Origin of the sequence: Rhodococcus sp. IEGM 1370 (genome assembly GCF_033142325.1) — a bacterium.
Classification (GTDB): Bacteria; Actinomycetota; Actinomycetes; order Mycobacteriales; family Mycobacteriaceae; genus Rhodococcoides.
In genome coordinates, this window is the sequence record NZ_JAWLRY010000015.1 from 1 (window position 1) to 51772 (window position 51772).

69 protein-coding genes and 1 riboswitch (1 of these 70 cut by a window edge) are annotated in these 51772 nt (G+C 63.1%); of the genes, 30 read left to right on the top strand and 39 right to left on the bottom strand.

Features of this window, described 5'->3' with window-relative positions; all coding sequences use genetic code 11:
- Positions 1-136: 136 nt before the first annotated feature.
- Genes R4P47_RS17450 through R4P47_RS17465 form a run of 4 tightly spaced genes read right to left on the bottom strand, consistent with a single transcriptional unit; the run spans position 137 to position 2639 of the window.
- Positions 137-619, bottom strand: a complete 483-nt coding sequence (locus tag R4P47_RS17450) for a twin-arginine translocase TatA/TatE family subunit (protein WP_269596860.1) — start codon at positions 617-619, stop codon at positions 137-139.
- Complete coding sequence (gene tatC / locus R4P47_RS17455) at positions 607-1383, bottom strand: twin-arginine translocase subunit TatC (protein ID WP_269596861.1); 777 nt, start codon at positions 1381-1383, stop codon at positions 607-609. The genes R4P47_RS17450 and tatC overlap by 13 nt, the downstream gene beginning before the upstream one ends.
- On the bottom strand, positions 1380-1607 hold the full coding sequence (locus R4P47_RS17460) for a twin-arginine translocase TatA/TatE family subunit (protein ID WP_094640695.1): 228 nt from the start codon (positions 1605-1607) through the stop codon (positions 1380-1382). The genes tatC and R4P47_RS17460 overlap by 4 nt, the downstream gene beginning before the upstream one ends.
- A gap of 33 nt (positions 1608-1640) precedes the next feature.
- Positions 1641-2639 (bottom strand): intradiol ring-cleavage dioxygenase, encoded by a 999-nt coding sequence (locus R4P47_RS17465; RefSeq protein WP_269596862.1) that lies wholly within the window; start codon positions 2637-2639, stop codon positions 1641-1643.
- Between the two features lie 181 nt (positions 2640-2820).
- Between R4P47_RS17465 and R4P47_RS17470 the strand changes: the two genes are divergently transcribed.
- Positions 2821-3852, top strand: a complete 1032-nt coding sequence (locus R4P47_RS17470; protein ID WP_317547814.1) for an ABC transporter substrate-binding protein — start codon at positions 2821-2823, stop codon at positions 3850-3852.
- Here the strand turns inward: R4P47_RS17470 and R4P47_RS17475 are convergent.
- Positions 3830-4450: a class I SAM-dependent methyltransferase gene (locus R4P47_RS17475; protein WP_269596864.1), complete on the bottom strand. Its 621-nt coding sequence runs from the start codon at positions 4448-4450 to the stop codon at positions 3830-3832. The two genes, R4P47_RS17470 and R4P47_RS17475, sit on opposite strands and share 23 nt — an antisense overlap.
- A 107-nt stretch (positions 4451-4557) precedes the next feature.
- Complete coding sequence (locus R4P47_RS17480) at positions 4558-5706, bottom strand: GGDEF domain-containing protein (RefSeq protein ID WP_317547815.1); 1149 nt, start codon at positions 5704-5706, stop codon at positions 4558-4560.
- On the opposite strand from R4P47_RS17480, the gene R4P47_RS17485 reads away from it, so the two are divergent.
- From R4P47_RS17485 to R4P47_RS17495, 3 genes are all read left to right on the top strand, one after another.
- A complete protein-coding gene (locus R4P47_RS17485; protein WP_269596866.1) occupies positions 5627-6061 on the top strand; it encodes a hypothetical protein in 435 nt (144 codons plus the stop codon). The genes R4P47_RS17480 and R4P47_RS17485 overlap by 80 nt on opposite strands.
- Before the next feature lie 201 nt (positions 6062-6262).
- On the top strand, positions 6263-6589 hold the full coding sequence (locus R4P47_RS17490) for a hypothetical protein (RefSeq protein ID WP_269596486.1): 327 nt from the start codon (positions 6263-6265) through the stop codon (positions 6587-6589).
- 229 nt (positions 6590-6818) lie between these two features.
- The gene (locus tag R4P47_RS17495) at positions 6819-7787 is read left to right on the top strand and encodes an AurF N-oxygenase family protein (RefSeq protein WP_269596485.1); all 969 of its coding nucleotides are present in this window, start codon (positions 6819-6821) and stop codon (positions 7785-7787) included.
- On the opposite strand, the gene R4P47_RS17500 is transcribed toward R4P47_RS17495, so the two are convergent.
- The 5 genes from R4P47_RS17500 to R4P47_RS17520 form a co-directional block, all read right to left on the bottom strand.
- Complete coding sequence (locus R4P47_RS17500; protein WP_269596484.1) at positions 7760-8980, bottom strand: Fic family protein; 1221 nt, start codon at positions 8978-8980, stop codon at positions 7760-7762. The two genes, R4P47_RS17495 and R4P47_RS17500, sit on opposite strands and share 28 nt — an antisense overlap.
- Positions 8981-9070: 90 nt before the next feature.
- Entirely contained in the window at positions 9071-9802 is a 732-nt protein-coding gene (locus R4P47_RS17505) for a TetR/AcrR family transcriptional regulator (RefSeq protein WP_283347493.1), read from the bottom strand.
- Positions 9803-9837: 35 nt separating this feature from the next.
- Positions 9838-10377, bottom strand: coding sequence for a copper resistance protein CopC (locus R4P47_RS17510; protein ID WP_269596482.1), 540 nt, complete (start codon positions 10375-10377; stop codon positions 9838-9840).
- A 20-nt stretch (positions 10378-10397) separates the two neighbouring features.
- Positions 10398-10754, bottom strand: coding sequence for an ArsR/SmtB family transcription factor (locus tag R4P47_RS17515; protein ID WP_032396178.1), 357 nt, complete (start codon positions 10752-10754; stop codon positions 10398-10400).
- A gap of 14 nt (positions 10755-10768) precedes the next feature.
- Positions 10769-11974 (bottom strand): MFS transporter, encoded by a 1206-nt coding sequence (locus tag R4P47_RS17520; RefSeq protein WP_269596481.1) that lies wholly within the window; start codon positions 11972-11974, stop codon positions 10769-10771.
- Between the two features lie 127 nt (positions 11975-12101).
- Between R4P47_RS17520 and R4P47_RS17525 the strand changes: the two genes are divergently transcribed.
- Positions 12102-13328 (top strand): PAS domain S-box protein, encoded by a 1227-nt coding sequence (locus tag R4P47_RS17525; protein WP_269596480.1) that lies wholly within the window; start codon positions 12102-12104, stop codon positions 13326-13328.
- A gap of 83 nt (positions 13329-13411) precedes the next feature.
- On the opposite strand, the gene R4P47_RS17530 is transcribed toward R4P47_RS17525, so the two are convergent.
- Positions 13412-13705 (bottom strand): hypothetical protein, encoded by a 294-nt coding sequence (locus R4P47_RS17530; protein WP_269596479.1) that lies wholly within the window; start codon positions 13703-13705, stop codon positions 13412-13414.
- Between the two features lie 93 nt (positions 13706-13798).
- On the opposite strand from R4P47_RS17530, the gene R4P47_RS17535 reads away from it, so the two are divergent.
- Complete coding sequence (locus R4P47_RS17535) at positions 13799-14011, top strand: hypothetical protein (RefSeq protein ID WP_269596478.1); 213 nt, start codon at positions 13799-13801, stop codon at positions 14009-14011.
- Positions 14012-14033: 22 nt separating this feature from the next.
- Here the strand turns inward: R4P47_RS17535 and R4P47_RS17540 are convergent, their stop codons facing one another.
- From R4P47_RS17540 to R4P47_RS17555, 4 genes are all read right to left on the bottom strand, one after another.
- A complete protein-coding gene (locus R4P47_RS17540; RefSeq protein WP_283347498.1) occupies positions 14034-14897 on the bottom strand; it encodes a type IV toxin-antitoxin system AbiEi family antitoxin domain-containing protein in 864 nt (287 codons plus the stop codon).
- Between the two features lie 132 nt (positions 14898-15029).
- Positions 15030-15401 (bottom strand): PLD nuclease N-terminal domain-containing protein, encoded by a 372-nt coding sequence (locus R4P47_RS17545; RefSeq protein ID WP_283347490.1) that lies wholly within the window; start codon positions 15399-15401, stop codon positions 15030-15032.
- Between the two features lie 291 nt (positions 15402-15692).
- Complete coding sequence (locus R4P47_RS17550; protein ID WP_269596474.1) at positions 15693-16097, bottom strand: hypothetical protein; 405 nt, start codon at positions 16095-16097, stop codon at positions 15693-15695.
- Positions 16094-17128, bottom strand: coding sequence for a LacI family DNA-binding transcriptional regulator (locus R4P47_RS17555; protein ID WP_143536624.1), 1035 nt, complete (start codon positions 17126-17128; stop codon positions 16094-16096). Before R4P47_RS17555 ends, R4P47_RS17550 begins: the two co-directional genes overlap by 4 nt.
- A gap of 222 nt (positions 17129-17350) precedes the next feature.
- Between R4P47_RS17555 and R4P47_RS17560 the strand changes: the two genes are divergently transcribed.
- On the top strand, positions 17351-18292 hold the full coding sequence (locus R4P47_RS17560; protein WP_269596473.1) for a dihydrodipicolinate synthase family protein: 942 nt from the start codon (positions 17351-17353) through the stop codon (positions 18290-18292).
- 24 nt (positions 18293-18316) lie between these two features.
- Here the strand turns inward: R4P47_RS17560 and R4P47_RS17565 are convergent, their stop codons facing one another.
- Positions 18317-18475 carry a hypothetical protein gene (locus R4P47_RS17565; RefSeq protein WP_179276454.1) on the bottom strand — a complete coding sequence of 53 codons (159 nt, stop codon included), beginning with the start codon at positions 18473-18475 and terminating at the stop codon, positions 18317-18319.
- Between the two features lie 106 nt (positions 18476-18581).
- Here R4P47_RS17565 and R4P47_RS17570 point away from each other — a divergent pair, with 106 nt between their 5' ends.
- Positions 18582-19760 (top strand): Nramp family divalent metal transporter, encoded by a 1179-nt coding sequence (locus R4P47_RS17570; protein ID WP_394855403.1) that lies wholly within the window; start codon positions 18582-18584, stop codon positions 19758-19760.
- Positions 19761-19793: 33 nt separating this feature from the next.
- On the opposite strand, the gene R4P47_RS17575 is transcribed toward R4P47_RS17570, so the two are convergent.
- Positions 19794-20750: an EamA family transporter gene (locus tag R4P47_RS17575; protein WP_283347488.1), complete on the bottom strand. Its 957-nt coding sequence runs from the start codon at positions 20748-20750 to the stop codon at positions 19794-19796.
- A gap of 143 nt (positions 20751-20893) precedes the next feature.
- Between R4P47_RS17575 and R4P47_RS17580 the strand changes: the two genes are divergently transcribed.
- From R4P47_RS17580 to R4P47_RS17600, 5 genes are all read left to right on the top strand, one after another.
- Positions 20894-21391 (top strand): MarR family winged helix-turn-helix transcriptional regulator, encoded by a 498-nt coding sequence (locus R4P47_RS17580; protein ID WP_283347487.1) that lies wholly within the window; start codon positions 20894-20896, stop codon positions 21389-21391.
- Between the two features lie 139 nt (positions 21392-21530).
- Positions 21531-22004 (top strand): DIP1984 family protein, encoded by a 474-nt coding sequence (locus R4P47_RS17585; protein ID WP_283347486.1) that lies wholly within the window; start codon positions 21531-21533, stop codon positions 22002-22004.
- 257 nt (positions 22005-22261) lie between these two features.
- Positions 22262-22834, top strand: a complete 573-nt coding sequence (locus R4P47_RS17590; RefSeq protein ID WP_269596470.1) for a cysteine hydrolase family protein — start codon at positions 22262-22264, stop codon at positions 22832-22834.
- A gap of 24 nt (positions 22835-22858) precedes the next feature.
- The gene (locus tag R4P47_RS17595; protein WP_269596469.1) at positions 22859-23305 is read left to right on the top strand and encodes a hypothetical protein; all 447 of its coding nucleotides are present in this window, start codon (positions 22859-22861) and stop codon (positions 23303-23305) included.
- A gap of 3 nt (positions 23306-23308) precedes the next feature.
- On the top strand, positions 23309-23644 hold the full coding sequence (locus R4P47_RS17600; RefSeq protein ID WP_094670326.1) for a hypothetical protein: 336 nt from the start codon (positions 23309-23311) through the stop codon (positions 23642-23644).
- A gap of 202 nt (positions 23645-23846) precedes the next feature.
- Here R4P47_RS17600 and R4P47_RS17605 read toward each other — a convergent pair whose 3' ends face one another.
- From R4P47_RS17605 to R4P47_RS17620, 4 genes are all read right to left on the bottom strand, one after another.
- Positions 23847-24347: a universal stress protein gene (locus R4P47_RS17605; protein ID WP_269596467.1), complete on the bottom strand. Its 501-nt coding sequence runs from the start codon at positions 24345-24347 to the stop codon at positions 23847-23849.
- A 46-nt stretch (positions 24348-24393) separates the two neighbouring features.
- Positions 24394-24762, bottom strand: a complete 369-nt coding sequence (gene crcB / locus R4P47_RS17610) for a fluoride efflux transporter CrcB (RefSeq protein ID WP_269596466.1) — start codon at positions 24760-24762, stop codon at positions 24394-24396.
- Positions 24759-25259, bottom strand: a complete 501-nt coding sequence (crcB, locus tag R4P47_RS17615) for a fluoride efflux transporter CrcB (protein WP_094686964.1) — start codon at positions 25257-25259, stop codon at positions 24759-24761. The genes crcB (R4P47_RS17610) and crcB (R4P47_RS17615) overlap by 4 nt, the downstream gene beginning before the upstream one ends.
- Before the next feature lie 157 nt (positions 25260-25416).
- A complete protein-coding gene (locus R4P47_RS17620) occupies positions 25417-26562 on the bottom strand; it encodes a citrate/2-methylcitrate synthase (protein WP_283347485.1) in 1146 nt (381 codons plus the stop codon).
- An 89-nt stretch (positions 26563-26651) separates the two neighbouring features.
- On the opposite strand from R4P47_RS17620, the gene R4P47_RS17625 reads away from it, so the two are divergent.
- Positions 26652-27860, top strand: a complete 1209-nt coding sequence (locus R4P47_RS17625; protein WP_283347484.1) for a citrate synthase — start codon at positions 26652-26654, stop codon at positions 27858-27860.
- Here the strand turns inward: R4P47_RS17625 and R4P47_RS17630 are convergent.
- On the bottom strand, positions 27854-28492 hold the full coding sequence (locus tag R4P47_RS17630) for a TetR/AcrR family transcriptional regulator (protein WP_068055190.1): 639 nt from the start codon (positions 28490-28492) through the stop codon (positions 27854-27856). The two genes, R4P47_RS17625 and R4P47_RS17630, sit on opposite strands and share 7 nt — an antisense overlap.
- A gap of 39 nt (positions 28493-28531) precedes the next feature.
- On the opposite strand from R4P47_RS17630, the gene R4P47_RS17635 reads away from it, so the two are divergent.
- Positions 28532-28927, top strand: coding sequence for an SDR family NAD(P)-dependent oxidoreductase (locus R4P47_RS17635; RefSeq protein ID WP_256989484.1), 396 nt, complete (start codon positions 28532-28534; stop codon positions 28925-28927).
- Between the two features lie 16 nt (positions 28928-28943).
- On the opposite strand, the gene R4P47_RS17640 is transcribed toward R4P47_RS17635, so the two are convergent.
- Both R4P47_RS17640 and R4P47_RS17645 read right to left on the bottom strand, forming a co-directional pair.
- Positions 28944-29876, bottom strand: coding sequence for a TIGR01777 family oxidoreductase (locus R4P47_RS17640; RefSeq protein WP_094640720.1), 933 nt, complete (start codon positions 29874-29876; stop codon positions 28944-28946).
- Positions 29873-30544 (bottom strand): TetR/AcrR family transcriptional regulator, encoded by a 672-nt coding sequence (locus tag R4P47_RS17645; protein WP_094686960.1) that lies wholly within the window; start codon positions 30542-30544, stop codon positions 29873-29875. Before R4P47_RS17645 ends, R4P47_RS17640 begins: the two co-directional genes overlap by 4 nt.
- 172 nt (positions 30545-30716) lie before the next feature.
- On the opposite strand from R4P47_RS17645, the gene R4P47_RS17650 reads away from it, so the two are divergent.
- Both R4P47_RS17650 and R4P47_RS17655 read left to right on the top strand, forming a co-directional pair.
- Positions 30717-31472: a helix-turn-helix domain-containing protein gene (locus tag R4P47_RS17650; RefSeq protein WP_283347483.1), complete on the top strand. Its 756-nt coding sequence runs from the start codon at positions 30717-30719 to the stop codon at positions 31470-31472.
- The gene (locus R4P47_RS17655) at positions 31469-31879 is read left to right on the top strand and encodes an SRPBCC family protein (protein ID WP_255183122.1); all 411 of its coding nucleotides are present in this window, start codon (positions 31469-31471) and stop codon (positions 31877-31879) included. The genes R4P47_RS17650 and R4P47_RS17655 overlap by 4 nt, the downstream gene beginning before the upstream one ends.
- A 108-nt stretch (positions 31880-31987) precedes the next feature.
- On the opposite strand, the gene R4P47_RS17660 is transcribed toward R4P47_RS17655, so the two are convergent.
- The gene (locus tag R4P47_RS17660; protein ID WP_176460187.1) at positions 31988-32380 is read right to left on the bottom strand and encodes a DUF1761 domain-containing protein; all 393 of its coding nucleotides are present in this window, start codon (positions 32378-32380) and stop codon (positions 31988-31990) included.
- A 111-nt stretch (positions 32381-32491) separates the two neighbouring features.
- On the opposite strand from R4P47_RS17660, the gene R4P47_RS17665 reads away from it, so the two are divergent.
- Positions 32492-33340: a helix-turn-helix domain-containing protein gene (locus R4P47_RS17665; protein WP_269596461.1), complete on the top strand. Its 849-nt coding sequence runs from the start codon at positions 32492-32494 to the stop codon at positions 33338-33340.
- A 27-nt stretch (positions 33341-33367) separates the two neighbouring features.
- On the opposite strand, the gene R4P47_RS17670 is transcribed toward R4P47_RS17665, so the two are convergent.
- Positions 33368-33763: a MerR family transcriptional regulator gene (locus R4P47_RS17670; RefSeq protein ID WP_269596460.1), complete on the bottom strand. Its 396-nt coding sequence runs from the start codon at positions 33761-33763 to the stop codon at positions 33368-33370.
- A 54-nt stretch (positions 33764-33817) separates the two neighbouring features.
- Between R4P47_RS17670 and R4P47_RS17675 the strand changes: the two genes are divergently transcribed.
- Positions 33818-34708, top strand: a complete 891-nt coding sequence (locus R4P47_RS17675) for an alpha/beta fold hydrolase (RefSeq protein WP_269596459.1) — start codon at positions 33818-33820, stop codon at positions 34706-34708.
- A gap of 71 nt (positions 34709-34779) precedes the next feature.
- Positions 34780-35448, top strand: a complete 669-nt coding sequence (locus tag R4P47_RS17680; protein ID WP_269596458.1) for a class I SAM-dependent methyltransferase — start codon at positions 34780-34782, stop codon at positions 35446-35448.
- Between the two features lie 5 nt (positions 35449-35453).
- On the opposite strand, the gene R4P47_RS17685 is transcribed toward R4P47_RS17680, so the two are convergent.
- The gene (locus tag R4P47_RS17685; RefSeq protein ID WP_283347482.1) at positions 35454-35726 is read right to left on the bottom strand and encodes a hypothetical protein; all 273 of its coding nucleotides are present in this window, start codon (positions 35724-35726) and stop codon (positions 35454-35456) included.
- Positions 35727-35790: 64 nt separating this feature from the next.
- Between R4P47_RS17685 and R4P47_RS17690 the strand changes: the two genes are divergently transcribed.
- Both R4P47_RS17690 and R4P47_RS17695 read left to right on the top strand, forming a co-directional pair.
- Positions 35791-36228 carry a phosphatase gene (locus tag R4P47_RS17690; RefSeq protein WP_269596456.1) on the top strand — a complete coding sequence of 146 codons (438 nt, stop codon included), beginning with the start codon at positions 35791-35793 and terminating at the stop codon, positions 36226-36228.
- A 44-nt stretch (positions 36229-36272) separates the two neighbouring features.
- Complete coding sequence (locus R4P47_RS17695; RefSeq protein WP_269596455.1) at positions 36273-36575, top strand: helix-turn-helix domain-containing protein; 303 nt, start codon at positions 36273-36275, stop codon at positions 36573-36575.
- Here the strand turns inward: R4P47_RS17695 and R4P47_RS17700 are convergent.
- Positions 36533-37159: a ClpP family protease gene (locus R4P47_RS17700; RefSeq protein ID WP_269596454.1), complete on the bottom strand. Its 627-nt coding sequence runs from the start codon at positions 37157-37159 to the stop codon at positions 36533-36535. The genes R4P47_RS17695 and R4P47_RS17700 overlap by 43 nt on opposite strands.
- Entirely contained in the window at positions 37156-37764 is a 609-nt protein-coding gene (locus R4P47_RS17705) for a ClpP family protease (protein ID WP_283347481.1), read from the bottom strand. The genes R4P47_RS17700 and R4P47_RS17705 overlap by 4 nt, the downstream gene beginning before the upstream one ends.
- Before the next feature lie 99 nt (positions 37765-37863).
- Here R4P47_RS17705 and R4P47_RS17710 point away from each other — a divergent pair, with 99 nt between their 5' ends.
- Entirely contained in the window at positions 37864-38331 is a 468-nt protein-coding gene (locus R4P47_RS17710) for an SRPBCC family protein (RefSeq protein WP_269596452.1), read from the top strand.
- A gap of 112 nt (positions 38332-38443) precedes the next feature.
- Positions 38444-38893, top strand: a complete 450-nt coding sequence (locus R4P47_RS17715) for a YdeI/OmpD-associated family protein (RefSeq protein WP_269596451.1) — start codon at positions 38444-38446, stop codon at positions 38891-38893.
- A 126-nt stretch (positions 38894-39019) separates the two neighbouring features.
- On the opposite strand, the gene R4P47_RS17720 is transcribed toward R4P47_RS17715, so the two are convergent.
- Positions 39020-40483, bottom strand: a complete 1464-nt coding sequence (locus R4P47_RS17720) for a PLP-dependent aminotransferase family protein (protein ID WP_269596450.1) — start codon at positions 40481-40483, stop codon at positions 39020-39022.
- A gap of 353 nt (positions 40484-40836) precedes the next feature.
- Between R4P47_RS17720 and R4P47_RS17725 the strand changes: the two genes are divergently transcribed.
- Together R4P47_RS17725 and R4P47_RS17730 are read left to right on the top strand one after the other, a co-directional pair.
- Entirely contained in the window at positions 40837-41241 is a 405-nt protein-coding gene (locus R4P47_RS17725) for a hypothetical protein (RefSeq protein WP_283347480.1), read from the top strand.
- A 47-nt stretch (positions 41242-41288) separates the two neighbouring features.
- Positions 41289-42254: a DDE-type integrase/transposase/recombinase gene (locus R4P47_RS17730; protein WP_317785319.1), complete on the top strand. Its 966-nt coding sequence runs from the start codon at positions 41289-41291 to the stop codon at positions 42252-42254.
- Between the two features lie 725 nt (positions 42255-42979).
- Here the strand turns inward: R4P47_RS17730 and R4P47_RS17735 are convergent.
- Positions 42980-43264: a GNAT family N-acetyltransferase gene (locus tag R4P47_RS17735; protein ID WP_300520945.1), complete on the bottom strand. Its 285-nt coding sequence runs from the start codon at positions 43262-43264 to the stop codon at positions 42980-42982.
- Between the two features lie 187 nt (positions 43265-43451).
- Between R4P47_RS17735 and R4P47_RS17740 the strand changes: the two genes are divergently transcribed.
- Both R4P47_RS17740 and R4P47_RS17745 read left to right on the top strand, forming a co-directional pair.
- A complete protein-coding gene (locus R4P47_RS17740; RefSeq protein ID WP_094688133.1) occupies positions 43452-44222 on the top strand; it encodes a hypothetical protein in 771 nt (256 codons plus the stop codon).
- A gap of 230 nt (positions 44223-44452) precedes the next feature.
- Positions 44453-44773 (top strand): homoserine dehydrogenase, encoded by a 321-nt coding sequence (locus tag R4P47_RS17745; RefSeq protein WP_094688156.1) that lies wholly within the window; start codon positions 44453-44455, stop codon positions 44771-44773.
- A 15-nt stretch (positions 44774-44788) separates the two neighbouring features.
- On the opposite strand, the gene R4P47_RS17750 is transcribed toward R4P47_RS17745, so the two are convergent.
- Positions 44789-45151, bottom strand: coding sequence for a helix-turn-helix domain-containing protein (locus tag R4P47_RS17750; RefSeq protein ID WP_317785320.1), 363 nt, complete (start codon positions 45149-45151; stop codon positions 44789-44791).
- Between the two features lie 73 nt (positions 45152-45224).
- Here R4P47_RS17750 and R4P47_RS17755 point away from each other — a divergent pair, with 73 nt between their 5' ends.
- On the top strand, positions 45225-45881 hold the full coding sequence (locus R4P47_RS17755; RefSeq protein ID WP_317785321.1) for an FMN-dependent NADH-azoreductase: 657 nt from the start codon (positions 45225-45227) through the stop codon (positions 45879-45881).
- 75 nt (positions 45882-45956) lie between these two features.
- Here R4P47_RS17755 and R4P47_RS17760 read toward each other — a convergent pair whose 3' ends face one another.
- The 6 genes from R4P47_RS17760 to R4P47_RS17785 all read right to left on the bottom strand — a co-directional run bounded on the left by R4P47_RS17760 (position 45957) and on the right by R4P47_RS17785 (position 51562).
- Positions 45957-46694 carry an ABC transporter ATP-binding protein gene (locus R4P47_RS17760; protein ID WP_317785322.1) on the bottom strand — a complete coding sequence of 246 codons (738 nt, stop codon included), beginning with the start codon at positions 46692-46694 and terminating at the stop codon, positions 45957-45959.
- Positions 46687-47523, bottom strand: coding sequence for an ABC transporter permease (locus R4P47_RS17765; RefSeq protein ID WP_317534181.1), 837 nt, complete (start codon positions 47521-47523; stop codon positions 46687-46689). Before R4P47_RS17765 ends, R4P47_RS17760 begins: the two co-directional genes overlap by 8 nt.
- Positions 47501-48523 carry an ABC transporter substrate-binding protein gene (locus R4P47_RS17770; RefSeq protein ID WP_317785323.1) on the bottom strand — a complete coding sequence of 341 codons (1023 nt, stop codon included), beginning with the start codon at positions 48521-48523 and terminating at the stop codon, positions 47501-47503. Before R4P47_RS17770 ends, R4P47_RS17765 begins: the two co-directional genes overlap by 23 nt.
- Positions 48520-49242, bottom strand: coding sequence for a TenA family protein (locus R4P47_RS17775; protein WP_317785324.1), 723 nt, complete (start codon positions 49240-49242; stop codon positions 48520-48522). The genes R4P47_RS17770 and R4P47_RS17775 overlap by 4 nt, the downstream gene beginning before the upstream one ends.
- A riboswitch (TPP riboswitch) is annotated at positions 49236-49335 on the bottom strand. Its footprint overlaps the gene before it by 7 nt.
- Positions 49336-49398: 63 nt before the next feature.
- A complete protein-coding gene (locus R4P47_RS17780; RefSeq protein ID WP_094638610.1) occupies positions 49399-50796 on the bottom strand; it encodes a sugar porter family MFS transporter in 1398 nt (465 codons plus the stop codon).
- Between the two features lie 118 nt (positions 50797-50914).
- Entirely contained in the window at positions 50915-51562 is a 648-nt protein-coding gene (locus tag R4P47_RS17785) for a hypothetical protein (RefSeq protein WP_262498626.1), read from the bottom strand.
- Between the two features lie 98 nt (positions 51563-51660).
- Here R4P47_RS17785 and R4P47_RS17790 point away from each other — a divergent pair, with 98 nt between their 5' ends.
- Positions 51661-51772: the start of a carboxylesterase/lipase family protein gene (locus tag R4P47_RS17790; RefSeq protein WP_269595602.1), read on the top strand. It continues 1466 nt past the right edge of the window; only the first 112 of its 1578 coding nucleotides appear in the window; its start codon is at positions 51661-51663; its stop codon lies off the right edge, out of view.

Here is a 51772-nt window from a genome sequence, read left to right on the forward strand (position 1 = left end):
ACCTTCGAAGGACGCATCACCCCGAACGGAAACTAACCGACGCCAAGGTCGGATCCACCGTTAATCTGACACTCCCTTCTTCCTTTCGCCGCTCTAACTGTCAGGTAATTGTGGGTGCGATTATCGCCTTTCGGATTCAGCCGAGCGCGGTGTGGGTAGCACCGATCTCTGTCGCCATCGCCGAAGTAGCCGCTTTCGGTTGCAGTTGTGCCGCGATGCGACGCGGATCGTTCTGCGGGAGTGAGTCGATGAGAATGCGTCGGGGATGCGAGGAGGGCCCGGTGATGAGGTATTTCTGGCCGGGTCGTACGCGGGCTGCTTCGGCGAGGACCTGCTCCGATGGGGACTCGGTGTCACGCAGTTGGTTGGTGTCACGCAGTGCGTCGCTGACGATCCGGCGGGGGTCGTATTGCCGCAGGTTCATCGATTCCCATTCCGAGCGTCGGAGCGGAACACCTATTTCGTCTTCGGCCGCGGTGCGGGTGGTGTCGACGAAATGGCGCACGCTGCGTACGGCGCGGGTGAGTTGGTGCGCGTATCCGGGGAGGCGTTGGGGGCCCAGGACGAACCCGGCGATGATCGCGACCAGGAACAGTTTCTCGAAGGTCAAGCCGAACATGATGATAGCTCCGGTTTCGGTGGTGTCAGGGCGCGTCTGTCGTGTACCTCGGTGATCACGATTGCTGCGCCGAACAGTGTGGCCATGGGAACCGCGACCAGGAACATCGACAGGACATCGGCGGCGGGCGTGACGAGTGCACTGAACAGCGCGATGCCGACGACGCTGATTCGCCAGCTGCTGCGTAGCCTGCGTGCGGAAAGGATGCCGAGGCAGTTCAGCATCACCAGCAGTGCCGGAAGGACGAAGGCGATGCCGGTGGCCAGGACGATCTTCATGACGAAGTCGACGTAGTACGAGGCGTTGAGGATGGTGCTGTCCTGGTCGGAGGAGAACCCGGCGAGGACGCTGACCATGCGGGGGAAGATGGCGAACCCGAACACGCAGCCGGCGACGAACAGTGGAGCTGCGGCCGCGGAGAAGCCGTAGACGTACTTCTTTTCCCGACGCGTCATGCCGGGGGTGAGGTAGGCGAACAGTTCACGCAGCCACACCGGAGACGACACGATGACGCCGGTGAACAGGGCGATCTTCAGTTCGAGATCGAAAGCGCCGGTGACGGTTTCGAAGTTGAGGCTGGCCTGACGGGTGAGGGCGAGTTCTTCGACGGGTGCGCGCAGGATGTCGAGAATCTGGTCGGAGAGCGCGAATCCGATCGCGATGCCGACGAGCAGCGACACCGCCGCGCGAATCGCGCGGCGACGTGCCTCGCGTGCATGCGCGGCAAGCGGCATCACTCCCCGCGCGGCGGTGGCTGTGCTCACGAGGTGTGTCGGTACGGAACCGGCGTGGACGCAGCGTCGGCGAACACCGGAGCGGTCGTGTCGTCACGCGCTGTGGGCTTCTTCTCCTCGCGCACTTCGTCTTTCAGGATGCGCATCGACTGGCCGACGCCCTTCGCGAGTGACGGGAGCTTGGTGGAGCCGAAGACGAGCAGCAGGATGGCGAGAACGATGAGGGCATGCCAGCCGGTGAGGTTGTGCAACATGGTGATTCCTTCGGTGGTGTGAGGTAGGGGTGATCAGTTGGTGGGTGCGGTGCCTGCGGGTGGGCCACCGGCCGGGGGAGTGCCGCCGCCCATCGGGGACTGGCCGCCTCCGCCGCCGGAAGGGGCTGCGCCGGCGGTGGGTTCGGTGGTGGTGTCGATGGCGACGGCCAGCGATCCGACGTAGCCGGCGGTGGCGTCGCCCGAGAACGATCCCATCTGCAATTCGTAGCCGTCGCCGAACACGTTGTCGTTGTCGATGCTGCCGAGCTGCGCGAGGTTCTGCGCCGATGACGGGTAGGTGTCGAGCTCGTAGATCGCGTCGAGCATGTCCTGAGGGAATGCGATCTGCGAAGTGGCGATGGCGTTGTCCGCTGTGGTCGCCGAGGCGGCGTCGGGATAGACCTCGAAGTGAATGTGGGTCCAGCGGCCGCTGTAGCAACCGGGGACGATCGTGTCGAAGGTGACGGTGCCGTTGGCGTCGGCGGCCTGGATGCCGCGCAGGTACGTCTCGTCCTCGACTCCTTCCGAATACATCGAATACAGCCCTGCCGCATCGCATTGCCACAGGTACACGGCGGCGTTCTCGAAGGGGCGATTGTCGTTCGCCATGTCGGTGAGGGTGAGGTCGAGCGACAGGGGCACTCCGCCGACCGTGGTGCCGCCGTCGAGGCTGGAGGTGATGTCGCGGCGAACGATTCCCGATTCTTCGAGCACATTGACGCCGTTCGAGCCGTCGGCGGGGTAGGGGCCGTTGGTCTCGTCGGGGATCTCGCTGGTTGCGGCGGTGGCTGTGCTCGACGCGGTTGCCGTTGTGGCGGTGGCACTTCCAGAGTTCGACGTGCTCGAGCAGGCAGCCAACGCCACCGCGCCGGCCCCTGCGCCGACGATGCTCAGCACGCGGCGACGGGTGACGAGGGTGGTGATGTCGAACCTCGCGCCCTGGTCGACGACCTCCTCGGCGGGGCGATCGAGTAGCCGGCCCTCGTAGGCGGGTCCGGCAGAAGTGTTGGTGGGCTCGGGGATGCGGGTCATCGTCGTGGGTCTCCTTCGATGTGGCACTGAATGATTCGGTAGTGCCAATACTCTGGGACGTTGCGGTGAAGACCCTGAACCTCCGCTGCAAGGTTCCTGTGAGCGGTGTGGCCCGGATTTCCGATGGGAGATAGCTAAGGCTAGCCTTATCGGTAATGCCCTCTCGGGCTACAGGATTGTCATGACTCATCGCCTCACGTTCCGCTTCGCCGCAGTGTTCACCGCCGTGGCAGCCGCATCCATCGCACTGGTTGGCTGCAGCTCGTCCGATTCGACCGACAGCCCGACCGAGTCGCCGTCCACCGGCTCGTTCCCGCTGACCGTGCACCACATGTACGGCGACACCACGCTGGACGCGGTACCCGAACGGGTCGCGACATGGGGATTCGGCACCACCGACGCGGTGCTCGCACTGGGTGTCGTCCCGGTGGCGATGCCGTCGGCCGAATACGGCGGAGGTGACGATCTGATCTATCCGTGGGTATCCGACGCGATCGAGGCCTCGGGCGGCCCGGCACCGGTTCTGCTCGACAACGTCACGGACGCACTGTCCGTCGAGAAACTGCTCGCCACCGACCCCGACGTCGTGTTGGCCCCGCACTCCGGCCTCACCCGAGCCGAATACGACGCGGTGACCGCGGCCGGAGTTCCCGTCATCGCCCCGCCCGAGGAGCTGTGGTCGACGCCGTGGCGCGACGTCATCACCACCACCGGCGACGTTCTCGGAGTCCCCGAGCGCGCACGCGATCTCGTTGCCGATCTGGATCGCCAGGTGCAGGACGCAGGCGCGCAGCATCCCGAATTCGACGGCCGCACAATCGCATACGTGTCCGAGGCTGCCGACGTGTACTACCTGCTGTTGCCGACGGACCCGCGAGTGGAGCTGCTCGAGAACCTCGGCTTCGCCTCACCGGCATCGGTGACCGATCTCGCGACCGACGATGCCACCTACTCGACGACCGTCTCGGCGGAGAACATCTCGAAGATCGACGCAGACGTCGTGTTCACTCAGGTCGACACCGAGGACGCTCTGCAGCAGTTCCTCGATTCGCCTGTGTCGCGTCAGATTCCGGCCGTCGCTGCCGGTGCGGTCGCCGGATTCGTCGGCCAGGAAGCCGGAGCCGCAGTGGGCCCGACGGCACTGTCGATTCCGTACTTCCTGCCGACACTCGTCGACGGACTTGCCGATGCTATCGCGGTGCCCGTGAACTGACCCGAAACACCGCATCGCGCAACGTTTTCGAGTGCACACCCGTCCCGCCGACGGTCCTGGAACGCTCGAGTGCGGTGTCGATGCGCCACGAGGAGGCGTCGAACAGGGCGGTGATGTCTTTCGCGGTGACGGTGGTCTCGTGCGGCGGTGTGCCATCGGGTGAATGATGGTGTGCGCCATCGTTCAGATGCCCGACGATGAGCAGTGAACCGCCCGGCGCGACCCACTGCGCGATGTGTCGATAGAACTCCAACTGTGGAATCGACGGATGCGCGTAGTGGGTCATCACCAGATCCCAACGCTCGGTGGGGTTCCAGGTCGTCAGGTCGGCTTCGATCCAGGTGACGTCGACCCCCGCTGTCTGCGCCTGCTGCGCGGCGGCCTGGAGGGCGGCTGCGGAGATGTCAGCACCGGTGACCTGCCAGCCCTGCTCGGCGAGCCAGATCGCTTCCGCTCCGGTGCCACATCCTGCGTCGAGCGCGGTACCGGGCGTCGATCCGGCTGTTTCCTCCACGAGATACGGATTGGCGGCGACGGTGTGGGATGTTCTGTCATCCCAATGGTGCTCCCAGTAGTCCTTGTCGAATGCGTGCGTCATCGATCGTCCTCTCCCGGTGGTGTGCCGATATCAGAATGACAGCCCGCGCGCAGGTGCGGCAAGTATTGTTGCCGTATCAGCAAATCGGCGACGGTGCTCGCACTGTGTCAGTGAGGTGCGTCGGTGATCATTCGATTGCGGCCGGCGCGCTTCGCCTGAAACATCAGTGCGTCAGCTCTGTCGAGTGTGTTGCGAAGACCTTCGTTCGGTCGCTGGAGCGTGTATCCGGCCGAGAACGTCACCCCCGAAGGCATGGTGGCGGCTGCAAGAGCCTCGAGTGATCGAAGAGCATCGCGACGATCGCAGTTGCGGAGAATGATCACGAATTCCTCTCCGCCCCATCGTGCCAGGAGGCCATCGACGCCGATGCAGTTGCGGGCAGTCGACGCGAAGTCGCGGAGCAACGCGTCGCCGGCTGCGTGGCCGAAGTGGTCGTTGAACTGCTTGAAATGGTCCAGATCGAGAACCGCGACCACGGTGTCGACCGAATGGTCGTCGACGACGGACACCGCGTAGTCCGACCAGCCGCGACGGTTGAGTGCCCCGGTCAGTTGATCTGTTCGGGACGCAAGCAGGATGCCGTCCTCGACCTCTTTTCGTTCGGTGATATCGAGAGCGGCAGCGAGCGTCCACTCGGCATCGGCCGGACCGGTGAAAGGAACCAGAGTCAGTAGAACCCAGCGAATCTCGTCGTTCGGGCGAACGAACCTCACCTCGACTTTCACGGATTCTTCCGCGGCCGTCCCGGCGGCCATCAGGTCCTCGACGCTGCCGTGGAGCGGGAGGTCGTCCGGGTGAGTGTGCACCGTCGCGGATCGACCTATCAGTTCCGAGGAGGTCAAGCCGACGAGTTCGCAATAGGCGGCATTGACGTCGACGAAGAGCCCATCGGCGTCGGAGACAGCTTGCGCCACGGGGCTGGAGGCGAACATGCGCCTGTACCAGTGTTCCTCCACGACGCGACGACCCGCTTTCTTCCCTTTCCTGCACCGAAAGTCTAGTCGAGGTGGGGTCGAGCCCAACGGCACATGCGTCTGCCGGGAGCTCGGTTCGGCCGACTCTTGCTCAACTGTCGCTGGAAGGCAGCAAACTGGTACGAATGTACGACTTTCGGGAACCGTTCGTGCTCCCGCGCCGTCCAAGGGGTTGGGATGGCCGGCCGACGATGGGGTCTTGATGACGACGAAGTGGCGAGAAGTGACGAGCATCGAGTGCCAACAGGATTTCGACGATCTGCTCGACGTCTGCATCGACATCGCCGCCGAACGGATCACCGAGAACTGGGGCCTCCACCCGGTCGCTGTCGTCAACGATTTGTCCGGCGGGCAGCGAGTGCTCGCGCCGCTGCAGCCGGACGGAGGCGGGGCGTCGAACACTGCGATGCACGAGCAACTCGTCCACGATCTGCGAGCCGTCGCCGGGGATCTGCGGTCGTACGCCATCGTCTCCGACGTGACCGACGAGGAGGCGTCGGGCACATATCTCGAGGTTCTGCTCGAGCACCGTGAGTACGCAATGCGGATACTCGTCCCGTACCTGATGCCCGACGCCTCGACCTTCGATCTGGGTCCGACGAAAGCCTCGGTGGGGCAACGGTTTCTGTGGGGCTGACCTCTCCGCAAACGCGCGCGCCTTTGCCAGGTGCGCGCGAATTATGCCCGGATCGGGGGCAAATCCGAACGCGTCTGACAAACGCGCGCGCCTTTGCGAAACCCGGGGGTGCGCGCGCCGATCACCCTCGTCCAGGGGATTGGCACTCTCAACGGTCGAGTGCCAAAATAGAGGCACATACTCACTCGAAAGGAGTCCGCAGTGACCGTCACCTCTCCCCACTTCGATACACGTGATTCGGACGACGACATGCCACCGAAGTGGTGGAATCGGCGCATTCGTACCCGCGCTCAGGTGACCGAATATGCCGTCATGTTCGGTGCACTGTCGATCGTCTCGTTCTGGGCTGCGGGTCTCGGTATCGCGGCGGGACTGATTGCCGTTGCCTCCGCATTGTGGGCTGATCGCAGCCCCGACCTTTCTGGGCCGCCCGCCGATCGCAGCGACAGGGCGCTTGCCATCGGGACCGGCATCGTCGGAATCGTCGTCGGCATCGGATTCGTCGTGATGGTGTTGCCATACTGGTGATGGAGCGACGTCGTCGCACGTGACTGGAACTTCGTAGCCTGCTACGAGCTTCTGCTCACGACCCGGGGCGCCCGAGTATTCGAGGCCGGTCGACCGTACAGCGGTCGGCCGGTTTCGTCGTTTCGAATCGATTTCTTCAAGTATCTGCGACGGAGCGTTGCACCAACTAGATTTATATGTGACGCTGTGTAGCGTAAAGATTTGAACGGACGCGGGCGGAAGGATCACTATGACTGCAGTCGACGACGCACGAACGCTCTACCGAGACAGGCTGCACGCTCTGTCGACGGCATCGGTGCATCAGCACTTCGACGCCTTCCTCGACATCCCCTGGGATGAGCCCGAATATGCGATCGTTCCCAACGATCCACGCTGGGTGCTCCCGGACGCGGACCCGCTCGGCCACACCGACTGGTACAAGTCGCTTCCCCTGGACCGGCAGATTCACATCGGGATGTACCGCCAGGCCAGCATGGTCAAGGTCGGCCTGCAGTTCGAGCAGATCCTCATCAGCGGACTCATGCAGTACGCCCTCACGCTGCCCAACGATTCACCCGAATTTCGGTACTCGACGCACGAAGCCACCGAAGAGTGCCACCACACCCAAATGTTCCAGGAACTGGTGAACCGCATCGGCATCGACGTGCCGGGTGGGCCCGCGTGGTTCCGCAAGGTCGTACCGATGCTTACGGTGTTCGCCGCTCGATCGACACCGTTCGGATTCTTCGTCGGCGTCCTCGCGGGAGAAGAGCCGATCGACCACATGCAGAAGGGCGTCCTGCGCGCCGGTAGCGTCGGACACCCCTTGGTTCAGCGCGTGATGCAGATTCACATCGCCGAGGAAGCCCGTCACATCGGCTTCGCGCATCAGTACCTCGAGCACAAGGCCCCGCGGCTCGGACGCTTCGAGAAGGCATCGATCTCGATACTCATGCCGGTCATCATGCGACTGCTGTGCGACGTGATCATGAAACCGAGCAAGCAGATGCGACGCGACCTCGACATCCCCGACGAGGTTGTCGACGCCGTCTGGTGGGACAGTGACTCCTCACGAAAGGCATTGCGCGACACCTTCGGTGACGTCCGCATGCTCGCGGGCGAGCTCGGACTGATGAACCGCGTGTCCCGACGCGTATGGCGCGCACTCGGTATCGACGGCCGCCCCTCGCGCTACCGCAGCGAGCCGTCGTTCGGCTGAGCTGTTCGTTGGGGGACCGAGCGTCTTCCAATGGCGACGCTGAGTGCATCGAGTTCGGCCAGAACCGCCGTGGCAGCCCATATCTGGTTGCGCTTGCTGGCTGTCAGTACCTCGAGCACGCCTGCCTCGGTCAGCCGAGCGAGGGCGCGATAGGTGCTCGCATCGGTGGTGCCGGTGATCCGACTGGCCGTGTCCGCGTTCAAGATCGGGGTGTCGAGCAAGGCGTCGATGATCTTCGCGTCCGCCGAATTGGCGCGGGGGCGAGCAGTGACGCGCCAGTGTTCAGGAAGTTCGGCCAATGCCTGGGCCGATTCCTGGGCGGCGTAGCTGGACACGGTTGCCGCCTGCGCGACGTAGTTCACGAATCCATCTGCGTCACCGGCGCGGTAGTCGGTCAGCCTGTCGAAGTAGCGCCCTGTGTCCGCGAGCATCACCGATGCCAGGGGGACTGTCACCCGTCCGGTCAATCCGCGTCGACGCAGGATCGCGCTGATCAGAGCCCGGCCGATGCGGCCGTTGCCGTCGGTGAACGGGTGGATGGACTCGAACTGGGCGTGCGCGATCGCAGCCTGAGCAAGTACGGGCAGATCTGTTCGGTTGGCGAAGGTGAGCAGATCCGCCATCAGTTCGTGGACGAGCTCCGGCGGAGGCGGGACGTACAGAGCGTCGATCGGGGTGTAATCGCTGCCGCCGATCCAATTCTGCACGTCGCGAATGGTGCCCGAATCGCGCGCGGTGTAGAAATCCGGTGCCATCAACAGTCTGTGCGCGGTCGTGAGGTCGTCACCGGTGATCGGACCTCTGCCTGCGGCGTCGACCATCGCCGCCAGAGCATGCACGGCCGCGAGTTGAGATTTCGCCTCGGCGTTGGATTTACCTCCGGCGAAGGCCTTGCCGAAGGCGCGCCAGCCGGCGTCGATGTGCTCTATTTTCGACGATGCGACAGACTCGCTTCGGAGCAGAAAGTCGGACAACGGTGCCAGGTGCTCGCCGAAACCCGCCTCCAGCCGGACGACAGCAATGACCGCCTCTTCATGAGCCCGAGCAACCGAGCCGGAGAGATCGCACTGCGCTTCGCCGATCATGGGTGGGATGGACACTTCGATGTGTTGCAGCGTGCGATCGGCCCGCGAACCCTGACGCCGACTCGGCTTCCAGGCCCGCGACTCGACGCGGTGCGGCGACCAGATCATTGTCGCCCCCGATCGTCAGAAAACGCGACTGTTTCGAACGTAAGTATACTTTGATATCACGACAGTAGACTATGTGCGCCAATGGACGCGCTACCGCAGTGAGCCGTCTTTCGGCTGAGTCTCGTCGACGACGCTCTCGAGTGGCACCTGCGGGATCGCGATGCCGCGGGATGCTCCGAGTCCCTTGACCTGCAGCCAGATGGTGTCGGCCAAGAATGTCGCGAAATGATCGAGCCCGGTACGTGTTTCGGTCTGCCCGCTCCAACTGCGCACCGCACCCATGCAGCCGGACACCAGGCCCGCCACCCACGGCCGCACCAGCGACCAGTCGTCGGTGGTCAGGTCAGCATGCACGAGGGACAGGAACGCCGCGACGCTCACTTCCAACTGCTCGGCCAGCATGGCGTTGGTTTCTTCGAGGGGAGTAGGCGACTCGGCACTGACGTCCTGCTCGACGAAACGCGTCCACGCGGGATGCTCCGCCACCCACCGCACGTAGGTACTCACCACTCGATGGACCACATCGCGAGGAGTGCCGGTCAACGCGAACGAGGTGACCAACGTGGCCGTCAACTCCGCGCAGATCGCCCGCTGAATAGCCGTGTCCAAGTCGGTGCGATCACGAAAATGCCGGTACAGACCGGTGCGATGTACCCCGGCCTCGGCGGAAATCTGAGCGGTGGTGAGCCGCTCACCAGGAGCGATATCGCGCGCCAGCACCGTCATGGCGGCGTCGATGATATGGCGTCGACGATCGGTGTTGTGCTGTTCCCAACGCCGCTTACGGCCATCGGACTTCGGGCGCGGGCCACCGTCACTCATGCTGCATGTTCTCACGTCCACACTGGGCAAGGCTGTCAGTTGCTGCGTTTACGAAGCGCGAACAGAACGCCGGCTGCGCCGACCGCGATTACGACCACCGCGATGATCCAGATCGGAAAGCCGCTGCTGTCCTGGGTGTCTTCGGCGGCGGTCGGGGTTGTTTCGGTAGTGGCAGGGGCTGCGGATGCTGAGGTTGCTGCCGACGTCGGGGACGCTTGGGTGAGCTGGAACGGAATGCTGCCGGTGATCGGGTGCCCGTCGGCGGAGACCACTCGGTAGCCGATGGTGTACTCACCCGCCGCACCCAGCCCGTCCAGATCCACTGTCACCGTGCTGCCGTCGACGACGGGATCCGATGCCCCCCATTGCGTTCCGTCGGATCCGACGACAGTCACGGTGGCGAAGTTCGACTGCACGGACTGATTGAACGTCAGCGTCACCTCGTCCGGCGCGGCGTCGAGCACGGAGTTCTCGGCAGGGTTGCTGGACTGCAGAGTTGCATGCGCAGCTGCCGGAGCGATCGACAGTGCCGTCGCGGTGAGAATGGCGGCTGCGATCACGGCCAGGCGTTTCATGGACTGCTTTCTTGTTGTGGCTACTCGTGTGGAGGTTCGCCGGTGACCTTGTGGTCTGCGAAGTTGAGGCCTTCACGCACGAGACGGGCGAGGTGACCGTCGGCCAGGCGGTAGATGACGTTGCGGCCGTCGCGTCGGGTCTCGACGAGTCCGGTGAATCGGAGCTTGGCCAGATGCTGGCTGACGGCGGTGCGGGAGGTTCCGGTGGCCGTGGTCAATGCGCTGACGTCGGCGGGCCCTCGGTCGAGTAGCCAGAGGATGTGCAGTCGGGTGGGGTCGGAGAGCATCCGGAAGGTGTCGCTGGCCGTGGCCAGGCGCGCGGAGTCCGGTTCGACGGCATGGTCGAGACTGATGCGCGGTTCCTTCTTCGGTGGCATCGAACGTCGTCTCCCTACGCGGAGGCGACCACCGACATTCGGGTGCGACTCCACAGGCGTGCTGCGGTCAGTGTCGCAAGTGTAGCCAAGCCCGTGAGCACCATCGCCGCGGTGAACAGTCCGAACTGAGCCCCGACCCATCCCGCAACCGGATAGGTGAGCAGAAACGCGGCATGCGAGAGCGAGAACTGCGCCGTGAAGATGGATGTACGGGTGCTCTCGTCGGATTCACGACGCAGAATCCTCGCCGACGGCGTGTTGATCATCGACGTCCCGACGCCCAGCAGCGCCCACGTCGTGGCCAGCGCGATCCAGGCTGCCGACCCACCGTTCAGGGTTGCAACTGCTGTTGCTGCTGCGGTTCCCACGACGGCCGTTGCGGCCCCGGTGAGCATGAGGGTGTGGTCGTTCGTGGATCTCAGCGCCCGCGGGATGAGCAGTGCAGCGAGCATCGAACCGCCGCCGTAGAAGCCGAGAGCGATGGCCAGCTGGCTGCTCGAGCCGCCGAACAGATCGCGAACGTAGACCACGGAATTGACCATCACGAGAGCTGTCGCCGCAGCAACCACCGTGTTCAGGGCGAGCAGCCCCTGCAGTTCGGGATTTCTGACGAACGTCGTGATGCCTGTTGTCGGCCTGTTGTGTTTGGGCGCAGTGCGTTTCGGCAGCACCGTGCCCACCACCATCATCGCGGAGACGACGAACCCCAGCGCCGTGCCGACGAACAGCGTGTGAAAGCCGATGACCGTCAACAGTGCTGCGGCGATGAGTGGACTGACCAGTGACTCGAGGTCGTAGGCGAGGCGTGAGAGCGTCAACGCGCGGGTGTACTGCTGCGAGTCGGGCACCACGGACGGAATGACCGCCTGAAAGGTGGGAGTGAACGTGGCCGACGCCGCCTGCAGAACGAAGATCAGCACGTATACCTGCCACACCTGATCGACGAAGGGCAGCGCCAGCGCGGTGAGCGCCCTGACGGCGTCGGCGGTGACGAGCACGAGCTTGCTCGGGAGCGCGTTGGTCAGTGACGAAACAATCGGAGCGACAAACACATACGCGATCATCTTGATCGCGAGAGCGGTGCCGAGGACCGCACCGGCGGCACTGCCGGCGATGTCGTAGGCGAGCAGCCCCAGTGCCACCGTCAACAGACCGGTGCCCAGCAACGCGACGACCTGCGCGGTGAACAGGCGTCGGAAGGCGATGTTTCGGCGCAGCATGGGATTCAAGGTACACATGTGTGCGCACTTGCGCACTCATATGTTTTTGCCGATTCCGAGTTCCCGCAGGCACGACAGGGAATCTTTGGGTAGCGTTGCGCGGTCGGCGTCACAAACGAGGTGGTCCATGACCGGTACGCGAAACGCATCGAGCGAGGTCATGCGTCGCGCCGTCGATCAGTTGCCTTCGATGATCGGCTACTGGGACAGCTCGCTGCGGAATGTGTACGCCAACCAGGTGTACGCGGATTACTTCGGTATCGAACCTCGGGATTTGGTCGGTAAGCACCTCAGCGAACTGCTCGGCGAGGCGCTCTTTCAGTTGAACGAGCCGTACATCACGGGCGTCCTCGCCGGCGAGCAACAGCAGTTCGACCGGACCCTCATCGACGTCAACGGTGCCGTGCGCGTCACTCAGGCAACCTATGTGCCCGATATCGTCGACGGTGTCGTTGTCGGGTTCACCGCGTTGGTCGTCGATGTCAGCGCACGCGCCGAGGTCGAACGCGAGCGCGATCGCGCGATCCGGCTGTTCCAGAACGTCATGGAGAACGCCCCGATCGGCAAAGCAGTGATGACCCGTGACGGACGATGGCTCCAGGTGAACAAGGCCCTGTGCGAACTACTCGGCTACACCGCAGAAGAATTGCGGCAGAAAACCTTTCGTGACATCACCCATCCCGACGACATTCCCCTCGCCGACGAACACCTCAAGGGACTGGCCGACGGGACTCTGACGAACGTGGCGTCGGAGAAGCGATACATCCGCAAGGACGGAGCCACCATCTGGGTGCAGCGAAACGCGACCGTGGTGCGCGACGACGAATCCGGCGACGTCATCATCGCGCAGATCCAGGACATCACCGCTCGCAAAGCTGCCGAGGCGTCGCTCGAACGCCAGGTGCTGATCGACGACCTGACGGCGTTGGGTAATCGACGACGATTGATGGCCGAGCTGGATGCGCTGAAGGAATCGGTCAGCGAACGCCCGGTCGGAATGCTCTTCGTGGACATCGATTCCTTCAAATCCATCAACGATAGGTTCGGCCACGCAGTGGGGGACCGGGTACTCCAGGCAATCGGCCGTCGCATCCTGGACAACACCCGCACTCGAGACATCGCCTGCCGCATCGGCGGTGACGAATTCGTAGCCCTGCTGCACTCCGCCAGATCTGCCGAGGGAGTCGAGCGCCTTGCCAACCGGGTTCGTGGCCTCCTCGCCGGCCCCTACGACATCGACGGCATCGTCGTCCCGGTCTCGGTGAGCGTCGGATGGAGTTGGGAACCAACCACCGACCCGGACGAATTACTACGCATCGCAGACGAGCGAATGTACTCGTCCAAGCGCGCCTGAGATCTGGATCAATGTGGGTTTCAGTCGGTTGGAGTGCAAGAGAGTCTCATTGATCCGGCGTGTCGGGCTGGGGCTGGGGAATCTCACAGCCGTGTCGGCCGTGCACCCAGCGGCGGCGCGGGGGTGGGCCCGCGGTGCTTACGTGACTCGACTCGATACGCGATGTAGAGATACAGCAAGCCCGTGATGGCCCCGCCCAGACACCCTGCCGCAGTATCGAGAGCAGTCGAACCCGAGCCGACTATCAACTGCATCAGGAGAAAGCCGATTCCGACTGCAGGGGCGAGAGCCAGAGCATTGATGTAATCGGCCCGGGTGGCGCCGCATTTCTTGCTCAGTGCCCCGGTCATGACCCACTCGCGAAATGGCTTCTGCATCTCGGCCTCCGACCTCGTGCGGTCCAGTTTGTCCGTTTCCTTCACGGTACCGGATAGTTCGCGGCGCTGACGGTGTCGTGGGAGGGTGCAGGTATGCGTGCTCTGGTGTTCCTCGCGGTTCTCGCGATCGTGTACAAATGGCCGCTGTTCGGAGGCAGCCCCGGCCAGTGGTCTGCCCTGTTCCAGGGCGTCATGATCGGCGCGATAGTCAGCACCGCGGTGACTCCCGCGGGATGGAAGGCGATCCGACGCATCAGAAGTCGACTCGATGGGTCGTACAGTCCGCCCAGGTCCTCGCGGCGATGAAATCGGGTGCAACTGACCGCGCTCAGCGCGGCTGGCTGCACCGGATTCGATCGAGAGTGGCGACTATTTCGGCGATCACGTGATCCATGCGTTCGGTCAGGTCGACCCAGGTGTAGCGAAGGATCGTCCAGCTCTGAATGATGTCGTTCTGCCTGATCCGATCCTGATGGAAGGCGTCGTGATCGGAGTGAAATGCCCAGCCGTCGATTTCGATCACCACCATCTCGGCGAGGAACGCGAAGTCGAGTTCGTATCCGCCCCATCGATAGTTGACCACCCAGCCGCCGATCTTGCGGGCCCGGAACTCTCGAATCAAGAGACGCTCGCCCTCGGAGCGTGCACCGTTCGCTGCGACCTTCAGCAGCCGCTTCGCTTCGGGAGCGCCGGTGCGACCTGGGTTTCGTGCATCTGCCCGCTGCAATCGCTCGAGGTCGGTGTGTCGCTGAAGTGCCCGATCCATGATGTGCGCCTTACCTATCGACGCTTCCAGAACGGTGAGTTCGAGAGACGTGACGCGAAGCCCGCGCCGCTCGACGATGTCCTTGTTGTGAATGTCGCGGCGGCGTAGTCGGCAGCCCTCGGCGCGGCTTCGCCCCCTGCGTGGGGTGGTGACCTCGATGATGCTCGGCGCTACGGAGATCACCCCGTGCCAGAAGGCCGCGGCTTCCCCGCTGAGCGCAGCGTTCGATCCCGCACCCCACACGGCGCATCGAATGCGTGCATCCGCAGTGAATGGGCGGTCGACGACGAAGTACACCCCGCGATGAATTGTTCGCCACGCACCCGCGCGAACCGAGCGATCCACAGCGTCGCCACTCAGACCGCAGAGTGCCGCCTGCGCGCGAGTGATCACGCCGTCGTGCTGTGCCAGCCATTCATCAAGCATGTCCACTTGGACGTTCACGGTGCCGAAGCGGTTCCCTAGCGAATCGAGTGCATGGAACCGCGCTCAGCGCGGCTGGATGCACCGAATTCAATCGAGGTGGAGCTGTGTGTTTGAGAGTTTTGCCCGCCCAGATCAGAACCCGAGATCTCTCTTGCGACGCTCGCGCTCGAGTCGGCGTTGTTCCTCTGCACGTTCTCGACAACGCCGGAGAAATTCTGCATCGGCATCGGGGTTCTGGGCAGCCTGACGGCCGGGGCGTGTTTCGTATTCAGGAAACGCAGAGTTGCTCGCGCGCCGGTTGCCGCCACCGGGACCTCCCCAGATTCCGCCTCCTACAGGACGTCCCGCGAACAACCATGCCAGTGAGCCGGCGAGCGGGAGAAACACCACCAACAGCAACCACACGATCTTCGGGAGAAATCGCACTCCACCATCGTCGGCCGTGATCACGTCGATCAGACAGAACACCCACAGCAACATCACCAGCAGACCGAGATACGGCATGTGATCCTCCATTTTCAAGACCGTTCGGTCTGATGTATCGAGCATCGTAGCGGGGCTGTCGCGATTTCGACAGATATGTCCCCAGGTCTATCGATCGGCAGCATGTGGTCAGCGAGGTGCCGGACTCCGCTGCTGGGCAAAATCGGGTGCAGCTAGCCGCGCTCAGCGCGGTCAGTTGAACCCGATTCGGCCTCCAATTGCTTCAGCCCGCATAGCGTCGCTGCAACAGTCAGTGGCCCTGGGAGTAGATGAACAGCGACGACTGTCGTGTGTTCCTGGTGAGCAGGACGGTCAGGGGTCTGCCGTCCCCTGCGCAGGACGCGAGGTGGACAGCATCTCGGGTTCGCAGGTCAAGCCCAGTGCAGACCAGTTGCTCGTCGATGCAGCGGCGCACGTCACCGGTTGCAGGGGCGGATAGGAAGGGTTTGCCGCCGATAGCGCTTTATCGTCGCCGGCCTCGCTCGGCGCGTCGAATCGGGCCCGCCACGCGGGCTGGCCGACGAACTCCGTGTGGGTGAAGGCCTGAACGAACTCGAAGCCACTCGGCACGTCGAAAGCTATGTCCTGCAGACCACGCGACACTTCTTCTTCGTCCATGGACCTGCGTTCGCCGGGCTCGAACGAACTGCACGACGCGGTGAGGGCGACGACAAAACCGATGAGCCAGAACCGACACAGTCCCGCTGATGAACTCATCTCACCGCACGGCTCGATGATTGTCGCGGGATCAGTGTCGGGAGTGCCTTTTTCAGCGGAGTCGAGCCGTCGTCGCCGTTGAGTAGTATTTCCATTGCGGTTCGGGCGATTTGGTCGAATGCGGTGCGAACCGAGGTCAGGGGAACCGGCAACAGTTGCGCGAGCGGGATGTCGTTGTAGCCGACCAGTGAAAGGTCTTCTCCGACAGCCAGATTGTGTCGATGTGCTGCCGACAACACTCCGAGGGCAAGGTTGTCGTTGGCTGCGAACACGGCGGTGGGACGGCCTGAGCCGTCGAGCAGATCGTGTCCTGCGCTTGCCCCGGCTTCGATTCCGTAGCCGGTTTCGATCGTCCACTCCGGGCGTGGTTGGAGGCCGGCTTCGGCAAATGCCCTGTGCGCGCCCGCCAGACGACCGACAGCACTGGACGTGAACAGAGGGCCTGTCAGCACTGCGATGTCGGTGTGGCCGAGATCGATGAGGTGACGAACAGCCAGATATCCACCGGTCTCGTCGTCGCCGATCGAGGACGGGCTCTTTCCATCGGTTCTCAGCACCAGTACGTGCGGAATTCCGTTCTCGCGCAGGTGACTGGGGAGGGGGTCGTCGGTGCGACTCGTGGCGAGAACGACCCCATCGACATTGCGCTCCAGAAGCGACTGCGCAGCGTTCCATTCGTCGGTGGGATCGTCGCCGCTCGTCGCGACGACGGCGTGGTAACCCTCCCTGCCCGCTGCCCGGTCGATGGCCTCGAACATCAGCGCCATCACGGTGTCCGAGAGGCGTGGCACCAGGACTCCGATGGTGGCGGTGGCACCGCGTCGTAGATTCGACGCGAACGTGTTGCGCCGGTATCCGAGATGCTCGGCAATCTCGCGCACCCGTACGGCCGTCGCGGATCGGGACGGTGCGACGCGGTCGTCGAGAACACGGCTGACGGTCGAGATGCTGACCCCGGCAGCCTTGGCGACGTCACGCAGTGTGACCGCGTCCGTGCGCTCCGTCGAGAGCCCACTTCGGGTGGAACGCATGTGCAGTTCCTGACTGTTCGTTGAATCTCCTGGTACGGCCGAACTTACAGATCGCCAGCCTGCGGCGCATGCAAACGTCCCAGGAACGTTTGCAAGTGCGCTGTGCGATGCCTGTCACCCCTGATCTCCAAAGTGATGGTCGACACATCCACGGGGAGCGGTTTAGCGTAATGCAAACGTTCCCGACAACGTTCCCATCAGATTCTCGAGAAGGACGACAACATGAATTCACTCGATCTCCGCGGACTCAGCCCAGCACCGATCACGCCGTTCACTCGCGATGGTGAGGTCGACTACGACGCGATCCAGCGCCTCGGGTCCTGGCTCGGCAGCGTCGACGGCGTCAAGAGTCTCGTCGTCCTCGGTCACGCGGGTGAAGGCACATTCCTCACCCAGGCCGAGCAAGCCAAGGTGATCGGTGCCTTCCGCGATTCGGTCGAGGGAAAGCTTCCGATCATCGCCGGCATCACCGGGGAAGGAACGGCCGTATCCGTCGAAGAAGCCAAGCGCGCGGTCGACGCCGGTGCGTCCGCCGGACTGGTGTACCCGTCGCACGGTTGGCTGCGTTTCGGCTACCAGGACGGCGCACCGCAGGATCGGTACCGCGCACTGTACGAGGGATCGGGCTTGCCGCTGATCCTGTTCCAGTACCCGGATGTCACCAAGGCGACGTACAACCTCGACACCCAGCTCGAAATTGCCGCTCAGGAGGGCGTTTTCGCAACCAAGAACGGCGTTCGGAACATGCGCCGCTGGGACCGTGAGATCCCGGTTCTGCGTAAGGAGAACCCGGACCTGCAGATCCTCAGCTGCCACGACGAATACCTGTTGCACACCATGTTCGACGTCGACGGCCTCCTCGTCGGCTACGGCGGCCTGGCTCCAGAACCCCTCGTCGAGCTCATCGCCGCAGGCAAGGCCAAGGACTACCCGGCCGCACGCGCCATCCACGACCGTCTGCTGCCCGTCACCGCCAACGTCTATCACCGCGGATCTCACATGGAGGGGACTGTCGCGCTCAAGGAAGGCCTGGTCCACCGCGGCATCCTCGAGCACGCCACCGTCCGCTCGCCGCTGCTGCCACTGGCCGCAGGCGCTCACGAAGAGATCGCGGCGGCACTCGATTCCGCGAACCTCGGTTCGGTAGTACCCGCGCTGGTCTGAGTTCCCTCGCAGGGACAGACCGCGTCAGATCACTCGGTCGGCATCGGTGGCCATCTTCGTCCGGCCGTCGATGCCGCACACCGACCTTCGCTCGTACTTTTCGTATCCGCTCCCCACCGCGTCGAGCCGAGGGCACACTGCCTCTAGTAGCGAGTACGGAGCGTCACCAGAAAGGCTCGTCATGAGTCAACCCCGCACGACCCCGGTGGCACCAGCCGCGTCCACCATCACCGCAGATGGACCGCCTGCCATGTCGAGTCGATGGAAGACAGTCCTGAGCACGCTGGCCATGGCGGGTCCCGCCTTCATCGCCGGCGCCTGGCAATTCGGCCCCGGCAACCTGGCGAGTGCGGTCGAGGCCGGTAGCAAGTACGGCTACGCGTTGATCTGGGTCGTCGTGCTCTCGACGGTATTCATGCTCGTGTACGCCGATATGAGCGTGCGTCTGGGAATACGGACGACGACGTCGTTGATCAGTTCGGTCAAAGACATCCTCGGGCACCGCGTCGGCGTCGCTGCCGGCTTCGGGGTCTTCATCATCACCCTGTGCTTCTCGGTCGGCAATGCCGTCGGATCCGGACTCGGGCTGTCGATGGTATTCGGCGGCTCCCCACTGATCTGGACGATTGCCTGCACGGCATTCGTGGCGCTGATCCTGTTGTTTCGCAACGTCTATCGCATAGTCGAGCGAGTGCTGCTCGTCATCGTCGGACTCCTCGGTGCGGCCTTCATCATCAGCGCGGTCATCGCGAAGCCGGACTGGTACATGGCTCTCGACGGCGTGATGCCCAGCGCCCCTTCGGGAAGCTTGCTGCTCATCGTCGCGCTCGTCGGCACCAACTTCTCACTCAACGCAGCGTTCTTCACCTCGTACGGCATCCACGAACGGGGCCGGACCAGAGGCGAATACCGTCAAACCTCCATTGCCGACACGATTCCCGGCATCGTCGCCCCCGGCATCATGACAGCGCTCGTCATCGTCGTGGCCGCTGCGGTACTCGAGAGCCAGAATGCCGAAGCCACCAGCTTGGTCGGACTGGCGAAAATATTCGAACCCATTGCAGGACCGATCGGTTCGACCATCTTCGCCCTCGGACTGTCGGGAGCGGCCTTCTCCTCGATGGTGGCCAATGCCACCGCCGGAGGAACCATGCTCTCCGACGCGTTGGGCCGGGGAGCATCGCCCGGCACCCCTACGGCGAAGGTGACCTGCGCTGCGATCCTGGCGTTCGGTTTGGCGATCACGATCATGTTCACCTCGTCGCCGATCCAACTGATCATCGTCGCGCAGGCTCTGACCGTGCTGGTGGCCCCATTCCTCGGCTTCTTGCTCTACGTCATGAGCAACAACCGCCAACTGATGGGAGACCTCCGAAACACGTGGTGGAAGAACGCACTCGGTGTCCTCGGATTCCTCTCCATCCTGTCGCTCTCCGGTGTGCTGGTCTACGAACTTCTGTCTCGCTAAAGCACGCGTCGCAATCGTCCCGGGCGGGAGTTCTCACGAACTCCTGCCCGGGACTTTTCTGTACCTCAACGCCACCGATCGCGGTGGGTGTGTCGTGACGAACTGTCCGGCTATCGAACCCACGAGCGCGATGCCGAAGCCGACGCACTGAACTCCGGTCATGCTCTGTCCCAGCACTATCCATCCGATGACTGCTGCAGTGAGCGGACTCAGCACGCCGAGGAGTGTGACATTGGCACTGGGGAGAGCGCGGGCACCGCGAAACCACAGTGAGTAGGCCAACGCGCCGCCCACCACTGCGAGCCATGCATAGCCGATTGCAGCCTCGGCATCCAGTGCCCATGGCCCGTTGTCGACGATCGGAATCAGTGGCGAGATGACCACTCCGCCGACAATCAGTTGCCACGCAGTGGAATTGAGTGGGCTGGTATCGGGTGGCACACCCCAGCGCTTGGTGAGGGCGACGCCGATTGCCATGCTGACGGCTCCGACCACTGCGGCGGCGAGGCCGATGGCGTCGAGTCGGATCGTTCCGGACACCGCTGTCAGTGCAACCCCGACGACGGCCATTGCAGCCCATCCAACTTGGATGGGCCGCGTTCGCCCCCAACCGAAGATCGCCGATACAGCCACGATCACAAGCGGCTGCGCGGACCCCACGACGGCGGCAATTCCACCGGGTAGCCGGTAGGCCGCCACGAACAGCATCGGAAAGAACAATCCGATGTTGAGTACACCGAGGGTCGCGATCTTCAGTCGCCATCCCTTTGCGGGGACGCCCGGAGCGATGAGCAGCAGAAGGAGCCCGGCGGGAACCGCGCGCAGCACGCTGGCGGTCATCGGGCGATCGGGGGGAAGGAGTTCGGTGGTCACCACGTACGTCGTGCCCCAGAGGATGGGAGCGAGTGCGGCAGCGGCCGTCAATCCGAGAGTCGAGGGGGCGACGTCGGGTGCGCGGTGGCGTCGAGCATCGGTTGGGTGTGTCTGCATGCGAGGTGGTCGCATCGGGAGCTCATCTCTGGGGCGCTGTCAGTCAACGTCTTAACGTTGAACTATCTAGCATTGAACGGTATGACGGGCGTGGCACAATGTCAAACAATTGAGCGCTGAAGTATTGAGGGGTGGTTGGCTCGATGTCGAACGAGGCACTCGACGCAGTGGACCGGATTGTCCAGCAGTGGCGGGCCGAGCGGCCCGATGTGGATGTCGGACCCATGGAGGTCATCGGCCGTATCAGCCGTGCGGCGTCCGTCCTGGACAGGCGCACGCAGGCTGTACTGGCCGAATTCGGTTTGCAACCAGGCGAATTCGATCTCATCGCAACGCTCCGGCGCGCCGGGTCTCCGCATCGCCTCACCGTCGGGCAGTTGCTGGACAGCGCGATGGTGACGTCAGGTGCCGTTACGCACCGTTTGAATCGGTTGACCGACAAGGGATTGGTCGAACGCGAGATCGATCCCACCAATCGTCGGGTGGTCATAGTGCAATTGACGCAGGCCGGGATCGCTGCAGTGGATGCCGCGCTACCCGCTCACGTAGCCAATGAGGAAGCTCTGCTCAAATCGTTGAATCCGGATGAGCGACGCCAACTTGCAGGCCTTTTGAAGCGACTTCTTCTCGATCTCGGATAGCTGCGCCATCGGCACCGGCTCTTCCGTATCCAGGCGGACTGTGGTACTTGTTGTTCCATGAACTCATTCGACACGTCGAAAGGCGCATGAGCGCCCGTAGTCACATCACCGTCGGTATCGAAACGCCGAGGTGCAGAACATGAAGCTTGCCGAGGCCCTCGCTGAACGAGGGGAACTGATCAAGCGCACCGAACATCTGAAGGTTCGGATTCTGGCGAACGCCCGCCATCAGGACGGTGAATCACCGGCCGAAGATGCGGCAATTCTGTTGTCGGAGTACACAACTGTGCTCGATCGTCTTGAGATCCTCATTCGCAGGATCAACCGGACGAACAGCGCCGCGACGATGCGGGACGGAACCCTCACCGACGCACTCGCGTCCCGTGACGTGCTGCGTATGCGTCACAAGGCGATCTCCGCAGCAGCGGACGCCGCGTCGGGACGTGAACAGGAGCGTCGGTACGGTCCGCGACAGCTGCGGTCGGAGTTGGTGTATGTCGCAGCCCTTCCGGTTGCCGAATTGCGCTCTACGGCGGACGATATCGCCAGACAGATCCGGCTGGTGGATCTGGAGATCCAACGCATCAACTGGGAATTCGACCTGATCGAGTAGTGAATCGGTTGCCGGGTAGTAGGTAGTTTTCGTTCGAGGCGAGCACGTGCCGCGGCCGGCGGTTTTCCGGTCCTTCTCCCGCGTGGTGAGCAGCGTCCCGGGTATCCACCCGTTCACAGTGCAGCTCAGTACAATTCACGGAGTACGGCGCACACCGCACAGTGCACTACCGTGTGCTGATCGAACGAGAACGAGGGTGGGTAAGGGGCCACCCGGCATTGTGGTCTCGACGGCTTTCGGAGGTTAGCCTGAACAGCATGAACGTACCGCCGATACGTCTCGAACGGCCTGCTCTGATCGTCGTCGACGTGCAGGCTGGATTCGACGATTCCGAATTCTGGGGCCCGCGGGACAATCCGTCGTGCGAAACCAATATTGCTGCCCTCGTTCGTTCGTGGCGATCCAAGGCATGGCCGATCGTGTTCGTTCGACACGACTCCGACAACCCTGTGTCGCCATTGTCTCCGACCGGTGCGGGGCATGCGTTCAAAGACGTCATCGAAGGAACTCCGGATTTGCTGATCAGCAAACGGGTCAATTCGAGCTTCTACGGCACGCCGGATCTCGACGCCTGGCTACGTGCACAGGGCATCGACCAGGTCGTGATCTGCGGGATCACCACCAACCACTGTTGCGAAACGACAGCACGCATGGCCGGAAACCTGGGCTACGACGCCTACTTCGTCATCGACGCCACACACACCTTCGATCGCCTCGCACTCGACGGAACCACGGTGCCCGCGGCGACCTTGTCGGCAATGACGGCAACAAACCTGCACGGGGAATTTGCGACTGTCGTCATCACGGAGGATTTGCTTTCGAGCTTCTAGCCGAGCCGTTTGATACCGTTCGGTATGGCGAATCGGCGGACGACTGCAGGTCTGGCAGGACCCATCGTGTTGCTGTATCTGGGTTACTTCGCGTCGGTCCCGATACTCGAGGCTTTCTTTCGCGGGTTGTTCGAGCCGCGGTTGAACTGGGCCGAGATCGGTTGGGGTGGAACGATTGTGTTCGCGTTCATGGTCGTTGCAGGACTGGTTGCATGCGTCGCGGCGATACGGATTCTTGTCGACTCGCCGCGGTTTCCGGGCATCGTGGCGACCTCGGGTTCGTCTATCGGTCGAAAGATCGATTCGGTGGCTGTCACGCTGATCGGGTTCGCAGTCGTTGTGTTTTCGCTGATGGGCGAGGGCCTGGCACTCGGCTTCTTCGCACCCATCGTGACCGGATGGTTGTGCGTCAACACAATTCGCAACTACAGATCGCTGGCCAAGTCGCGTCGAGCTGCAACGGCGCAGTGATACGTGAACACCGTACTTGCGCTGCTACTGATGGTCGGAGTTTGCGCGTTCGCGTACGGCGCCGCAGTTGGCTTTCGAGGAAAGGCGCTCCACGTCGACTACTACGGCCGCGACGTGCCGGACCGAGTGAAGACGACGCCGCACCTGCGTGCACGGGCGAACAGGATATTCGTGGTCTGCGGCGTCGCTGCCGCTACTTTGCTGCTGGCTCCACTGTTTTGGATCTTCACCGACTTCCAACGCGACAGAACGACGTGGGAGTTACTCGGTCTGGCGGGCTATGTCTTCATCGTCGTACTCGTGGGCAGCTACCCGTTCGCAAAAATCAAGAGTCTGTGATCATTCGGCCTTCGCTCAGGTTGGTTCAGGACCTATCAGTGACTCGACTGTCTCGCTCTCGGAAATCGATCAAGACTACGTGAAGGCCGGTGCCGAGTCCGGATAGAGCACTGTGAATCGAGGCCACCGTTCGGGTCCAGCACGGGTCGAACAACGATCTGGACGCGCTCGTCGAGTCAGGGGCCGAAACGGTTCAGCTGAGTCAAGCGGGCACTGTCAGAACCGGCCGACCGCAGTGTCGAACAAGGTTGTCGGCTGCGGACTCGCCGCCCAATCTGCGTAGTACCGAACCGAAACCGCCGCCGGACGCACCCAGGACAATCATCGACGCGTCGTACTTCCGTCCGAATGATTCCAGTGCGCCGCCGGGAGTTCCGTAGACCGCATCGTAGGTCCATGGAACGTCGGCTCGGTCGAGTGCCTCGGTTGCACGTTCACGTTCGCGCCCTGCCTGGGCCTCGGTGTCCTCTTCGTACGTCTCCGAGTCGGGGTCGACGGGTGTGTCGGCTAGGTCGATCACGTGTACGACATGCACCGATCCTCCGATCCCCGATGCGAACTGCAGCGACCACGTCAGTGCGTGATGCGAGATGTCGCCGCCGTCGTAAACGACCACCAGCGGGCACTTGTGGGTATGGGGACCACCGTCCGGTCCGTCGATGTGCTCTACCGCGCTGCGTCGGTGGTGGTCTGAACCGGACATCATTGCCTCCTCGAATCGTGCACTGCAGAACGAACATGCGCCCTCATCAGATGTACGCCGTCGCGATCATCGCGACACCGACGACCGCAGTGGTGGCGAGCGCCGTGCCGATGGCGTTGGACGCGGCGAGCCCGTAGCGGCGGCGTTCGAGCAGGCGGATGGTCTCCACACTTGCGGTGCTGAAAGTGGTGAAACCACCGCAGAACCCGACACCGATAATTGCCTGCACCTGCTCAGGTGCAGACCGAAACATCACCAACCCCGCCACGATGCCGAGTACGGCCGATCCGGTGACGTTGATCAGCACTGTGGCGTAGGGGAATTCGGTCTTCAGTCGCGTTCGGATGACGCCGTCGAGCACGAATCTGCTCACTGCCCCGGCACTTCCGGCGAGAACGACCCACAGTGCGATCATCGCTTGTCCTCCGTGTGGGCACCGAACCGTTGCGCGAGAACTATGCCTGCCCCGGCTGCGAACGTACCGACGACCACACTGACGGTCATGTACAACGCGGCCGCCAACACCCGGTGATCTTGCAGCAGTTCCACGGTCTCGAGAGCAAAGGAGCTGTAGGTGGTGTACGAGCCGAGTACCCCGGTGCCGATACACAATCGGATTCGGCGTCGCCAGCCCTCGTCAGGGCCGGAGAGCGCAAGACGCTCCAACAGCATCCCGAGGACGAAAGCTCCGGTGAGGTTGATGACGAGAGTGGTGAAAGGGAACGGACCCGAATTGGGCGGATACGCGGTCTCGGCCGCGTATCGAACACCGGTGCCTACCAGGCCGCCGAGGGCTACGGCCGCAATAGCGGCTGGTTGGGCATGCACTGGGCGGGAAGGGGCCGGGCTGTCGGGGTCGACCGGCAGGGACCCATCGGCGGTAGCGCCGTGCGTCTCGTGGAAATTGTTCATCAACCTGCTCCCTATCTGCGGACATACGAGTGCCGAGACAGGGACTGTTGTCGGTCCGAGGACCGAGGTTCGGTTACGGCGAGCCCCACCGCCGCTGCGCGCACCGGCGCATGATCATGATGGCACACCGTGATGCGGCTCCGCCGCAGTGGCGTGATCAGGTGCCCTGGGTGGCACTCGACCGCACCACTGCCGAAGGCACTGGGCCGTCGTAGCGAGCGATCGGGCGAATGATCTTGCTGTCATGTGACTGCTCGACGATGTTGGCACACCACCCGACCATCCGACTGCAGGCGAAGGTGGGCGTGAACATCGACCGAGGAATTCCGCAGAGCTCCATCACGACACCGGCGTAGTACTCCACGTTGGCGTACAGCTTTCGATCCGGTTTCAGATCGGCGAGCGCAGCGGTGATGACCTTCTCGACCTGAACAGCCTTGTCGATGAGCTCCCCGCCCAACTCCTGCGCAGTTTCGCGCAGCATCACCGATCGGGGATCGTCGGTTCGGTACACCGGGTGCCCGAAGCCCATGATGCGTTCGCCTGCAGAGATTTTCGCTCGCGCCCAGGCGTCCGCGGAATCGACGTCGGCGATCTCGTCCAGCCCGTCGAGAGCGCGATCCGGGGCACCTCCGTGCAACGGACCAGCGAAGGCACCGATGGCAGCACACACTGCGGATGCGATGTCCGAACCTGTCGACGCCACAACTCGCGCAGTGAACGTCGACGCGTTGAACCCGTGATCGATCGTGGCGGTGAGATATCGATCGATCGCTCGGGCACGATCGGCGTCGGGCACCTGTCCGGTGATCATGAACAACCAGTTCTGCGCGGTGGTCAGATCCTCGCGCGGTTCCACGGGTTCTTTGCCGGTCCGAATCCTGTGTACGGCAGCCAGAATGGTCGGCGTCATCGCGCACAGACGTAGCGCGGTCACACGCTTGTCCGATTCCGACGACTCGTAGAGGGGAACTGCGCCTGCCAATCCCGACAACACCGTCCGCAACGCAAAGAGGGGTTGCTCGGGACCCGATTGCGCCACCTTTCTCACCGCAGCTGCGACGGCCTCCGGCAATATTCGCAGCGGTGCCACCTTGCGCAGGAATTCGGCGCGCTCGGAATCGTCCGGCAATCGTTCTTCGACCATGAGGAACCATGCGTCCTCGAAGGTCAGGTGCAGCGCGATGTCGATCGCCGAGTACTGGCGGTAGTGATAGAAACCTTCGTCGCCGCGAACATCTCCGATCGATGTGGTGGTGACAACGACGTTGTGGAGCCCCCGTGGGGCATCGAGAACGGTCATGGCTGCACTCCTTTGCGCTGGTCAACCCCTACGATCCGCGCTAACGTTGATTATTGTCAATGTTGATCGAATCAATGTGAAAGGCGGACATGACGCACGCCGACGGTCGGAACATGCTCACCACCGCGCAGGCTGCCGCACGGCTGGGGGTCAAGCCGGAAACGGTGTACGCGTACGTCAGCCGCGGTCTGCTGACCAGCACTCGACTGACCGGCGTGCGGGGGAGTGTGTTCGACGTAGACGAGGTGGAATCTCTCGCCGGACGCGACACCGCTCGGCGTACCGATATCGGTGCCGTGGAACGAATTCGAACTCGGATCACGCTGATCGACGACGGGCATCTGTACTACCGGGGGCGTGATGCGGTGGCGCTCAGCTCGCGTGCGTTCGAGTCGGTTGCACACTTCGTCTGGACGGGTGAATTGCTGGACGAAGTCCACTTCCACGCGGACTCCGTTGTGGTGCAACGATGCAGAGAAGCGACAAGGCTGGTGTCGCCGGATTGCCGGTCCATCGATCGGATCCGCATCGCCGTCGACATCGCGTCCACCTACCGACCGATGCGATTCGACACCGGGTCCACATCCGTCGTCCGCGAGGCAGGGCAGCTGCTGGCGACGGTCGCAGCAGCACTCGGTGGTGGTTCCTCGGAGCTTTCGGTTGTCGAATCGGTCTGGGCGGCAATCAAGTCCGACTCCTCGAATCCGAACGGTCTGGCGGTGCTGCAGGCCGCGCTCGTCCTGATGGCAGACCACGGTCTTGCTGCGTCGACGCTCGGAGTTCGGGTGGCAGCGAGCACCCGAGCCAATCTGTATTCGGCAGTCTCGGCGGGTCTGGGATGCATCGACGGCCCGCTGCACGGCTCCGCTGCCGATCCCGTGTATCGGTTCCTGACGATGGCGATCGACGATCCGATAGGCGCTCTCGCAACACAATTGAGGTCCGGGGAGCGGGTGCCCGGCTTCGGGCACGTCATCTACACCGACCGAGACCCGCGTGCCGAGGAACTACTGCGACTGCTTCGGGACCCGGCTCACGGTGCGGACCCCGTAGTGATCGCTGCAGCGGACACGATAATCGAGGAGGTGAGTAGCAGATTCGATACCTTTCCGAACTCGGATTTCGCTCTCGCCACGTTCACCCTCGCCTACGGGCTCGAGTCCGACACACCGGAGATGCTGTTCGCACTCGCCCGCATTGTCGGGTGGACGGCACGCGCCATCGAAGAATACGACGAAGCGCCCCTTCGCTTTCGGGTTCCAGGCATCTACACGGGGACTCGACCGGGAACCTACTGAGGCGTCGGGCAGTCCAGTAATGCGAACGCAGCAAGCAGTTGGCGACGCGCGGCAGCGATCTCGGCTGTGTTGTCGGCCAGGTGATGCAGCAGAGCGCGCTGAAAGATGCCATCGAGGAGGATGTAGGCCGAGGCGTTGTCGAGTGCGGGAGTGGAGCCGCGAAGTTCGCAGTAACGAGCGACCACGCGCCAGATCATGTCCTCGCGACGCGCCTCGATCTCGAGCACGTCGTTGCGGAACGAGCCGTCGAACAGGGCTTGATTGCGCAGGTCGTACCAGAGTCGATGGATGCCGGCGTCCTCGGCCAGAGTGGCGAAGTACTTCTCCTCGAAGTCCGCGTACAAGCCGGTGGCGTCGACGGCGTTGGCCACCACCTCGTCGTAGCGAGTGACACACATGGCCTCGTACTGGCGAACGGCGTGCGTGATGAGGTCGAGTTTGTCGGTGAAGTAGTAGTGCAGCACGCCGTGTGAGTACTCGGAATTCTGCGCGATCTCCCGCAGTGACGTGCGCGCGTAACCCAATTCGGCCAGCGTGTGCAGCGTCGCCTCGGCCAGTTCGGTGCGCTTGGCCTCGAACTTGTTGCGGGCTCGCTCTTCGATACGCGCGCGAGGATCAACGGTCTGGGTCATGTGCCGGGTCCTTTCCGCGCGTGGTCGTCACCTCAGTGTATGCCCGACGGCCGATCGGGGGATATCGGCGGCGGCCAGATATTGGTCGCTGAAAAAGGTGTGGGCGGCACCGCGCTGCTCGGATCCTATTGCGCTACAAAGGCTGCAGTCATCCAGGTCACCCGCGTCGCCACATTCGAAATGCGAGCATCGGGAGTGCGGGTGAATGCGGTGTGCCCCGGATTTGCCGACACTGCGATGGTCGACCGACTGGTCCCGGACTTCGAAGCCGCGACCCAGATTCCGTTCGGTGACCTGGTCGCCGCGAAGCAGGGACGACTGGGAACGCCAGAGGACATCGCGGAAGTGACGTTGTTCCTCGCCTCCGACCGGGCGTCGTGGATCACCGGAAGCCACTACATCCTGGACGGAGGACTGTCGGCGTCGCTCGTCTAGGTTCGGGACCTCCCCGTCACCCGAGGGCGACGGGGAGCAACCCTCGGGGCGTCTCGGATGCGATGTCGGTCAGCGCTTCCTGCAGGTCGGGGTATCGGAACTCGAAACCGCTGCCTGTCAACACCTGTGGATCCACCCAACGGCTTTTCAAGACCAATTCCGCCTCCGTGCGAATCACTCGTGCCCCGAACTGAAGCAGCCATGCCGGTGTCGGCAACCCGCGGCTTCGGCCCAGAGTGCTCCTCACCTTCTGCATCAGCTCCTCGTTGGTCACCGGGAACGGCGTGGCTAAGTTCACCGGGCCGGAGATGCCTGTGTTGTCGTAGAGGTGATCGAGGATGCGTCCGACATCGGCGACGTGCACCCAACTGAACATCTGGCCGCCGTCGCCCATCGTGCCGCCGAGTCCGACTCGGGCCAGGTCGATGATCGGGTTGATCGCACCGCCGCCTGCACCCAGCACTATCGACATACGCAGCGCCACTTTGCGAATGGCCACATCGGCGTCGAACAGCTCACGCTCCCAGGCGCGGGCGACCTCGACGGAGAATCCCGACCCGATGTCGCCGGATTGTTCGTCCATCGGCCTGTCGCGAGAATCGCGATAAATGGTGCCCGTACTGGCGTTGACCCACAACTCGGGTGGGTTCTGGACCTGAGCCAAGGCACGCCCGAGTTGGGCCGTCGTCTGGATGCGCGATGACATGATCTCGTCCGCGTTCGCCTTGTTGTAGCGACAGCTCACCGAGCGGCCTGCGAGGTTGACGACCAGATCGGAACCGTCGAGCACGTCGACGAGGCCGCGATGGTCGGACCATGTGGCATCACTGGATGTTCCGCGCCCGACGGTTCTGACGCGAATGCCGCGATCTTCGTAGGAGCGATGCAGGTACCGGCCGATGTAGCCGGAGGCACCGCACACGACGACAGTCGATGGTGAATCAGTCACTGGTCCAACCCTTCTGGAGAGGTCATTCGTTTCAACAGGCCGGCCACGTCGGTGACCAACCCCCGCGCCACCGGGAGACGAGCGAGGCGTACGGCTTTGGCCACCACCGGTACGAGCCCGTCGACCAGGATGCGGGTGCGTGCCTGGTTGTCCGAGGAGTCGGTGACCCAATGGAGGGTGACACCCATGTAGATCATCCAGAGCAGCTGCGGAAGAACGTCTTTCAGAGAACCGGGAACCTTCTGTTTCGACGTCTCCAAGGTGGTTCGCATGAGGTCGATGGCCATGGACCTGGCGTCGGACGATTCTTCCGAGAACGGACTGGAACTGGACCGGGTGGGCAACGCCAACTGTAGGAACGATCCACCGAAGGCGTGATACGGCTCCATCACGTCCAGGCCGGAATGCAAGACGGCAGCAAGGTTTTCGGACAGTGATCCGCCGTCGACGAGGACGCGGAGTGCACGCTCGCGGTGATCGCGCTGGATCACCGTGTACAACTCGTTGACGAGTTCGTCCTTGCCGGCGAAGTAGTAGTAGGCATTCCCGAGCGAGACGCCCGCTTCGTCGGCGATGCGACGCATCGTGGTCGCCTGGAACCCTTCCTCACGAAAGAGGCGTAGAGCTACCTCGACCACCTTGTCGCGAGTCTCGGACGTGCGAGCCATCGATTCACCTCAATTCTGAACGTGTTCAAATTCGAACATAGACCTGTTTTTGAACACGTTCAAGATCGGATGGTGGATGCCAGGGAGGGCTCTGCCCGATTTTCAGCGGTGACCACGGTGTTCGATCCCGGTTCGACGGAGGATCTGGCCCCGATCGAGGAGAATTCCTTCCATGCTGCCGCCGGAAAGGACCTACGCCGAATTTCCCTCGCCCGTCGACGGGATTCGGTGCACCTGGGAGCGTCGATCCCATCCGGGGGACCGGCCGTTGACCGTTCCCGACGGATGTGTGGATCTGATCTGGTTCTCCGATGGACGACTCGAGGCGGCGGGCCCGGATACCGCAGCTCGACGAGCCGTCACCCTCGGTCCGCTGGAGATGGTCGGTGTGCGTCTCGCTCCGTCCGCAGCTCGAAGGGTCAGTGCGATTCCAGTCGGTGAATTGTGTGATCAGCAACCGTATGTCGCAGCGCTGGGAGCGTCCTGGTTGGAGGCTGCCCATGTCCTTACGGGCCACGATCCGAACGGTGCGATGCCAGCGCGGCGAAAGATGCTCGCCGACCTCACCGTTCGGGCCATGAGGCCTGCGGAGGACGGGCTGGTCCTGGCCGCTGTGCAGGTGCTCGAGGCGTCGCCGGGTATCAAAGTCGGTGATCTCGCCGTCGGCTTGGGAGTCGGTGTTCGGCAGCTGCATCGGAGGTTTGTCGACGAGGTCGGCTACGGCCCGAAAACCCTCGCCCGGGTCATTCGCGTCGGGCGGCTCGTCGACGTTGCTGCCACCGTTCCCGACCTGGCGTCGCTCTCGTATGCCGCAGGCTTTGCGAGTCAGGCGCACATGTGTGACGAGGTACGTGCACTCACCACGTTGACACCGGTCCGATTTCTGGAAGAACGTCGCGGCCCGTCTTACGTAGGGTCGCTGCTATGAACCGAGAACCCTTTGTGGCAAGTAGACATGTGGCTCGAGTTATCAGGCGTACACCCGACGAGGTGTACGAGTTCGCCGCGAATCCTGCGAACTTGCCCAAATGGGCGGCAGGACTGGCGCACAGCCCGGTGACCATCGACGGTGATCGGCTTCTCGTAGATTCGCCGATGGGACAGGTGACAGTACGCTTCGTGCCGCACAACGACCTCGGCGTCCTCGATCATGACGTGACACTGCCGTCGGGGACCGTCGTGAACAACCCCGTAAGAGTGCTGAGTCATCCAAATGGGGCGGAAATTCTGTTCACGGTCCGACAAATCGAACTGAGCGACGACGAATTCGAGCGCGATCTCGGCATGGTCGCCGACGACTTGAAAAGACTCGCAGAGCTACTGGAAGGTCAGTGACCTCGTGCGTCCATCAACAGGGATGTACGCGTCCAATTGGGCCTCGACGAAGTCCGACGTCAGGTCGATCCGCCCGGCTTCGCGCCACGGACGGCCGCGCGCGTCGTCCTAGACGACTCCGAGGACCGCACCCGCTACTGTCGCTCCCGTGAGGTGGTAGCTCGCGGTGACAGCTCCGAACACGAATGGTTGTGGAGTGTGGGGCGTCAGCGCGTTGGTCAATGATGCTGCAGCGGAGGCCAACCCGACACCCAGTCCAACGAGCACCCCGGATACCACGGCATCCGCGTTGATGGCGTCGAGAACGAGAGCGATCACGATGGTTGTCGCCGCCGAGCAGCAGAGCGGAACCACGTAGTAGGACAACGGGAATCGGCCTCCTGTCTGCGCCCGATCACGCCCGATCGAGCGATCCCATGTGCGCCCGAACAAGGGGCCGAACCACAGCGCGCCGAGTGCGTAGTACACAACCGCTGCCCCGGCTACTCCCAACCAGTTCACGACACTCCCCTTCGGCCCGGTTGAGTCACTCGGTCGACATCGGTCCAAGAAGTGGTGGTCATAGCGTGATCGTCTCGAGACCCGAGGCTCGGTGTATTGCAGAATTGCGACATGGAAGAAAGGCAGGTCGCGTCCAAGCCCATCGACGTTCACGAACGCTCCGGCGTGATGGCTCCTGCGCTTCTCCGTCGCTTCGACGCAACCTGGCACGAACCGGCTGCAGAGGTTCGAGATGTTGTCGACGCGTACTGGAGCGTGCGATGGGAATTGTCTGCGGACGAAACCGTCGAACAGCGAGTCCTCGAATTTCCGGCAGTCACGGTCAGTATCGAGACCGGTACAGTGCCTGCGCCGTTCATGATCACCAATGTTCAACGCAGGGCGTGGTCCCGGACGATCGGAGGTCGAGGCTTCGTGTTCGCCGTCCGACTGCGTCCAGCTGGACTGGCGGTCGTGTCCGACCTCGATCCCACGAGACTTTCGGCGGCGCAACCGATCAACGAAGAGACCGACCAACTACTCTTCGACATGCTCAATAGCGTCTCCGGGCCAGATTCGGCTGCCGACCATGCTCTACGCGCAGATTCGGTCATCACTGAGATGCTGGAGAAACGACCACCGACTGCCGAACACCTTCTCGCAAACGCCGCAGTCGATGCTCTATCTCGGGGCATCGGCAGAAAACCCGGGCAATCGGTGGCAGGAATGCTTGGGGTCAGTGAACGTGCCGTGCAGAGGGCGCTGCGATCGTCACTCGGGATGGGCCCAAAAGCAGTCGCCCGACGGGTTCGACTACAAGCAGTGTTGCAACGTTTGTCGCTCCCCGCAGCCGATGCTGCCCGTATTGCTGCCGACCTGGGCTACGTCGATCAAGCTCACATGATCAACGACTTTCGGGGCGTCGCCGGAATTACGCCGGGAACGTACCTTCGTGAACTCGCTGCACTCGTCCGCGCCTGAATGAGGGTGGCGAGAGCCTCTGCAAACTCAGCGTACTTCTTGGGAAGTCGGCCCAGCCTGCGTAGCGGAGTACTCGCTGCACTGCGCGCATCGGGTGAGCAGATCGTGTGTGCACGCGACGACGTGCGCGAGAAAGCGCTCGGCACTGGCGAGTCGAGCTTGCTGCCGTCGGACTCGGGCCAGATGGTCTGCGATGACTTCGGTTCGTTCGGGCTCGTCTCGATGAAGTATCAGGCGGATGTCGGACAAGCTGATTCCCACGTCCTGACAGGCCCTCAGCACCCGCAGTCGACGCAGGTGTTCCTCGCTGTAATCGCGGTGACCCGACGAGAGGCGTTCGGGCACAACCACACCGACGTCCTCCCAATGTCTGAGGACGTGCGTCGGAACTTCGAGTTCGCGCGCAGCCTCTCCGATCTTCACTTGCCGATGGTCTCACATTGACTTCAGGTCGACCTGAACTATTACGTTCACCCCATGACGATCGACAGATTCGATCTACCAGAGCCCATCTTCGTGTCCGTGGGCGGCGATAGGGTGGCGACCTACGAGATGACACCCGACAGAGCGGAACCGTCCGCTGATGTGGTGTTCTGCCATGGAACCCCGTGGTCGGCTCAGGTCTGGGCGCAGGCCGCGCGCCACCTCAGCACTGGGCATCGCGTCTATCTCTGGGACATGCCCGGATACGGCCAGTCTGCACAGGGATCCGATGTCCGGACCGACCTGCCCACCCAGATGCTGCGCTTCGCGCTGTTGCTCGACCACTGGCAGCTGACTCGGCCCTTCGTCGTCGCTCACGACATCGGCGGTGCAGCCGCCCTGGGAGCCCATCTATTTCACGGCTGCGATTTCGGCGGCCTTTACCTGTGGGACGTGGTGACCCTCGAGCCCTGGGGATCCGAGTTCTTCCGACTCGTCGCCGACAACGCCGAGGTCTTCGCTGCGTTGCCTGCACGCCTGCACTCGGCACTGGTTACCGAATACATTGCGGGAGCGGCACATCAGCGGCTGGACGCAGACATCGTGGCGATGTTGACCGAACCCTGGATATCCGACGAGGGCCAGCCTGCGTTCTACCGACAGATCGCCGAACTGCGCCCCGACCACACGCGGCCCATCGTCGATGCCCTTCCCCGAGTCCGCTGCAACACCTCGATCGGATGGGGCGAACAGGACCCCTGGATTCCCGTCGAACAGGCGTTTCGACTGCGGCAATTGCTGCCGGTGGAATCGTCTGTGATCACTGTTCCTGGTGTGGGTCATCTGACTCCGCTCGAAGCACCGTCGGTCACCGCTGAAGCGTTGGATGCGTGGCTAGGAATGCTCGTCCGAGAACTTCCGAAAAGCCCAGGATCGTGCAGCTGACTCGCTGACATCGTTCGTCGAGCCGTCCGAGGTGCGTCTCGTGGATACTGAGTTCCGTGGTGCTGAGACGAATGGGAACGTCCCTCATCGGAGGCCGAGGGGCCCAGTGGCTTCGTGAGCTGAACGAGCGACACCCATGGAGTCACAACGACTACTTCCACAGTTGGATTCTGGCGAATCTGCCGGACCGGCGTGGCCGTGCGCTCGACATGGGCTGTGGACGGGGTGGCCTGGTGCGCACCTTGGCTCCTCATTTCGAACACGTCGTCGGGGTCGATGCCGATGCGGACATGCGCCGAATCGCAGAGGCCACGTCTAACGACGTCGACAACGTATCGATCACGGATCGTCAACTGGATTCGTGGGCAGACGATTCGATCGATCTCGTGACCATGGTCGCCGTCCTGCATCACCTTGACATCGACGACGCCTTGCGTCATGTCGGGCGGATTCTTACGCCGGGCGGGCGAGTGCTCATCGTCGGGCTTGCGCCACCGCGAAGCGTACGAGATCTGATGTGGGATTCAGTCTCCATCGTGACCAACCCCCTGATCGGATTTCTGCGCCACCCGTGGCCGAGTCCGGTGACAGCACCGCCGCCACCGTTCCCGGTCAAGGATCCGGTGCTGAGCTTCGACGAGATCGGAGACATGGCCGAAAAGTGGCTACCGGGTGCGAAGATGCGACACCGCGTAGGGTTTCGACACACAATCGAGTGGACCAAGCCTGGTGTCGAGTAGAGCCGTCATGTCTCTCCGACGCGCAAAAGGCGAAAGCCTCTGCAGTGGAGCGTGAATCCGACGGCGGCACCGACAACGGCACCGATTATGGGTTGCACTTTTGTCCACCACTCGAGGAAGAGGCCGACTCGAACCTGCAGGGCAACATCGGCGGTGGTTGCGTAGGCTCGGCTCCTCTGGCCGGGTTCCACGTACAGGGTGTCGGCCCATCCCGACACGGACGCAAGCAGACCCACCGTGAACCCCAGTGCGGCGAAGGCAAGAACAACTGAGCGCATGGGGGCACAATATCGGTGCTGGGCAGAAACAGGTGTCGCGAACGACAAGGAAAGGACGCCTCGAATGTGGGACTTACACAGTCCGGGCGTGCTTCGGTTGCCGTCGGGCAGTCTCGTTCGTGGACGTGCCTTGCGTGATTCGATGCCTGACGGTCCGTTGCCGGACTTCGGTGTCTACCTGCAGGGCACGGATCCGGGCGAGTTCGCGTGGGACAGTCGATGGGTTCGCTGGACCGATTTCTGGCTGCCGTCCGACTCGAATGAGCTCGAGGTCGGACTACGAGATGTATTGCGCCGCTGCGCAACCGAGAGAGTCGAGATTGCGTGTACCGGCGGTGCGGGGCGAACGGGCACCGCACTGGCCTGCCTGGTTGCACTCGACGGTATGCCGGGAAATGTTGCAATCGACTATGTCCGTAGCAATTACTCGCACCGCGCTGTCGAGACGCCCTGGCAGAAACGCTATGCGAGGACATTCGTGAAACCGAGCTCTCTGCTCTGAGCAGAATCTGTGACCCATCACGGACAGGGGCCTAGGCTCCGATCATGGGCCAGGTCATACGAATCGATGAGCGTCGAGCAGCGCGCGCGGTGGAACCCCTGTGGCGCGAGGTGGTCGGCAGACGACTACGCGAACGCAGACACGCCCGCGGAGATACCCTCGCCGACACCGCCGCACGCGCAGGTATTGCGCCGCAATACTTGTCGGAGCTCGAACGCGGCCGCAAGGATCCGTCGAGCGAAATCCTCGCGGCCGTCGTCGGCGCATTGGGTACGTCGATGGCCGAAATCTCACGCCTCGCGTATCACGACCTCTCGCGCGGCGACGCGACGTTGATGGCTGCCTGACGCCCCTCGAGAACCTGATCGACGACGCCGTATTCGAGAGCAGCCGGTGCCGTCAACACCAGATCTCGGTCGGTGTCGTGTCGAAGCGTGTCCACGTCGCGTCCGGTGTGTGCCGCCAGAATTGCCTCCATCTCGGCTCGCACTCGGACGACTTCGTCAGCGGCCAAAATGAGGTCCGGGATGGTGCCGCGTCCCTGCGCCGCAGGCTGATGCAACACCACCCGGCTGTGGGTCAGCGCAGAGCGTCGTCCCGGTGCGCCGGCAGCGAGTAGTACTGCGCCGGCTGCTACCGCTCGGCCCACACATGTTGTGGCAATGGGTGATCCGATGAATTGCATCGTGTCGTAGATCGCGAGCATGGCAGCGGTGTCACCGCCCTCGCAGTTGATGTACATCGAGATTTCCTGGTCGGGGGAATCGGCCTCCAGATGCAGAAGCTGCGCAATCATCGCATTCGCGACCCCTGCGTCGATACCGGTACCGAGATAGACGATGCGCTCACTGAGCAGATGCGAATAGACGTCGACGACGCGTTCTCCGCGCGAATCTCGGGTGATGACATTGGGAATGGTGTACGTGCTCATCGGGCCAACTCCATTCCGAACGACGCCCGTCGCGCGGGCATGACCTGATCGAACGAGTCGACAATCGCGTCGACGAACCCGTATTGGCGGGCTGCTTCCGCGGTGAACCAACGGTCGTGCAGAGAGTCGTCGAAGATCTGCTCGCGTGTCTGCCCGGTGTCGTCGGCAATGAGCCCGAGCACCGTATCTCGGGTATGACGCAGATCGTTGGCCTGTACTTCCACTTCGACGGCCGACCCACCGATGCCGGCCGATCCCTGATGCATCAGTATTCGCGAATGCGGCAGGGCATACCGCTTGCCGCGCGTACCGGAGGACAACAGGAATTGACCGGCGCTGCAGGCCAACCCGAGTGCAAGCGTCGACACGTGACACGGCACCAGCCGCATCACATCGCGGATCGCGAGCATCGCGGGAACCGATCCGCCGGGGGAGTGAATCCACAGAGCGATGTCGGCCGAGGAGTTGTCGGCGGCCAATGTCAACAAATGGGTGGTGAGGACCGTGCCGTTGTCGTCGTCGAGGGGGCCGTCGAGCACCAGGACACGATGACGCAGGAGTTGGTTGCGGAGTTCGGGTGGGAACATTCGTGGCGTTTCGCTCATGGTTCGAGTGTGATTCCCAATTCGATTGCATGCCAATAGTTCTGCTGTGGGCAGCGGGTCTGCTCACAGCTTCGCGGGTGCCAGATGGACAATGGAGAGATGACTGCACTCGAGTTCTCCGAATCCGTCGTCGTCGCTGCGTCGGTCGACGACGTGTACGCCGTTGTCTCCGACATCACCCGAACAGGCGAATGGAGCCCGATCTGCCAGGAGTGCTGGTGGAACGAGGCCGACGGCGGTGGCGTCGGATCGACCTTCACCGGCCGCAACGTGGTGCCGGGTCGCACGTGGGAGACCGTGTCGACCGTCGCCGCAGCCGAACCAGGTCGCGAGTTCGCCTGGGTGGTGGGCGACAACTTCGTTCGCTGGGGCTATACCCTCGAAACCGTGGATGGCGGAACACGACTGACCGAGAACTGGAACTTCCTGCCCGACGGCATCGCCTTCTTCCACAGCAAGTTCGGCGAGGACGCGCAGAAGGAGATCGACACCCGTAGCCAGGCGGCACTCGACGGCATCCCTCGCACCCTGGCCGCAATCAAGCGAATCGTGGAAGCCGAAGCCTGATTACTGTCGGCCAGGTGCGCTGACTGTCCACTATTCGGAGCCGATGACGGAATCCCGCGTCTCGACGCGAATTGTGGACACTGAGCGCACCTGTGACCGATAGCCTGTCCGCATGGCAGCAACGGCTCTGCGGATGTCCACGGTCCTCGAATCGCGGGGCCCGGCGGCGGCCATTGTGCTCACTGACGAGCAGGTCGCGTCCCTCGGTTCCACCAAAACGCCACCAGTTCGGTTCACGATCGGTGGTCAGACGGTGCGCGGACGCATCGGCCGAATGGGTGGCGAGAATTTGCTCGGACTCAACAAGAGCGTTCGCGCCACACTCGGCGTCGAGGCCGGCGACACCGTCGACGTGACGATCGAGCTGGACGACCAACCGCAGGTGATCGAGGTTCCGCCGGCGCTGGCGACAGCCTTGGACGCGGATCCGACTCTCCGAGCAGCGTTCGATGCGCTGGCACCGTCGACGCGAAAGGAACACGCAAGGTCCGTCGCCGACGCGAAACGCGACGACACTCGCGAGCGGCGCGTCACGGCAATCGTCCAGTCCCTCCGGCTCTGAGTGCTGCCGGCCCTGGGACATCGCAAACGCGTGCGCATTCGTCAGGTGCGCGCGATTCCGCCATTGACCAGGTGACCAATTCGCGAGCGTCTCGCGAACGCGCGCGTTTGCGATGGCCGTCGGGGCTCACACCACCGCAGCGGGCGTGCTCGACGCGGCGGCCGGCGTCGGGGTGTTCTCCGACGACAGGCGAGTGAGGATCTTGACCGCCGAGGTGATGTCGGACAGTGACCGGGTGAACGGAATGCGCTGACGATCGTCGAAGGCGTACCCCGTTCCGAATCTCAGTCCGGGGGCCAGCAGTAGTCCCTGCGACTGGGCGTCGGCAACGAGATGGCTGGATCGCATGCCGTCGGGTAGGGAACACCACAGTGCCAGACCGCCGTCGGGAACTCGAAAGTGCCAGCCCGGCAGATGATCACGCAGCAATGCGACGGTGTGATCGCGGGCCGTTCTCGACGCCTCCGCGCGGACTCGCCGTACCTCGTCGTATTTACCCAACAACTCGATGGCCGCCAGTTGATCGATGATCGAGACCGAAAGCTGGCGTCGCGCATAGGTTGCGGAGACCCGCGCCAACAGACCGGCTTCGGCGCGAACCCACCCGACTCGCAACCCGCCCCACACCGTCTTGCTCGTCGACCCGACGGTCACCGTCGCCACGTCCGGAGTGGCGGCTCCGAAGGGTTCGATATCCGGTGAACCGTCGAGACACAGATCGGCTGCCACCTCGTCGACGATGGTCAGTACGCCGTGGCGGTGCATTGTGGCGGACAGCTGTCGGCGGGTGTTCAGGGGGAGTCGCGCACCCGACGGATTGGAGAAGTCGGGCATGAAATACGCCAACGTCGGTGCACTCTGCCGCGCGGACCTGTCTGCCGCAGCCACGAACTCGTCGGTGTTGTCCGGATCGATGGGCACCGGGATGCAACGACCGCCGAGGGAGTGGACGAGTTCGACGACGCCCGGATACGTCGGGTGCTCCACCAATACGCGGGCCCCGGGCTCGGTGAACGTCGCCAACACAGCGTGGATGGCGTCGGTGGCACCGGAGGTGACGAGGATGTTGTCGGCGGTGGTCGGCACTCCGCGCCCTCGGTAGTACGCGGCGATGGACTCTCGGAGCTCGAACAGACCGGACGGAGCGTACCCGCCCAAGGTGAAACGGTCTCGAATCTTCTCTGCCGCAACACCGTACGCGTCGGACAACAGCGGCGATGCCGACGGGGAGGCGTTGACGAATTCCAGATTCGCAGTCTCTCGGTCGCCGGCCAGTGAACCCCAGGACGGCAAAGACCCCGTCGGCGAGACGTAGGTACCCGAACCTCGCTGGGCGCTGATCCACCCACCCTCGCGCAGATGCCGGTACGCCGATGCGACCGTCACCCGACTGACGTCCAAGCTGATCGACAACGCCCGCTCGGCAGGCAGACGCGTCTGCGCCGACACCTCACCGTTCTCGATCAGTCGCCGCAACTCGTCGGCGATCTCGAGGTAGAGCGGACCACCGGATCGGTTCCGCAACGTCGATGGGTCGATCCGGGCGGCCAGATCCGGGGCCGTGATGGCGGAGGCGTCGAACGAGTCCATGCATGCCACTCTCGCACACTGGACTGCACTATTTGGAGTAAAAGCAGTCCATTCTGGTCACATGATCGCAATTGGAGCTGTATTGGTCCTGTCCATGGTGGGCGCAGGGTGGTCTGTGGTCGCTCTGCACGAGGGCGGAAGAAGCGGGCCTGCCGGGCCGCCGCGGAGTCGTGTTCAGTCCGACTGACGCGGCCGTGTCTCAGCAAACGCGCGCGCATTCGTCACACGCGTTCGATTTCGCATCCGATTCGGGCCTAGATCGCGCGCACCTGGCAAACGCGCGCGCATTTGCCAGGTCACCCTCTTTGCCAAGCTTCTGGTGAGTCATTCGAGAAGCTATGGAGGGTTACTGCATGTTGAGTGCTGAGTTCACAGGGGAGCAGATTCGGGAGATGGTGTTCGAGTACTGCCGGTTGCCGTATGGCCAGCATGGGCCATGGATGGCGGCGCATCCGTCCGTCTCGAGGGGCATGATGACGCGCTGGCGGACGGCGGTGTTCGACGGCGACGTGGACCGCGGGCTGGTTCCGCGTCAGACTGAACCGATGAACTCGCAACCGAAGGGCCGGCAGGGAATGGTCGAACGGCGAGCCATCGAGACGGCCCGCCACGCCGAGGAACTCGCCCAACGTGACGCTCAGATCCGTGAGCTCAAGGAGACCAACGAGCTGCTGGGAAAAGCTATCGGGCTCTTGCACACACTGAACGTGCCCGAGCCCGACGACACCCGACCGACACCCGATCCCACCGATTCCTGAGCGCCGAGAACACCCTCGTCGACGAACTGGCCCCACTGACCGGATCGGTGCGTCGAGCATTGACGTTGGTCGGGTTGTCCCGCTCGACGTGGCACTACCGCCGCAACCCCAGGGTCAAGACCGAACACCCTGTGCACCAACGAGATCGGAAGTATCCGAGCAGAATCGACACCACCGATCGCACCCGGGTCGAAGCGTTGATCGACACTGGATGGCAAGCCGGCAACTCGGTCGATCACTCCTTCGCCACCGCCTGGGACAACGGGTCGATGATCGCATCCCGTCGCTCGTGGTGGCGTATCGCAGCAGCGGTCCTCGACCAACGCAACCGCCCGAAGACACCGACCAAGAAGAGCACCCGAACCCCGCGCCCGATGCCCGTGCACACCGCTACCGCACCTGGTCAGGTGTGGAGTTGGGACATCACCGATCTGCACTCCCCGTGGCGCGGTGCCTCGTTCAAGGCGTACTCGATCATCGACATCCACTCCCGCCTGATCGCGGGGTGGCGTGTGGAGGAACGAGAGAGCGACCACCTCGCCGCGGAGATGTTCGAGACAGCCATACAGCGTTACGGCGCACCATCATTCGTTCACGCAGACTCCGGTGCAGCGATGCGCTCGAACACCCTCAGGAACTGTTTGACCGCGCACGGTGTCGAGCTCACCCACAACCGGCCTTATGTCAGTAACGACAATCCGTTCTCCGAGTCCGAGTTCCGGACCATGAAATACCGGCCGAACTACCCGGGCATGTTCTCCGACATCGATGCCGCCCGCGGGCATCTCACCGACTACGTCGACTGGTACAACACCGACCACAAACATTCCGGCATCGCCCTGTTCTCACCAGCGGACGTCCATTCCGGGAACTGGCGAAACCTGTGGACCGACCGAGACCGAGCTCACCAGGCCTATTACGACCGACACCCCGAACGGTTCCGCCGCCGCCCCTGCACACCACAACCGCCCGCAACAGTCGGAATCAACAACAACCGACTCCAGACAGCTTGACATTGAGCGAGCGAGGCCAGAGCCAGGTGCCGGCGCGCGGTTGCGGGCTCGCATTCATCACCTCGACTCAGGGGACGGACACTACGTACGAGTGTTGCCGGGCAGCGTCCGGGGGCGGTTCGAGGCGTCGTCACTGTCGGGGTCTCGCGGCATCGCAGAGAGAGCAAAGTCGACGCGAATCACCCGCGCGCCAGGAGGATTGGTGGACAACAACCCCTTCGTCGTCACCCGCTGAATTTAATCGGTGGAGTTCGTCGCCGCAGCCGTGCATGATCGTGGCACAGGCACATCGCAGAGACCGTGGAGGTGGACAATGGCAGCAGACGCGAATTCCGTGGGCCGTCGATTCGTCTATACGCGGCTTGCCATGGTTGCCGATCATGCTCTCTGAGTGAGCCTTCGGCAGAATCGGTAGATTCCTGCCGACGATATGCAGCAATCGATCCAATACTTCGCCGCACGGCAATGCTCTGTGCTCGGCGTCCACTCTTGTTGTAGGAGAACAGATGTACCACTACGAACAAATCCTGAACGAACATCGACAACGCGTCGCGCGGGGTGCGCAGAACTACGAACGGCGTCGGGTCGCGGCGGAGAGAGCTGCCGAAGCAACTGTTGCAGAAGAGGTTTCATGTGACGGTGAGGCTGCGGAGGACATGGCTTCGAAGGACTGCGAATCGGAATCCGAGATCAGCGTCGAGGTGATGTCGTCCCGTCGCTGACGGTCAGGGGACGGTCAGATGTGAATAGCGATCGCCCGCGGCTGCGATGAAGTCGCGAACGAACCAGCACGCGGGGACAACGCGCAGACCCTGCGTGCTGGTGTCGTCGAGCGCGTATTCGGTGAGGGCGGCGGCAAGTCCTCGGCCGCGAAACTGCGGAAGCGTCACGGTGTGATGAAACGTTCTCGATCCGTCCGATTCGAGGTACTCCGAGTAGCCTGCCAGCTCGGAATCGACATGGATCTCGAACCTGTGGTCAACAGTGTCGTGGGTGATCTTGACCGGCATGGTGGTACCTCCTGGCCGAGTTTCGGTGCCACCACGGTAACCGGCACTCCTCCGGTGGGGCGTTCTGCGGTTACTCGAGCAGGCATCGACGCAGTAGGGTGAGGGAAACCGAGTCGTGCCAGCGCCACCCGTCGCAACACCGCTCTTCATAAGTACGGGTCGCTCTCGAGGCTGAAGGTGGCAATCCGTGGAAGACACATCCGACCGGGGAATCAAGGCATTCATCCGAACCGTCGCTCAGCGCGGTGGACGTGCGGAGCGGCTGACGACGTCGCGTCGTAATCCCGTGCAGGTCTGGTCGATGGACGGCACGTCGTCGTGCATAGTTCGAGTTCGATCGAAGGTGACGGGTGATTGGAAGGCCCGCAGGCAGGACGAATCGCTCGAGAGTGACGACACCGGATCCTCGTACTGGGTGTTCGTCGATCTCGCGAACGAAGAGCCGCGTTTCTACATGGTGTCGTCGGAAGAGATGGCCACCGACATTCGCGGAGAGGTCGACCTCTGGGTCCAGGATTCGCCACTGCGCACCAGGACCGGGCACCACGCAATCGCGGTGGACCGAGTGCTGCACGGCAGCGAGCGTTGGGATCTACTGGGTCTGAGCTCGACGCTGGACACGACGATCGATGTCGGCCCCGAACAGACGTGGGTACGTACTCCCCGGGTGAAAGCACCTCGTAAGTCGGCCAAGGCGGCCTTGGAAGAAGAAGTGATCGACAACCGAGTACGCGTGGTCGCCGATTGCGAGGGCTATCGGCTGAGCGGACGCTACGATCCCGAAACGCAGCGACTCGAGATCACCGCAGGACCGATGGAAGGCCGACGGTTCGACAATCCTTCCGTCGCTGCCAGTGCGGTAGCAACACATATCAGTGGTGACGTCGAAGAGCGGGACGGCTGGCAGTTCTGGCAACTGGACACTCCGGACCGTGCTCCGCTGGGATCGTTTCAGTAGAGAACCACAGCTCGGGACTGTGTAGTTGTGTCTCCTCATCAAATCGCCTTTTCCGGTCAAAACCGGAGAAAGGGCCGATTAATCTGGCCCTGGTAGGACGAGCTCCCTGTTTTAGCCCCTGGGTCGAATCGATGTTCGAGAGTTCGTCCGATCATCGAAATTCGGGTACCAGCGAGCTCAACGGTCGACAGTGCGAGGGGTACTGTCGACCGTGGGGAGAGGTCTTCACCATGGAACATTCCTTCCGGACGGGCTCCGCCCATGCGTCCCGCTTCCTGTTCCTGATCGCCCAGTTCGTCGATCGCAGGATCCCAGCCGAGTTCTTCTCGGCTCAGTTCCGCGAGCTGCAGAACACCCAATCCACATATCTCGATGCCGATGTCTCTTCGGTCATCGGAATGCTGTCGGTCGACGTCGGCGCTTACCTGGGCGACGTCGAGATCCGAGGGGTGGACTACATCGACTCCGAACAACTCTGGCTGGCCGCCGGACAGGCGTTCCGTGATCTCATGACGGTCCAGTCCGAGCACTTCGAACGCGAGGCCGGGTGACGGCAACCGTCATCGTCACCGGAATCGATCACGATGCCGCAGAAGGTCTTCGAGCCGAAATCGCCTGTGGGTGCCGCGCATTTCGATCGGTAGATCGCCTGCATCGGCCAACCGCCTGACATAGGTGTCCGAAACACCGAGCACCTCGGCAGCGTGCGAGGTGGTCAGCAACTCGTCCACGGTACCGATTGCCACCGCCCGACCGGTCGCGAGCTGGGTGAGAAGTTCCAACACCGCGCTGCGTGTCGCGTCGTCGAGTCGGACCTCCGAACCGCCGATCCTGATGTCGACGTCTGCTCCGGTGCGCTCGTGAACGACCGCCGCCAGCGAGGTGGCCGATCGCGAATCGAGGGCAGGCATGACAAATCGGAAGTCCATTCGTCCAGGATAGGAGCGAGCGAACGCGGCGGTACGCATAGGCTCGAAGCACCAATCATGTGAGGAGCGTTCAGTGCCGCAGTTGTTGCACCTCGATTCGTCCGCCGACCCGGTCCGCTCGACCAGCCGTCGGGTCACGGCCCGCTTTTCGGACGCCTGGCATGGGATCGGCATGGACCATTCGGTGATCCATCGAGACCTGCACACGAGTCCGCTGCCGCACCTTCCCACGTCGGCGCTGCATTGGGCACCTCATCTGCGAACCGCAGACGAAACCGTGGAGCCTGCTGCCGAAGCGCTTCAGGTCGAACTGATCGAGGAATTGATCTCTGCGGACGTAGTGCTGATCGGTGCGCCGATGTACAACTGGTCGATTCCGTCGACCCTGAAAGCCTGGATCGACTACGTACACGTTCCGGGCATCACCGTGCCGTTCGACAGTGACACCGCACCCCTCGTCGGCAAGCCCGTGGTCGTGGTGACCAGCCGGGGAAACGACTACACCCCCGGTACGGACAACGCGTCCGCCGATCACACCACTGCACAACTGCGTCAGGTGCTCGAAGTTGCGCTGGGAATGGAGGTTCACTTCGTTCCGGTCGACTTGACGCTCGCTGAGCGGGTGCCGGCACTCGCGCCGCAGATTCCCAAGGCGCAAGCCAATCTCGAGGCGGCGTTCTCCGCCGTCGACGATCTCGCGCTGCGATTGGGTGGGACAACTGCCAGGTAAGGGCCCAGTAGCCTGGCGAAGTCCGCTCGAACGGCCCGGACAACGACACCACCCGAGGTCGGCGTCGGATGTCGGTCAGAGCGTCGACGCGCTGAGCAGAACGTCCATCAGCTGCTTCTCGACCGCTGCGAACTGCGGCGTCGTGACGATCTCGAGCCCGCGTGGGCGGGGTAGCGTCACCTCGACCTGGCGTCGAACGTGGGCGGGTCTGGGGGAGAGGACGATCACGCGATCGGAGAGGTAGACCGCTTCACGGATGTCGTGCGTGATCATCAGTACCGTCCATCGAAACTCCGACCAGACCTGCTGCAACCAGGCCTGCATGTCGCTTCGCGTCAACGAGTCAAGCGCCCCGAAGGGCTCGTCGAGCAGCACTACCGATCGACCTTGAACCACCGTGCGCAACAGCGCCGCTCGCTGGCGCATACCGCCGGAGAGCTCGAACGGCCTGGCCGACTCGTACCCGTCCAGGCCGAAGACCGGAAACAGCTCGCGTGCCCGCGCACGCGCCTCCTTCTTGGCGACGCCCTGCACTTCGAGACCGAGGGTGGTGTTGTCCAATACCGAACGCCACGGAAACAACAGATCCTTCTGCGGCATGTAGGCGCACGGCGGTACCCGAACCGTGCCGGAATCGGGTCGGTCGAGCCCGGCGAGCATGTTGAACACAGTGCTCTTGCCCGAGCCACTGGGACCGATGATCGATACGAACTCACCAGGCTGCACCCCGAAGGAAATGCCGTCGAGCACAGGCTTTTCGCCGAACGACTTGGTGAGATCGCGAACATCGATGAAGGTGTCGGGTTCAGACATGAAGACCCACCGTACCGTGGCGCGCCCAAGGTGCGACGAACCGCTCCACCACAAAGGTGGAGACGAACAGGACCACACTGATCACGGCCGTCACGGCAACCGCGGCGAGAACCAGATCGGTACGAAACGAGTTCTTCTGTTGACTCATGTAGATGCCGAGCCCTGCACTGGCTCCGGCATATTCGGCAAAGATCGCGCCGACCACGGCGTAGGTGATTCCGATGCGAAGAGAGGTGAAGAACCGCGGAAGCGCCGACGGTAGCCGCACGTATCGAAACTGTTGCCAGCGCGATGCTCCCATGCTGGCCAGCAGCGATCGTGCGTCTCGATCGGCCGCCGCGAAACCCTCGATGAGCCCGATGGCCATCGGGAAGAACGTGGCCAGTGCGATCACCAGGATCTTCGGAAGCAGCCCGAAGCCGAACCAGATGATCAGCAGCGGCGCGATCGCGATGATCGGGAGCGTCTGCGATACGACGAAGAGGGGAACGAACGCGCGCCGCAGCCACGGCGAGAAATCCACCGCGATGGCCAGCAACCACGCCAGGGCCAGGGAGACCGCGAAGCCGACGAGGGTCACCTGCAGGGTCGCCGCTGCGTTCTCGGCGATCGCGTCGCGCTGCGCCCAACCCTGGACCACCACGCGGCTGGGGGACGGCAGCACCTGCGGCCGGATGCCGCTGATCTCGACATAGATCTGCCAGGCGGCGATGAGTAGGACGACGACGGTCAGCGCGGGCCACGCCCACCGTAGCGAGGCTCGGATACCGCTGAACGAGTAGGAACCTCGGTCAGCGGCTACCGACTCATCGATCGCCGAGGTAGTCATTGGTGAAGTACGTCGACCAGTCCGGCTCCGCAGTCAGAGGCGCGCCGTTCTGATCGGCCAGCACACCGCTGTCGTAGAGGAATTTCGAGTAGGCGGCCCACTTGTCGAGGCTCTGTCGTCCCACCTCGCCGTTGGAGTCCTTCATGTACTTCGCGGCGAGCATCTCCTGGCTCTCGAAGACGAGCGATTCGTCGGTGAAGGTTCCCGGGTTGGCGTCGATCAGATCCTGTGCGGCCTTGTCCGGATCGTCGGCAGCGAGCTGGTAGCCGCGCTGCAGTGCCTGCACGAACTTCCTCGCCTCGTCCGGGTGGGCGTCGAGCCACGGTTCGTTGCCGCTGATCGTGATGGCGTAGGCGTCGGGGAATCCGTAGTCGGTGTAGTCGAAGTACTTCATCGGAGTTCCGCTGTGCTCGGCCTCGATGCCTTCCCACGCGAAGTAGGAGACGGTGAAGTCGGCGGTACCGGAGTAGACCGCCTCGTACGCCGATGTGCCCAGTACGACCGTCTCGTATTCGCCTGTGCCGCCGTCGTTTTTGATGACCTGTTGCAGGCCCGCCTGTTCGCCGGACTCACCGAAGCCGGCATAGACCTTGCCGTCGAGTGCCTTCGGGCTCGGGATGTCGTCTCTGTCCGCACGAACTCCGATACCGGTCGCCCAGTGTTGGAGCGGCGCGAGGACCGAGACGGTCTGCGCGCCTGCGGAGGTGGCGAAGACCCCCGAACTCTGTGTGCTGATTCCGAACTCGGCGTTTCCGGCATCGACGAGAGTGTCTGCCGCGGTGTTGTTGTACGGGAGGATCTCCACGTCCAGGCCTGCGTCTGCGAAATAACCCTCTTGCAGGGCCACGTACAGGCCGGTGTGGTTGGTGTTCGGCGTCCAGTCGAGGGCGAACCGAATGGTGTTCGAGTCCGACGAGTCCGACGAGTCCGAGCAGCCCGAAAGTCCGGTCGTGGCAACGACGGCCGCCGCCAACGCGGCGAGAATCCGAGTGGTTCTCATGCGTACACCGCACTCTCGGCCAGGGGCCATGGGGTGGGATGTAACGCGCTGTCCCAGAACATCAATTCGTATCTCGATGCCACGACGAAGGCGTCGATCATCTGTTCGCGCTGCGTCGGCGTCGCGGCCGCTGCGGCGTCATCGACGAATGTCCTGGCGGCGTCGACGATGGCATGAAATTCCGGCGCGTCGTACGCGGCCACCCACTGCGCGTACGGATGCTCGGGATCTCGATCGAGAACGGCCTTCGCTGCACCGGAGAGTGAGCGGCCGACGTCGGCGTAGATCCAGAAGCACGGCAGAACAGCTGCTGCCGCAACAGGATACGGTTCGGTCGCCGCCGTCGCGGTCAGGTAGGACGTATAGCCCAGGCATGCCGGTGAAGGCTCGGGCGTCCGGGTCGACGGGGGCAGCGCTCCACCGTTCAGCATCGCTTCGTGCGATGCGGCCTCGTCCATCGCACTCGCGGCGGCGCTCGCCCAGAATGCTCCGACGACGGGGTTCGGTGCGTGTGATGCCAGCAGTGACAGCGATTTGACGTATCCGCCCAGATAGAGCGAGTCCTGTTCGAGATACCGACGGAACGCGTCGAGCGGAAGCGTCCCCGCCCCGAGGAGCCGAAGAAATTCGAGGTCGTCGATGGCACGTCGAATGTTCTCGGACGCATCCCACAGTCGATCGGTGAAGCGGACCGGGTCCGCAGATACAACAGGCGTCATCGCCTTGACATCCCTTCGTCAGCATTACCTGCATCAGGTTCGGCGGGTTTGATCTCAGCATCCGCATCGGCGGACACACCCCGTGTCAGAACGACAGTGACAGTAACACCGGTCACTCGATGGTGCTGCTGTTGCCCCTGTATCTGCGGTCCGGCATCACCCCAGCATGTCTTCTAGCTCCATACCCTTGGTCTCCCGGATCTTGGCCTTGACGAAGAAGAACGAGAGCGCGGCGAACAACGCGAACCCTGCGTAGATCACCCACAGGCCCACAGACGACGTCAGCGGCGGGAAGGCAAGCGTGACAGCGAAGTTGGCCATCCAGTTGGCTGCGGTACCGATGCCGAGTGCCATGGCGCGCATGCGGTTGGGGAACATCTCACCGAGCATGACCCACATGATCGGACCCCAGGTCGAGGCGAAGAAGATGACGAACAGATTGGCCCCGACCAAGGCGATCGCACCCCACGGAGCGGGCAACGTGACGTCGTCGCCGCTGCCGGTCGCTTGCGAGAACGCCACCGACGCCATGACCAGTCCGGCGAACATGCCGATCGAGCCACCCATCAGCAGCTTGCGCCTACCGATACGGTCGACGAACAGAATCGCGACGAATGTCATGACCACGTTGATCACCGCGGTGATGACGGAGGTAGTGAACGACTGATCCTCGGTGAAACCGACCGAACGCCACAGTGTCGTCGAGTAGTAGAAGATCGCGTTGATGCCGACCAACTGCTGCAGCACGGCCATGGTGATGCCCACCCAGACGATGGGTTGCAGGCCGAACTTCGGACCGCGAATGTCGGCGAACGACGAGCGCGACTCCTTGCGCAGCGTCAGCCTGATCTCGTGGATGCGCTCGTCCGGATGCAGTTCACCGGTGATCTCGGCGAGGACTCGGGCCGCTTCCTCGTCGAGATGCTGCCCGACGAGGTAACGCGGAGACTCCGGGATCAGGGTTGCCAGCAACCCGTACACGAGAGCGGGAACCACGCCGACCAGGAACATCCAGCGCCATGCCTCGATGCCGAACCACAGGTCGTTGGACGCGCCGTCGGCTGCGCCGGCGAGAAGGGCGTCGGACAGAAGAGCGGCGAAAATGCCGATGGTGATGGCCAATTGCTGGAGCGAGGCCAAGGAGCCGCGCCATTTGGCCGGAGCGATCTCGGCGATGTAGGCCGGGGCGATCACCGAGGCGATGCCGATTCCGAGGCCACCGAGTACGCGCCAGAGCATGAGGTCGGGGACGCTGAAGGCCAATCCCGAACCGATCGAGGAAATGACGAACAGGGCCGAGCCCAGCAGCATGACTTTCTTGCGTCCCCAGCGGTCTGCGAGGCTGCCGGCGAACCAGGCACCCACTGCGCACCCGATGAGCGCGATCGCGACCACGAAGCCTGTGGTGAACGAACCGAGGAGGAAGTGATCTTCGATCGAGTCGACAGCGCCGTTGATAACCGAGCTGTCGAAGCCGAACAGGAATCCGCCCACAGCAGCGGCGATGCTGACGCCGATGACCTTCGCTGTGTGGCGGTCCGAGGTCTGATTCATGAGTGATGCACCTTCCGGCCGCGCGCACAGGCGTCGGCCGCTGGGGAGACCGTACGGCAGGGATTGTCGTACCGTCCCCGGACATTACGCCTGGTTGTTTGCCGCGCGAACGAGACCGTCAACGAAGGTCGAAATCGTCGTCCGAGACGGTGAAACCGTGGCCGACCTGATCGGTGCACGTGACCCCGGTCTGCTCGTCGACGCTGCACTGGAGGCCGTTGGTGGAGCCACTTCCGGGGATTGTGAGCACTTCGCCGTACGGCAAGGCCGCCGCAGGGCCGTCGAAACGGTGGAACTTGGGATCACCCAAGCTCTCGAACTTCGCCGCAGACCCGGCAATCAGCTGCACAGCGTTGGGTTTCATCGCCGTTCCCGACGCCCCGCTGCCGGGAACCTCGGGTGCCGAATCAGGCAGTGACCCGTGGCATCCGGCGATCGAGGACTCGAGCACGGCGATACCGCACTCGAATTTTCCGCTCGGGCTCGTGAAGTAGTACCAGCCGGGTGCTTTGCCCGCGTAGTCCTGCGGTTTTGCCTGGGCTGCAGCAGGACTCGTCGGTGCCGCCGTGGTGGATGTCGGCGTGGTCGTCGTTGGGGTGGACGGTGATGCCGGCGCGGCGGAGGTGACGGAGGGAGCCGTGGTGATCGGGGTGGGGCGGTCGGTGATCACGGTCGCCATCGGGCCGTTGCCTTCCCCGCTCGAGCCGCAGCCTCCGAGCAGGCACGCCCCGACGATTGCCACTGCGGCACATCCGATTGTCTTCATCGTCGGTTCCTTCGCTCGCGGGCGTCGACGCTGTGCGTATCGTCGCCGAGGGGATGGTTGATGTTGGTACGTTGGGCAACGACCGAAGGGGAGGTTCCATGGACACCGCGTCTGACTCCGCTGCGTCCGATTCCACCGTGCTCGTGAGCACGCCCTACGGCGACGTTCTCGGCTATCCGGTCGCTGCCGATGCGTCGCCCATCGTGGCCT

Excerpts from the sequence above, each read along its gene's own strand:
- R4P47_RS17450 (WP_269596860.1), bottom strand. The coding sequence starts at position 619 with ATGTTCGGCTTGACCTTCGAGAAACTGTTCCTGGTCGCGATCATCGCC.
- R4P47_RS17460 (WP_094640695.1), bottom strand. The coding sequence starts at position 1,607 with ATGTTGCACAACCTCACCGGCTGGCATGCCCTCATCGTTCTCGCCATC.
- R4P47_RS17465 (WP_269596862.1), bottom strand. The coding sequence starts at position 2,639 with ATGACCCGCATCCCCGAGCCCACCAACACTTCTGCCGGACCCGCCTAC.
- R4P47_RS17470 (WP_317547814.1), top strand. The coding sequence starts at position 2,821 with ATGACTCATCGCCTCACGTTCCGCTTCGCCGCAGTGTTCACCGCCGTG.
- R4P47_RS17475 (WP_269596864.1), bottom strand. The coding sequence starts at position 4,450 with ATGACGCACGCATTCGACAAGGACTACTGGGAGCACCATTGGGATGAC.
- R4P47_RS17485 (WP_269596866.1), top strand. The coding sequence starts at position 5,627 with ATGACGACGAAGTGGCGAGAAGTGACGAGCATCGAGTGCCAACAGGAT.
- R4P47_RS17480 (WP_317547815.1), bottom strand. The coding sequence starts at position 5,706 with ATGTCGATGCAGACGTCGAGCAGATCGTCGAAATCCTGTTGGCACTCG.
- R4P47_RS17495 (WP_269596485.1), top strand. The coding sequence starts at position 6,819 with ATGACTGCAGTCGACGACGCACGAACGCTCTACCGAGACAGGCTGCAC.
- R4P47_RS17500 (WP_269596484.1), bottom strand. The coding sequence starts at position 8,980 with ATGATCTGGTCGCCGCACCGCGTCGAGTCGCGGGCCTGGAAGCCGAGT.
- R4P47_RS17505 (WP_283347493.1), bottom strand. The coding sequence starts at position 9,802 with ATGAGTGACGGTGGCCCGCGCCCGAAGTCCGATGGCCGTAAGCGGCGT.
- R4P47_RS17510 (WP_269596482.1), bottom strand. The coding sequence starts at position 10,377 with ATGAAACGCCTGGCCGTGATCGCAGCCGCCATTCTCACCGCGACGGCA.
- R4P47_RS17515 (WP_032396178.1), bottom strand. The coding sequence starts at position 10,754 with ATGCCACCGAAGAAGGAACCGCGCATCAGTCTCGACCATGCCGTCGAA.
- R4P47_RS17520 (WP_269596481.1), bottom strand. The coding sequence starts at position 11,974 with ATGCTGCGCCGAAACATCGCCTTCCGACGCCTGTTCACCGCGCAGGTC.
- R4P47_RS17525 (WP_269596480.1), top strand. The coding sequence starts at position 12,102 with ATGACCGGTACGCGAAACGCATCGAGCGAGGTCATGCGTCGCGCCGTC.
- R4P47_RS17530 (WP_269596479.1), bottom strand. The coding sequence starts at position 13,705 with ATGCAGAAGCCATTTCGCGAGTGGGTCATGACCGGGGCACTGAGCAAG.
- R4P47_RS17535 (WP_269596478.1), top strand. The coding sequence starts at position 13,799 with ATGCGTGCTCTGGTGTTCCTCGCGGTTCTCGCGATCGTGTACAAATGG.
- R4P47_RS17540 (WP_283347498.1), bottom strand. The coding sequence starts at position 14,897 with ATGCTTGATGAATGGCTGGCACAGCACGACGGCGTGATCACTCGCGCG.
- R4P47_RS17545 (WP_283347490.1), bottom strand. The coding sequence starts at position 15,401 with ATGCCGTATCTCGGTCTGCTGGTGATGTTGCTGTGGGTGTTCTGTCTG.
- R4P47_RS17550 (WP_269596474.1), bottom strand. The coding sequence starts at position 16,097 with ATGAGTTCATCAGCGGGACTGTGTCGGTTCTGGCTCATCGGTTTTGTC.
- R4P47_RS17555 (WP_143536624.1), bottom strand. The coding sequence starts at position 17,128 with ATGCGTTCCACCCGAAGTGGGCTCTCGACGGAGCGCACGGACGCGGTC.
- R4P47_RS17560 (WP_269596473.1), top strand. The coding sequence starts at position 17,351 with ATGAATTCACTCGATCTCCGCGGACTCAGCCCAGCACCGATCACGCCG.
- R4P47_RS17565 (WP_179276454.1), bottom strand. The coding sequence starts at position 18,475 with ATGACGAGCCTTTCTGGTGACGCTCCGTACTCGCTACTAGAGGCAGTG.
- R4P47_RS17570 (WP_394855403.1), top strand. The coding sequence starts at position 18,582 with ATGGCGGGTCCCGCCTTCATCGCCGGCGCCTGGCAATTCGGCCCCGGC.
- R4P47_RS17575 (WP_283347488.1), bottom strand. The coding sequence starts at position 20,750 with ATGCAGACACACCCAACCGATGCTCGACGCCACCGCGCACCCGACGTC.
- R4P47_RS17580 (WP_283347487.1), top strand. The coding sequence starts at position 20,894 with ATGTCGAACGAGGCACTCGACGCAGTGGACCGGATTGTCCAGCAGTGG.
- R4P47_RS17585 (WP_283347486.1), top strand. The coding sequence starts at position 21,531 with ATGAAGCTTGCCGAGGCCCTCGCTGAACGAGGGGAACTGATCAAGCGC.
- R4P47_RS17590 (WP_269596470.1), top strand. The coding sequence starts at position 22,262 with ATGAACGTACCGCCGATACGTCTCGAACGGCCTGCTCTGATCGTCGTC.
- R4P47_RS17595 (WP_269596469.1), top strand. The coding sequence starts at position 22,859 with ATGGCGAATCGGCGGACGACTGCAGGTCTGGCAGGACCCATCGTGTTG.
- R4P47_RS17605 (WP_269596467.1), bottom strand. The coding sequence starts at position 24,347 with ATGTCCGGTTCAGACCACCACCGACGCAGCGCGGTAGAGCACATCGAC.
- crcB (WP_269596466.1), bottom strand. The coding sequence starts at position 24,762 with ATGATCGCACTGTGGGTCGTTCTCGCCGGAAGTGCCGGGGCAGTGAGC.
- crcB (WP_094686964.1), bottom strand. The coding sequence starts at position 25,259 with ATGAACAATTTCCACGAGACGCACGGCGCTACCGCCGATGGGTCCCTG.
- R4P47_RS17620 (WP_283347485.1), bottom strand. The coding sequence starts at position 26,562 with ATGACCGTTCTCGATGCCCCACGGGGGCTCCACAACGTCGTTGTCACC.
- R4P47_RS17625 (WP_283347484.1), top strand. The coding sequence starts at position 26,652 with ATGACGCACGCCGACGGTCGGAACATGCTCACCACCGCGCAGGCTGCC.
- R4P47_RS17630 (WP_068055190.1), bottom strand. The coding sequence starts at position 28,492 with ATGACCCAGACCGTTGATCCTCGCGCGCGTATCGAAGAGCGAGCCCGC.
- R4P47_RS17635 (WP_256989484.1), top strand. The coding sequence starts at position 28,532 with ATGCCCGACGGCCGATCGGGGGATATCGGCGGCGGCCAGATATTGGTC.
- R4P47_RS17645 (WP_094686960.1), bottom strand. The coding sequence starts at position 30,544 with ATGGCTCGCACGTCCGAGACTCGCGACAAGGTGGTCGAGGTAGCTCTA.
- R4P47_RS17650 (WP_283347483.1), top strand. The coding sequence starts at position 30,717 with ATGCTGCCGCCGGAAAGGACCTACGCCGAATTTCCCTCGCCCGTCGAC.
- R4P47_RS17655 (WP_255183122.1), top strand. The coding sequence starts at position 31,469 with ATGAACCGAGAACCCTTTGTGGCAAGTAGACATGTGGCTCGAGTTATC.
- R4P47_RS17665 (WP_269596461.1), top strand. The coding sequence starts at position 32,492 with ATGGAAGAAAGGCAGGTCGCGTCCAAGCCCATCGACGTTCACGAACGC.
- R4P47_RS17675 (WP_269596459.1), top strand. The coding sequence starts at position 33,818 with ATGACGATCGACAGATTCGATCTACCAGAGCCCATCTTCGTGTCCGTG.
- R4P47_RS17680 (WP_269596458.1), top strand. The coding sequence starts at position 34,780 with ATGGGAACGTCCCTCATCGGAGGCCGAGGGGCCCAGTGGCTTCGTGAG.
- R4P47_RS17685 (WP_283347482.1), bottom strand. The coding sequence starts at position 35,726 with ATGCGCTCAGTTGTTCTTGCCTTCGCCGCACTGGGGTTCACGGTGGGT.
- R4P47_RS17690 (WP_269596456.1), top strand. The coding sequence starts at position 35,791 with ATGTGGGACTTACACAGTCCGGGCGTGCTTCGGTTGCCGTCGGGCAGT.
- R4P47_RS17695 (WP_269596455.1), top strand. The coding sequence starts at position 36,273 with ATGGGCCAGGTCATACGAATCGATGAGCGTCGAGCAGCGCGCGCGGTG.
- R4P47_RS17700 (WP_269596454.1), bottom strand. The coding sequence starts at position 37,159 with ATGAGCACGTACACCATTCCCAATGTCATCACCCGAGATTCGCGCGGA.
- R4P47_RS17705 (WP_283347481.1), bottom strand. The coding sequence starts at position 37,764 with ATGAGCGAAACGCCACGAATGTTCCCACCCGAACTCCGCAACCAACTC.
- R4P47_RS17710 (WP_269596452.1), top strand. The coding sequence starts at position 37,864 with ATGACTGCACTCGAGTTCTCCGAATCCGTCGTCGTCGCTGCGTCGGTC.
- R4P47_RS17715 (WP_269596451.1), top strand. The coding sequence starts at position 38,444 with ATGGCAGCAACGGCTCTGCGGATGTCCACGGTCCTCGAATCGCGGGGC.
- R4P47_RS17720 (WP_269596450.1), bottom strand. The coding sequence starts at position 40,483 with ATGGACTCGTTCGACGCCTCCGCCATCACGGCCCCGGATCTGGCCGCC.
- R4P47_RS17725 (WP_283347480.1), top strand. The coding sequence starts at position 40,837 with ATGTTGAGTGCTGAGTTCACAGGGGAGCAGATTCGGGAGATGGTGTTC.
- R4P47_RS17735 (WP_300520945.1), bottom strand. The coding sequence starts at position 43,264 with ATGCCGGTCAAGATCACCCACGACACTGTTGACCACAGGTTCGAGATC.
- R4P47_RS17745 (WP_094688156.1), top strand. The coding sequence starts at position 44,453 with ATGGAACATTCCTTCCGGACGGGCTCCGCCCATGCGTCCCGCTTCCTG.
- R4P47_RS17750 (WP_317785320.1), bottom strand. The coding sequence starts at position 45,151 with ATGGACTTCCGATTTGTCATGCCTGCCCTCGATTCGCGATCGGCCACC.
- R4P47_RS17760 (WP_317785322.1), bottom strand. The coding sequence starts at position 46,694 with ATGTCTGAACCCGACACCTTCATCGATGTTCGCGATCTCACCAAGTCG.
- R4P47_RS17765 (WP_317534181.1), bottom strand. The coding sequence starts at position 47,523 with ATGACTACCTCGGCGATCGATGAGTCGGTAGCCGCTGACCGAGGTTCC.
- R4P47_RS17770 (WP_317785323.1), bottom strand. The coding sequence starts at position 48,523 with ATGAGAACCACTCGGATTCTCGCCGCGTTGGCGGCGGCCGTCGTTGCC.
- R4P47_RS17775 (WP_317785324.1), bottom strand. The coding sequence starts at position 49,242 with ATGACGCCTGTTGTATCTGCGGACCCGGTCCGCTTCACCGATCGACTG.
- R4P47_RS17780 (WP_094638610.1), bottom strand. The coding sequence starts at position 50,796 with ATGAATCAGACCTCGGACCGCCACACAGCGAAGGTCATCGGCGTCAGC.
- R4P47_RS17785 (WP_262498626.1), bottom strand. The coding sequence starts at position 51,562 with ATGAAGACAATCGGATGTGCCGCAGTGGCAATCGTCGGGGCGTGCCTG.